Annotated in this window: 43 protein-coding genes (1 of these 43 cut by a window edge); 25 read left to right on the top strand and 18 right to left on the bottom strand. The window is 58.8% G+C overall.

Annotated features, from left to right (window positions below; all coding sequences use genetic code 11):
• The 9 genes from CAG11_RS20270 to CAG11_RS20310 form a co-directional block, all read right to left on the bottom strand.
• Positions 1-594: the 5' portion of a hypothetical protein gene (locus CAG11_RS20270; RefSeq protein WP_143494662.1), read on the bottom strand. The gene continues 396 nt to the left of window position 1, outside the view; only the first 594 of its 990 coding nucleotides appear in the window; it begins with the start codon at positions 592-594; its stop codon lies beyond the left edge, outside the window.
• Entirely contained in the window at positions 542-2,167 is a 1,626-nt protein-coding gene (locus tag CAG11_RS20275; RefSeq protein ID WP_143494664.1) for an ATP-binding protein, read from the bottom strand. Before CAG11_RS20275 ends, CAG11_RS20270 begins: the two co-directional genes overlap by 53 nt.
• A 216-nt stretch (positions 2,168-2,383) precedes the next feature.
• Positions 2,384-2,893 (bottom strand): copper chaperone PCu(A)C, encoded by a 510-nt coding sequence (locus CAG11_RS20280; protein WP_085597630.1) that lies wholly within the window; start codon positions 2,891-2,893, stop codon positions 2,384-2,386.
• On the bottom strand, positions 2,893-3,498 hold the full coding sequence (locus tag CAG11_RS20285) for an SCO family protein (protein ID WP_031321714.1): 606 nt from the start codon (positions 3,496-3,498) through the stop codon (positions 2,893-2,895). Before CAG11_RS20285 ends, CAG11_RS20280 begins: the two co-directional genes overlap by 1 nt.
• 131 nt (positions 3,499-3,629) lie before the next feature.
• Complete coding sequence (locus CAG11_RS20290; protein ID WP_143494666.1) at positions 3,630-4,583, bottom strand: alpha/beta hydrolase; 954 nt, start codon at positions 4,581-4,583, stop codon at positions 3,630-3,632.
• Positions 4,580-4,996 (bottom strand): NUDIX domain-containing protein, encoded by a 417-nt coding sequence (locus CAG11_RS20295; protein WP_085597632.1) that lies wholly within the window; start codon positions 4,994-4,996, stop codon positions 4,580-4,582. The genes CAG11_RS20290 and CAG11_RS20295 overlap by 4 nt, the downstream gene beginning before the upstream one ends.
• A 126-nt stretch (positions 4,997-5,122) precedes the next feature.
• Positions 5,123-5,779, bottom strand: coding sequence for a LysE family translocator (locus CAG11_RS20300; protein ID WP_085597633.1), 657 nt, complete (start codon positions 5,777-5,779; stop codon positions 5,123-5,125).
• 80 nt (positions 5,780-5,859) lie between these two features.
• On the bottom strand, positions 5,860-6,669 hold the full coding sequence (locus tag CAG11_RS20305) for an AraC family transcriptional regulator (protein WP_085597671.1): 810 nt from the start codon (positions 6,667-6,669) through the stop codon (positions 5,860-5,862).
• A 93-nt stretch (positions 6,670-6,762) separates the two neighbouring features.
• On the bottom strand, positions 6,763-7,368 hold the full coding sequence (locus CAG11_RS20310; RefSeq protein WP_177409133.1) for a TetR/AcrR family transcriptional regulator: 606 nt from the start codon (positions 7,366-7,368) through the stop codon (positions 6,763-6,765).
• A 98-nt stretch (positions 7,369-7,466) separates the two neighbouring features.
• Here CAG11_RS20310 and CAG11_RS20315 point away from each other — a divergent pair, with 98 nt between their 5' ends.
• Both CAG11_RS20315 and CAG11_RS20320 read left to right on the top strand, forming a co-directional pair.
• The gene (locus tag CAG11_RS20315; protein ID WP_085597635.1) at positions 7,467-7,691 is read left to right on the top strand and encodes a DUF1272 domain-containing protein; all 225 of its coding nucleotides are present in this window, start codon (positions 7,467-7,469) and stop codon (positions 7,689-7,691) included.
• A complete protein-coding gene (locus CAG11_RS20320; RefSeq protein ID WP_085597636.1) occupies positions 7,688-8,524 on the top strand; it encodes a serine aminopeptidase domain-containing protein in 837 nt (278 codons plus the stop codon). Before CAG11_RS20315 ends, CAG11_RS20320 begins: the two co-directional genes overlap by 4 nt.
• Here CAG11_RS20320 and CAG11_RS20325 read toward each other — a convergent pair.
• Positions 8,521-8,985, bottom strand: a complete 465-nt coding sequence (locus tag CAG11_RS20325) for an N-acetyltransferase (RefSeq protein ID WP_085597637.1) — start codon at positions 8,983-8,985, stop codon at positions 8,521-8,523. The two genes, CAG11_RS20320 and CAG11_RS20325, sit on opposite strands and share 4 nt — an antisense overlap.
• Before the next feature lie 504 nt (positions 8,986-9,489).
• Between CAG11_RS20325 and CAG11_RS20330 the strand changes: the two genes are divergently transcribed.
• The 7 genes from CAG11_RS20330 (at position 9,490) to CAG11_RS20360 (ending at position 15,580) form a co-directional block, all read left to right on the top strand.
• On the top strand, positions 9,490-9,975 hold the full coding sequence (locus tag CAG11_RS20330; protein WP_085597638.1) for a MaoC family dehydratase: 486 nt from the start codon (positions 9,490-9,492) through the stop codon (positions 9,973-9,975).
• A 110-nt stretch (positions 9,976-10,085) separates the two neighbouring features.
• A complete protein-coding gene (locus tag CAG11_RS20335; RefSeq protein WP_085597639.1) occupies positions 10,086-10,394 on the top strand; it encodes a hypothetical protein in 309 nt (102 codons plus the stop codon).
• Positions 10,395-10,403: 9 nt separating this feature from the next.
• Positions 10,404-11,099, top strand: a complete 696-nt coding sequence (locus CAG11_RS20340; RefSeq protein ID WP_085597640.1) for an SDR family NAD(P)-dependent oxidoreductase — start codon at positions 10,404-10,406, stop codon at positions 11,097-11,099.
• A complete protein-coding gene (locus tag CAG11_RS20345) occupies positions 11,096-12,451 on the top strand; it encodes a fatty acid--CoA ligase family protein (RefSeq protein ID WP_085597641.1) in 1,356 nt (451 codons plus the stop codon). The genes CAG11_RS20340 and CAG11_RS20345 overlap by 4 nt, the downstream gene beginning before the upstream one ends.
• A gap of 23 nt (positions 12,452-12,474) precedes the next feature.
• A complete protein-coding gene (cmlS, locus tag CAG11_RS20350) occupies positions 12,475-14,187 on the top strand; it encodes a chloramphenicol-biosynthetic FADH2-dependent halogenase CmlS (protein ID WP_085597642.1) in 1,713 nt (570 codons plus the stop codon).
• Between the two features lie 95 nt (positions 14,188-14,282).
• A complete protein-coding gene (locus CAG11_RS20355; RefSeq protein WP_085597643.1) occupies positions 14,283-15,113 on the top strand; it encodes a class I SAM-dependent methyltransferase in 831 nt (276 codons plus the stop codon).
• Positions 15,114-15,121: 8 nt separating this feature from the next.
• Positions 15,122-15,580: a MaoC/PaaZ C-terminal domain-containing protein gene (locus CAG11_RS20360; RefSeq protein WP_053130081.1), complete on the top strand. Its 459-nt coding sequence runs from the start codon at positions 15,122-15,124 to the stop codon at positions 15,578-15,580.
• Between the two features lie 41 nt (positions 15,581-15,621).
• On the opposite strand, the gene CAG11_RS20365 is transcribed toward CAG11_RS20360, so the two are convergent.
• The 5 genes from CAG11_RS20365 to CAG11_RS20380 form a co-directional block, all read right to left on the bottom strand.
• Positions 15,622-16,068 carry a GNAT family N-acetyltransferase gene (locus CAG11_RS20365; protein ID WP_085597672.1) on the bottom strand — a complete coding sequence of 149 codons (447 nt, stop codon included), beginning with the start codon at positions 16,066-16,068 and terminating at the stop codon, positions 15,622-15,624.
• Positions 16,069-16,122: 54 nt separating this feature from the next.
• Positions 16,123-17,106 (bottom strand): fatty acid desaturase, encoded by a 984-nt coding sequence (locus tag CAG11_RS20370; protein WP_085597644.1) that lies wholly within the window; start codon positions 17,104-17,106, stop codon positions 16,123-16,125.
• Between the two features lie 48 nt (positions 17,107-17,154).
• A complete protein-coding gene (locus CAG11_RS20375) occupies positions 17,155-18,198 on the bottom strand; it encodes a GNAT family N-acetyltransferase (protein ID WP_256578596.1) in 1,044 nt (347 codons plus the stop codon).
• 127 nt (positions 18,199-18,325) lie between these two features.
• Positions 18,326-18,448: a hypothetical protein gene (locus tag CAG11_RS34125; protein ID WP_256578597.1), complete on the bottom strand. Its 123-nt coding sequence runs from the start codon at positions 18,446-18,448 to the stop codon at positions 18,326-18,328.
• Between the two features lie 517 nt (positions 18,449-18,965).
• Positions 18,966-19,235 (bottom strand): hypothetical protein, encoded by a 270-nt coding sequence (locus CAG11_RS20380; protein WP_085597646.1) that lies wholly within the window; start codon positions 19,233-19,235, stop codon positions 18,966-18,968.
• A 320-nt stretch (positions 19,236-19,555) separates the two neighbouring features.
• On the opposite strand from CAG11_RS20380, the gene CAG11_RS20385 reads away from it, so the two are divergent.
• From CAG11_RS20385 to CAG11_RS20400, 4 genes are all read left to right on the top strand, one after another.
• Positions 19,556-20,137, top strand: a complete 582-nt coding sequence (locus CAG11_RS20385) for a hypothetical protein (protein WP_085597647.1) — start codon at positions 19,556-19,558, stop codon at positions 20,135-20,137.
• 195 nt (positions 20,138-20,332) lie between these two features.
• Positions 20,333-20,737: a DUF2251 domain-containing protein gene (locus CAG11_RS20390; RefSeq protein ID WP_085597648.1), complete on the top strand. Its 405-nt coding sequence runs from the start codon at positions 20,333-20,335 to the stop codon at positions 20,735-20,737.
• 443 nt (positions 20,738-21,180) lie between these two features.
• Complete coding sequence (locus tag CAG11_RS20395; RefSeq protein WP_158091435.1) at positions 21,181-22,791, top strand: Mu transposase C-terminal domain-containing protein; 1,611 nt, start codon at positions 21,181-21,183, stop codon at positions 22,789-22,791.
• Entirely contained in the window at positions 22,792-23,634 is an 843-nt protein-coding gene (locus CAG11_RS20400; RefSeq protein WP_085597650.1) for a TniB family NTP-binding protein, read from the top strand.
• Positions 23,635-24,712: 1,078 nt separating this feature from the next.
• Here CAG11_RS20400 and CAG11_RS20405 read toward each other — a convergent pair.
• Positions 24,713-25,786, bottom strand: coding sequence for a site-specific integrase (locus CAG11_RS20405; protein ID WP_085597673.1), 1,074 nt, complete (start codon positions 25,784-25,786; stop codon positions 24,713-24,715).
• A gap of 165 nt (positions 25,787-25,951) precedes the next feature.
• Between CAG11_RS20405 and CAG11_RS34130 the strand changes: the two genes are divergently transcribed.
• The gene (locus tag CAG11_RS34130; RefSeq protein ID WP_241526945.1) at positions 25,952-26,020 is read left to right on the top strand and encodes a hypothetical protein; all 69 of its coding nucleotides are present in this window, start codon (positions 25,952-25,954) and stop codon (positions 26,018-26,020) included.
• A 1,062-nt stretch (positions 26,021-27,082) separates the two neighbouring features.
• Here the strand turns inward: CAG11_RS34130 and CAG11_RS20420 are convergent.
• Complete coding sequence (locus tag CAG11_RS20420; protein ID WP_085597652.1) at positions 27,083-29,035, bottom strand: sigma-54-dependent Fis family transcriptional regulator; 1,953 nt, start codon at positions 29,033-29,035, stop codon at positions 27,083-27,085.
• Between the two features lie 200 nt (positions 29,036-29,235).
• Between CAG11_RS20420 and CAG11_RS20425 the strand changes: the two genes are divergently transcribed.
• The 11 genes from CAG11_RS20425 to CAG11_RS20475 all read left to right on the top strand — a co-directional run bounded on the left by CAG11_RS20425 (position 29,236) and on the right by CAG11_RS20475 (position 42,482).
• Positions 29,236-30,294 (top strand): phosphotransferase family protein, encoded by a 1,059-nt coding sequence (locus CAG11_RS20425; protein WP_085597653.1) that lies wholly within the window; start codon positions 29,236-29,238, stop codon positions 30,292-30,294.
• Positions 30,291-30,647 carry a DUF6285 domain-containing protein gene (locus CAG11_RS20430; RefSeq protein WP_085597654.1) on the top strand — a complete coding sequence of 119 codons (357 nt, stop codon included), beginning with the start codon at positions 30,291-30,293 and terminating at the stop codon, positions 30,645-30,647. Before CAG11_RS20425 ends, CAG11_RS20430 begins: the two co-directional genes overlap by 4 nt.
• Positions 30,648-30,696: 49 nt before the next feature.
• Positions 30,697-31,869: an acyl-CoA dehydrogenase family protein gene (locus CAG11_RS20435; protein ID WP_085597655.1), complete on the top strand. Its 1,173-nt coding sequence runs from the start codon at positions 30,697-30,699 to the stop codon at positions 31,867-31,869.
• Entirely contained in the window at positions 31,869-32,636 is a 768-nt protein-coding gene (locus tag CAG11_RS20440; RefSeq protein WP_085597656.1) for an SDR family NAD(P)-dependent oxidoreductase, read from the top strand. The genes CAG11_RS20435 and CAG11_RS20440 overlap by 1 nt, the downstream gene beginning before the upstream one ends.
• 94 nt (positions 32,637-32,730) lie before the next feature.
• Positions 32,731-34,386, top strand: coding sequence for a long-chain-fatty-acid--CoA ligase (locus CAG11_RS20445; protein WP_085597657.1), 1,656 nt, complete (start codon positions 32,731-32,733; stop codon positions 34,384-34,386).
• 262 nt (positions 34,387-34,648) lie between these two features.
• Complete coding sequence (locus tag CAG11_RS20450) at positions 34,649-35,806, top strand: iron-containing alcohol dehydrogenase (RefSeq protein WP_085597658.1); 1,158 nt, start codon at positions 34,649-34,651, stop codon at positions 35,804-35,806.
• A gap of 12 nt (positions 35,807-35,818) precedes the next feature.
• Complete coding sequence (locus CAG11_RS20455) at positions 35,819-37,150, top strand: APC family permease (RefSeq protein WP_085597659.1); 1,332 nt, start codon at positions 35,819-35,821, stop codon at positions 37,148-37,150.
• A gap of 111 nt (positions 37,151-37,261) precedes the next feature.
• Positions 37,262-38,686 carry a gamma-aminobutyraldehyde dehydrogenase gene (locus CAG11_RS20460; RefSeq protein WP_085597660.1) on the top strand — a complete coding sequence of 475 codons (1,425 nt, stop codon included), beginning with the start codon at positions 37,262-37,264 and terminating at the stop codon, positions 38,684-38,686.
• A gap of 70 nt (positions 38,687-38,756) precedes the next feature.
• On the top strand, positions 38,757-40,010 hold the full coding sequence (locus CAG11_RS20465) for an aspartate aminotransferase family protein (protein ID WP_085597661.1): 1,254 nt from the start codon (positions 38,757-38,759) through the stop codon (positions 40,008-40,010).
• Positions 40,011-41,480 (top strand): aspartate aminotransferase family protein, encoded by a 1,470-nt coding sequence (locus CAG11_RS20470; protein ID WP_256578600.1) that lies wholly within the window; start codon positions 40,011-40,013, stop codon positions 41,478-41,480.
• An 81-nt stretch (positions 41,481-41,561) separates the two neighbouring features.
• Complete coding sequence (locus CAG11_RS20475) at positions 41,562-42,482, top strand: NAD(P)-dependent oxidoreductase (protein WP_085597663.1); 921 nt, start codon at positions 41,562-41,564, stop codon at positions 42,480-42,482.
• Positions 42,483-42,624: 142 nt separating this feature from the next.
• Here CAG11_RS20475 and CAG11_RS20480 read toward each other — a convergent pair.
• The coding region (locus CAG11_RS20480) for an efflux RND transporter permease subunit (RefSeq protein ID WP_143494672.1) at positions 42,625-43,135 on the bottom strand (511 nt) is incomplete at its 5' end.

Below are 43,135 nucleotides of genomic sequence, written 5' to 3' on the forward strand. Positions count from 1 at the left end.
GTGGCAACTGGGGACCAGGTTGTGCAGCGACACCGCCAGGTAGGGGTAGATGGATTTGGGCAGGAAGTGATCCAGGGGTGGGCGCATCTCCAGCTTCTTGGGCGTGGCATTGCTCGTGGCCTGGCCGTGGTAGTTCACATGATTCAGGTGGCAATAAGGACAGATGCGCAGCCCGTGGCTGCCCACCAGCTTGTAGGCGTTCCAGCCCTGGCTCTTGTAGATGAACTTGTCGTAGTCGAAGACCTTGTCGAGGGCCTTGAGCAGCTTCTCCATGTGGCTTTGCTTTGTGAAGGACTTTTGCTGACGGGCATGCATGTAGGGAGTCAAGGTCGAGCCGGTGGCGAGGTCGATAGCCTCGATCAGCGCCCGTAGTTCGGCGACGCTACCGACCAGGAGCGCATTGCGGTTCCTCAACAACAGCTTGTGCAGCGAAGCGGTGAAGGGCGGGTATCCGGTAAAAGATGCCTTCCATTTCGTCATCTCCTCGTCAAACCGCTGGCCCAGGGTCGCCAGGTGGCTGTTGATCGTGGCGGTGGATGCCTCAAGCTTGAGCATTGGCACGGCCCCCCAGGACATCCAGCTGTTGCTGTACATGGCGCCGGAGTTCGTCGTTGGCCAGGGAGTCGGCGATGTGCCGGGCCTGGCTCAGTGCCTGGAGACCCCGGACCTCGCCGTTGAGCACTGCGGCGAGCCGCTCCAGGCGTTGATGGTTGAACTCGCCGGTGAAATCCTCGACCTCGAATACCTCGCTCAGGGTCTGCTTGGGGGTGTAGCCAAAGGCATTGGTCAGCCGTGCTTTATCCAGATCGAACAACCGTCCGGCAGGGGTATCGGCCGCGACGATCAGCGAGTGGGTGGAAATCAGCACATGGGTGCGCTTGGCCAACTGGCCGAAGTGGCCGATGAAGTCCAGCAGGTCGAAGATGTAGATGCGCTGCCACTTGGGGTGCATGAACATCTCGCCTTCGTCGATGCACAGCAACATCGATTGCTCCGGGAAAGCCTGTTCGAACTCTCCAAAGGCCCTGGCCACCGCGCAGTAGAGAGACATCATGCTGGCTTGGCCGGAACTCAGCTGGGTGAAGGAGAACTGCAGCAACCCCAGGTTGCTCAATTCGGCATAGCTATGGGGGTATTGGCGGATGTGTTCTCCGACCTGCTGATCCAGGTAGCCAAGCCTGGACTTGCGGCTCCAGGAGTTGAGGTCGGCGAACAGCAACTTGACCATCACCAATGCGTACCTGGCCTTGGTCAATTGCTTAAGCAATGCAGGGTGCTCCGTTAGCTGCTCGAGGACAAATTCCGGGTCGCTCAGGGCCTTGCTCAGCCACGGGTGGTGATCCTGGACCAGCTCCTGCAATTCATCGATCAAGTCGTACAGGTTTTGTGCCGTGAGGCTTTCAGCCCCTTCCAGAATCGCATAGGACCAGATGAATTTCGCTTCACGCGAAGCGTTATGCTCCAACTCCAGCAGGCGTTTCTTCAGCTCGGGATCCAGTGCCTTGTGTGCCGAACTATCGGGACGATAAACCGTCATCAACTCCACCAGCGACACCGTCTTGAGCTTCAGCGTGACCTGGGCTTGGTCGACAAAGGTGACTCGTTCCTTGAGGTGGGGATAGGCCGTGAAGGCCGCCACCAGTTCCGACTCCACATCCTTGCCAAACCTGGGGCTGATATCTTTTACACCCAGGCGACGCAGGCGATTGCGCCGCAGCTTTTCAAAGGGCGAGGTGGTGTAGAACAGCGTCGAGAGGTTCGGCTGCGAGGCCTTCTGCCCCTGGTCAATCTCAAGTTCCGAATGCAGTTGAACGTCCTTGAGTGAGCTCCCCCGGGAAAGATGCAGCCCCTGCTCATCTTCCCAGAGCAGGCTGAGCTTCTCCTGCGGCTGCCACTTGGCCAGCGCCCGGCACAGTTCCAGCAACAGGGCGGTCTTGCCGCTGCCGTTCTCTCCATAGAGGGTGGTGAACGATGCCACTTTCAACGGCGATCGGGCTTGGCCAGCGCTCGTTGAGCGGCTGATCGTCAATCTAGGTGAGGCCTGCTCGAGCAAGGCAGAGGGTGGATGAACCACCGCCTCGTAGACATCGGTCAATGGCAGCACGGCACAAGTTCCGGAGTTGCCAACGAAGAACAGCACATGAATGACGGGGCGATTTGACGGCATATTCAATCCTTGGTGGTTATGAGCCGCGCCAAGGATCAGCTCCTCGGCACAGCGCTGGCAGCCTTCCTGGATGGCATTGGGCTAGCAGTTCGCGCTGCGCGCGCAGGTTCGCACAAGGGCAGGGCGGGGGGGAATAGGTTCAGCACCGTGGTAGGCGCAGACACAAAAAAGCCGCTGGCCTTGGCGGGACAGCGGCTTGTTTCAAGCAGTGCAGGCTCAGTGCTGCATCTTGCCGTGGTCCATCGAGCCATGGCCCATGGCGCCGTGGTCCGGTGCGTTGAGAGCACGAGCCTCGGCGTCGACCTTGATGGTTTCCTTCTCACCCTTGGCGTTTTCCACGGTCAGGGTCAGCGGTACCTTGTCGCCGGCCTTGATCTGGCCTACCAGCTCCATGAGCATCACGTGGTAGCCCTGGGTGTCCAGGCTGACCTTCTGGCCGGCCGGCAAGGCGATAGCCTGCACCTGCTGCATGCTCATCACGTCGTTGTGCATGCTCGATTGATGGATCTGCACGTTCTTGGCCACCGGCGACTGCACTTGCACCAGCTTGCTATCGCTGCTGGCCGTGATGTCCATGAAGGCGCCACTGGCGTGCTGGCCGGCGACGGTGGCGCGGACCCAGGCGTTGTCGACCTGGGTGGCAGCGCTGGCGGCGTTGGCCAGGCCCAGCAGGGAAGCCAGCAGCAGGGCAGATTTGAAACGCAATGAACGGGGTTGCAGAGTCATTAACAGACCTCCATGACGGTGAGCAGATCTTCTGCGCACTCCTGGGCGTTCAGGGACTGGGACAGGCCCAGGCGCAAGGTGCCGCGGGAGTCGAAGACGAAACTGGTAGCGGTGTGCGAAAGGGTATAGGTGTCGCCGCTGGGGATCTTTTCATAGAACACCCCGAATTCCTTGGCCGTGGCCGCGGTTTCTTCCAGGGTGCCGTACAGCGCCTCGAAGCTTGGATCGAAGGCCTTGACGTAGGCATCCAGCACCGCGGGAGTGTCGCGCTCGGGATCCAGGGTGATGAACACCACCTTGAGGCGATCGCCGTCACGGCCCATCAGCTTCTTGGCCTGCGCCGCGCGGGCCAGGGTCGTGGGGCAGACGGCCGGGCACTGGGTGAAACCGAAGAAGATCATCGGCATCAGGCCACGGTAGCTGGACAGCGATTTGGTTTCGCCCTGGGAATCGGTGAGCTTGAAGGTACGGCCGAGAATCTGATTGCTCAGGTCCTTGCCGTATTTGAAAGACAGCCGGGGACTATTGTCACAACCGGCCAGCAGGCCCAGGCCGAGTACTCCGGCGCTGGTGAGCAGCGTGCGGCGAGTCAGTAGAACACTCATGAAATAACGCCCTTTGAACAGCCAGACAGGCAAAAAACCCGCGCATGGTAACAAACGGACGAAGGACGCGGCGGGCTAATTAGACCAAAGCCTGCGGCCATCGGTCGCACTCCATGGCCGTTGCCGGGCACTCAGCCGCGCTTGTCGCCAGGGGGTGGCAACTGGCGCAGCCAGAGGGCGATGTCCTCTACCACGGTGGGCATGTGGCTTTGTCCGTGGTGATCGTCGAAGCGATGGCCCAGGCCGGGATAAGGCCGAAAATCCACTCCCGGGCGGGCGTCCCGGCGCAGTTGCTCGACCATAGCCATGACCGCCGGCACCGATACCGACTGGTCGGCCATGGCCTGGATGAGCAGCGCGGGGGTATGGCTGTCTTGCAGCAGGGCCAGTTGATCAAGTCGCAGTACCTCTTGCCACCAGCGGGCACCGTGGCCACTGGCTCGCAGGTCGGCCGATGGCTGCCCTTGCACCTGTTGGATGAAGGCCTGCAAACCCTGGCGCGCTTCGGCTTTTTCCGCCACCGGCAGATCGCTGCTATCGACGCTGTGCAACAGGTCGTCGGCAAACCACTGGCCACCGCCGTTGAAGGCCACGGTGGCATCGACGACACCCGGGCGTGCGGCCAGGGCATGGGCGATCACCGCGCCTTCGCTGCCGCCCAGGGCTATTACCGAGGCGTAATGGCGTTGTTGGCGCAGGTGCTGGATCACCGCTTGCAGGTCGTCCGTGCGCTGCGTCGGACTGTCGTGCTCCAGGTAGGCCTGCGGGCAATCCGCGCGTTCGGCGTCCTGGCTGTAGGGCAGGGTCGCCTCGAGCCCGTACTTTTCCACGGTCAGTACATCGGCCTCGGGCATCGCCTGGGCCAGGAGGGGGATGCTCGTTATATGGCTCACGCTGTTGCAATCCGAACCCTGGAGGATCACCAGCAGCGAGCTTGACGGCCCGGATGGCTGGCGTTGCTGCAGGTAATAGCTGATTGACGAGCCATCGGGCCGCAGCAGGTGCTGTGGCGCTGGTTCCCCGGCCCTGGCCAGCCCGCCAAGGCCCAGCAGCACAACGAGGATCCAGCGATGTGTACCGATCAAGACTCCACCGCAGCGATCTGCACCAGCGCCCGTACCGCGGTGCGGGTGGCCTGGGTCAGCGGTTGCGGCAGGCGATCGAGCTCGAACCAGGCGATCTCGCTGTGCTTGTGCGGTTCGAGGTTGCAAGGCGCCATGGCGGGCGCCGAAGCCAGGTACACCGGCGCCACCCAGTGTTCGCCGCGCTGCGGATCGATCTGGTCGACCACGCACAGCAGACTGACGCCTTGCAGCGTCAGGCCCAGCTCTTCGAGGATCTCCCGGCGCATGGCCTGTTCCACCGGCTCGAGCCAGTCGACCTTGCCTCCCGGCAGGCCCCAGTGCCCGGCCTCGGGGTCTCGCAGGCGCTTGACCAGCAGCAGTCGGCCGTCGCGCACGATGGCGGCGCCGCATCCCAGGCGGGGCTCTTGTGGCATGGCGGTTCTCCTTGGATGGATGGGGGGCGCGCTGGCGGCGTTGAAGGACAATATCGGTTAGCGGTATGACAACCATGCTGGGCTTTGTTGTTCATTTGTAATCGGCTGCGGCCAGACAACGACCAGTCAGCAGCGCAGCCCGACTCCCCACAGCCAGCAAGTGCGCACCAGCATCGCGCCCAGTACCCCCAGGGCCAGCAGGATGAGCATCGCCCCGGTGCAGCGCTCGAGCCAGGGCAGGACCCGGGAGAAGCGCAGGCGGAGCCGGCCATTGCCGATGGCCACGGCCACCAGCACATCCCAGGCCAGTACCACGCTGAACATCCACAGGCCGTAGGCCAGCTTCCAGCCGTTGTTGAGCCCAGCACCGACCAGCGATGCCAGGCTGGCGTAGAACAGCGCGTTCTTGGGGTTGAGGATGCCTGACAGGAAACCCATGCCCAGCCCGCGCCACCAGCCGGCCCGGTCCTGGCCATGGGACGTCACCGTGGTCAGCGAGCTGCCGCCGGCATGGCAGATGAACAGCCCGCCCACATACATCAAGTAGGCACAGCCGGCCACCTGGATCACCAGGAACAGCAGGCCGTCCGGGCGCAATACCGAGACTCCGGCAAATGCCAGGACGATGAATACGCCGTTGGCCAGGGCGATTCCCAGGCAGGCCCCGGTGGCCGAGCGCCAACCGGTGGCCATGGACATGCGGGCCACCAGGAAAAAATCGGGGCCGGGGGAGAGCAGGGCAAGAAAATGCGCGGCAGCCACCAGCAGGAACTGTTCGAACATGAGCAAGACTTCCACAGAGCAAGAGGGGCAGGAAGTCTGCTTGGCGCCACGGGCCGGGTATTGAAGAAAATTGCGCGGCCTCAGGCCTTGTACAGCCCTGGGGTGACGCCGACATGGGCCTTGAACACCCGCTGGAAGTGCGCCTGGTCGGCGAAACCCAGGCGTTGGGCCAGGGCCGCAGGAGCCTCGCCGGCTTGTAGCGAGGATCGGGCCTGGATGATCCGCTGGTTCAGCTGGAAGGCGTGGGGCGTCATTCCGGTGGCGCTGCGAAAGGCCCGGATCAACTGGTAACGGCTGATGCCGGCCAGTTGCGCCAATTCTGCCAACGGGCTTGTGGCTTGCGGGGCCTGGCGCAAGAAGGCCACGACCCGGCGGACTCCAGCGCTGGCCTGGGCAAGGTCGGCGGCCAGGGTGAGCGTCGGTTGTTCCCCGGTCGAGAAGCCACCGATGAACTCAATCAGCGCTGCTTCCTTGTCCTGCCAGCTGGCGGCGGAAAACAGCAACTCGTTGAGCCGGCAGAAGCCTTGATAGAGCCGCGGGGTGTCGTTGAGCAGGACCTGGCGCCTGGACCTGGCCGCAGCGCCGGGCTGTTCCTGGCGCAGGGCCTCCACCCAGGCGGCATCCAGGTGCAGCATCTGGTAGCTCCAGGCCGTGCCTGGGTGGGGGTTGCAAGCGTGCACGCAATCGGCCGGAACCCACACCACGCTGCCGGCGCGGATCAGCGTCGGCCCCGCAGAGGCTCCCGTGAAGATGCTTTCGCCACGGTCCACCGCGCCGATGGAGAGCGTGGGATGACTGTGGGCCTTGTAGTTGGCGCGGCTGTCGCAGGCCCTTCGACTCTCGACGTAGGGCAGCTGTGGATCGCGCCAGAACTGGGTAGTGCAAGACATCATCAACAGGGCCTGGGCAGGGGGCGGGCGATCAAGACTAACGTCGATCGGCGCCCGGCAGAAGCTCGCTCGCCGAGGTTTCCGAGGCCCAGGTCAGTGGCCATTGGGCTTCAGGCTATCGAAGAAGTCGCGGATGATCAGTTTCATTTCGCCCGCGGCCTGGGGCTTGTCCCGGGCATCCTTGATGCTGATGGCCGCCTGGGTGAGGAAGCCGTAGACCAGGTTGGTCAGGTTGTTCGGGTCGTAGGGCTTGACCCGTCCGGCGGCATGCAGCTCATGCATCAGCTTGGCGATGTGGTGCAGGGTGTAGCGTGAGTCGATGGCTTTCCAGTCTTCCCAGCCCAGCACGCTGATCACTTCCTGCAACGACAACAACCGCTTGCGCTGGCGCATCACGGTATCGATGAACGCCGTGGCCAACTGTTGGGCCCGCGACCAGGGATCATCTGTCGCCGGCACCTGGTCCAGGGCCTGGGCGATCATGCGCATCTGTTGCTCATAGCACTGGGCGAGCAATTCCTTCTTGTTGGCGAAGTGGTGGTAGAACGCCCCCTTGGTCACCCGCGCCTGGCTGGCGATGCTGTCGATGGAGACCCCGGTGTAACCGTGGGCGATGAACTGCTCACGGGCGCTGTCCAGCAGGGCATCGCGGGTCAGTTCGGAGTTTTCCTGTTGCCGGCTCTTGACATTCATACTCATGCCTTTTTACATACTGTCGGTATGTGATGCTAGCACGCAGCGCTCGCAAGTACAGGGCGCTGTTTCATTCAGGTTCGTCCAGGAATGCAGAGGTATCCATGCTGAAGATGAAAACCCGTTGTCAGGCCTGCGCCAGCGCCTTGAGCGATAGCGGCGGGGCGTACATCTGCTCCTATGAATGCACCTTCTGCGAGCCTTGTGCCGTGCGGTTGGCCTATTGCTGCCCTAACTGCGCCGGCAACCTGGTGCAACGGCCCTTGCGCACTCGCAAGCCCACCCGGGTGCTGGTCGATCGCTTGTTCAAGCGGGGAGTGCGGACATGAGCCGAGAGGTGGAGATTCAATGCGCCGACGGTGTCTTGCTGCCGGGTGATTACCATGATGCGCAGGGGCCGGCGCAGGGAGTGATCCTGGTGTCCGGCGCGTTGGGCGTGCGGCGCGGCTTCTACCGGGCTTTTGCGGACCTGGCCGTCCAGGGTGGCTTCGATGTGCTGCTGTACAGCTATCGCGGGGCACAGGATGAGCTGCCATCGAATGTCCGATGCTCCCTGGCCGACTGGGGCGTACAGGATATCAGCGCCGCCATCGAGTTCTGCAGTGCCGAGCGTCCGGCCTTGCCGCTGTACTTCATCGGCCACAGCATCGGCGCCCAGTTGCTCGGGTTATCTCCTGCGGCGGGGCAGTTGCGTGCAGCAGCCTTTATCTGCGGGTCGTTCCCCTATTGGAAGCGCTGGACGGGTCTCGAACGGCTGCGCATGGGCTTGCTGTTCGGCCTGTTGATTCCGCTGGTTGCCAGGTTCAGCGCGACGTTTCCGGCACGGTTGCTGGGCCTGGGCCACCAGAATTTGCCCAGCCGGCTGATGCTCGAGTGGTCACGCTGGGTTCGCGAGCCCGACTATCTGCTGGCCGAGCGTTTCGGCCTGGCCCGGCGGGGTGGTTACGAGGGCCTGGCGATCCCCCTGGTCAGCTGGGTGTTCGATGATGACAACTATGTGCCCTGGGCCGCCGCGCAGCGGATGCATGACGCCTACCCAGCGGCCGCGCTGCAGGTCAAACGCACTCCACGCACCGCCGGAGCGGTGGGGCACTTCGGCTTCTTCCGCAGTGCGGCTTTGCAGGGCGAACTGCTGCAGCAACTACGGAGTTGCTCAGGCTAGGCAATGCCAGCGGCGGGCTGCGGCAAGTCGATCACCGCCAGCATGTCGTCACCATCCTCGTCCATGCCGGTCTCTACGAAACCGAAACTGGAATAGAAGTTACCGGCTATCGGGTTGCGGGGGTGGTAGCAGATCTCGATCTGCGCCAGGCCCTGGATTTGCTGCAGTTCCTCGAGCAGCAGGCCCAGGGCCTGACGGCCAATGCCGCGGTTCTGATGCTGTTTGTCCACCATGAAGCGCCAGATGGAGACTTTTCCCGGGCTCTCGGCGCTCCACAGGAACAGGCCTACGGGTTCGTCCCCATGGTAGATGGCGCGTGCGCTGCAAGTGGGGTTATAGCTGGCCTGGACCAGCGACCAGAGGTTGGATGCGACGTAGTCTTCCTGTTCCTCGAACACTTCAAGGTCGCAGATTCGTTCGTAGTTGGATTGATCGACTGCGGTGAGCTGTACCTTGGACACCTTGGATTTCTCTTTGGCTGGCGGGGGAGCAACATACCAAAGGTTTAGTTCTGCCGCGCAACTATTGGTGATGAAAAGTGCGGGCTAGAGCGACAACAGTCGAGCTGGCAATACGGATAATTAGTACCTTCTGATATATATAATTTTCCCTGGTTGGTAAATTTTGCCATGCTTGGGCCAGCATACCGTTCATCGAATAATCATGCGTCCATAAGAAAAAAACAGCCATTGCGCATCGGGCTGATCTAAACAAAGATGGGCATTCAACACCCTCGGCTAGTACTGAAACGATACATCTTGTTTTGTGAAATTTTTCCTTGACATGCCTGTAATTCCAAGCGGAAGGTATAAGCAAGAGGTCTGGTCCTGGCTCTTTTGTAAATCTAAATTTTTAGCTTCACTGAGTATGTAGAGCTTAATTAACCATATAGTTAAAGTTTCGCCAAGGGACTGTATGCGACCTGCCCAAGGGGTTGGTTATTAATGGATAAAGGAAATATCAAGATGAAGCTGTCGACGTTTTCCACTCCTATTAATGAGCGTTATTTTGAAGACTATATCGAAGGCTCGGTATTCGAGTATGGTCCATTGGACGTCGGTGAATCCGAGATCATAGAGTTCGCCAGGCAATTCGATCCGCAAATGATGCATCTCGATCCACAGGCCGCGGCGAGTGGTCCTTTTCAAGGGTTGATTGCCAGCGGATGGCATACGCTGGGCCTGATGATGCGCCTGTTCGTTGATAACTATCTATCCTCCGTAGCCAGTCGTGCCTCCCCTGGGGTCGATGAGATACGCTGGTTCAAGCCTGTCCGTCCTGGTGATCAACTGCGGTTGCGGATTTCGATCCTGGAAACCAGGCGCTCTCGTTCCAAGCCCGATCGGGGCCTGGTTATCTCCCTGCTCGAAGGCATCAATCAAGACGGTGAAGTCGTGGCGAGCGTCAAGCCGATGAACTTCCTGGCACTACGCGACCCTGTCGCTCAATAGAATTCCTATTTCAAATCCTGTTATTTGGTACAAGGGAGATTATTCCTTGTCGCTGACTCGACATTACTAACCTGAGCATTTCAACTAATGCACTATAGTGAGGTGAGAACATGCCAACCAGAGCAGATATCGATAGTGTCGTGAACCAATCATTGGCCGAGAGCATTGCCAGTCAAAGCAATGGCCTTTCGGTTGAAGACATGAGCAAAGTAACCATATATGGAGTGGATGGCCTGTTCGACTCCCTGCAGTTGGTGACATTAATGATGCGGATCGAAGAGTTGATCGCCGACAAATATGATTTGTCTGTATCGCTGACGTCGGATCGTGCTATTTCGCGAAAAGTCAGTCCTTTCCAAAATCCATCGACGCTGGTCGAGTTCATCATGGAAGAGATCCCCGCTCTAGAAGTTAGCTAGGAAGCCTTCATGCTGATCCTCGTTACGGGAACACGTACCGGACTAGGTCGAATGTTGGTCAAGCATCTGATCGGGAAAGGGCATACGGTCATTGGTTGTAGTCGCAGGGAAGGAGCCAGGATGCCTCCCGGCTACACACACTTCAATGTTGACCTGACTGAATCAAGGTCTGTTTCAGCAATGTTCCATGTAATAAGGAAGCGCTATGGCTTTATCGATGCGTTGATCAATAACGCGGGTGCATCCGTCATGGAACCATTTCTGCTGAGCGATTTGGACAATACAAAAAAACTCTACGATTTGAATGTGTTTTCAGTAATGCAGTGCTGCCGCGAGGCGGTGAAGTTACTCAAGAACAGTAGTGGTTCGGGGGCAATACTGAATATCTCTTCAGTCGCCACCTTGTTTTCCCTGGAAGGGCAACTCGCCTATGCAACCAGCAAGGCAGCGATAGAGCAGTTCACTCGTTCTCTAAGCCGGGAAATCGCCCCCTTGAATATTCGCGTGAATACCCTGGGATTGCCCCCGCTGCGAACAGCGCTTACCAGGACCCTGGACAAGGACAAGATCGAAGCACTCATTGCCCGCCAGGCCATCAAGCGACCCTGTGAGTTCCAGGATGTGGTCGGGCCGGTGGAGTTCCTTATTTCCGAGGCGTCGGGCTTCGTATCAGGCGAGACGCTCTATCTAGGAGGGGTCAGATGATCAACGCAGGTTGGCTGCGCGGCCTGGAAGCTAGAGGTGTTCGTCGAGCACTGGTTGATGGGGAAGTCGCGCTTTCGTACATGCAGGTAGCGCAGAAGGTCAGGGATCTGGCCACGCACTTCATTCAGTCCGGCATCGCGCCTGGGCACGTGGTGCTACTGCATGGGAATTATTCGGCCAATGGAGTCCTGGCCTTGCTGGCCCTGGCTGCCATCAAGGCCATCGTTGCGCCGGTTACGAACCTGACGCCCTCGGTCGAGGAAACTCTGAAGGTTTCCTGTGATGCAAGTTTCATGATCAGGGCCTTTGAGGATGTGGTCGTCGAGTCTTGCTCCGGCCAGTCCCGGCACCTTTTGTACTCCTCTCTCAAAGCCCGTGGGGCCGCTGGGTTGATCCTGCTTTCCAGCGGCAGTACCGGCAGACCGAAGGCGATTCTGCACGACCTGGACAAACTGATCGCTGAAAAGGACAAAGAGTCCAGGGGGCGGCAGCTTGTGGTCATCCTGTTTCTGATGTTCGACCACATCGGCGGCGTGAATACTTTAATCAACATATTGTTTTCCGGTAATTGTGCGGTCGTGGTCAGGGAGAGAACACCGGATGCCGTGTGCCGGGAGCTGGAGTTGCAGCAGGTGCAGGTCTTGCCTGCCAACCCGACATTCCTGAACTTGTTGCGCCTTGGGGATTTCCACCAACGCTACGACTTGTCGGCATTAAGACTCATTACCTACGGCACGGAAGCCATGCCAGCCCAGCTTCTGGTCTATTTGCGAAAAATATTTCCACGGGTGCGGCTGCTCCAGACATTCGGCACCTCTGAAACAGGAATAGCCGGGACACAGAGCGCTTCTTCGCAAAGCACGCGTTTCAAGATCGTCGATGAGAGTTTTGAACATCGCATTGTCGATGGCGAACTCCAGTTGAAGTCACCGAGCCAGTTCCTTGGTTATCTCAACGTCGAAAATACTTCGCTGACAGAAGATGGTTGGTTCCGCACCGGGGACCTGGCCGAGTCGGGCAGCGATGGAGAGATACAGATCCTCGGGCGGATGAACGAGGTGATCAACGTCGGCGGAGAGAAGGTCCTGCCGATTGAGGTCGAGTCCTTGCTTCTTGCATGTCCACTGGTCCAGGACTGCCTCGTATACGGGATCAGCAACGCTATTACCGGCCAGGCGGTAGGGGTGAATGTAAAACCGGCATACCCCATCAGTGCCGAGGGCTTGAGAAAGGCAACCATGGATTTTCTCGCAGGCAAGCTGGAGCGATTCAAGATGCCCGTAAGAGTCAGGATGGTTGATGAAATTGCTGTTTCGGAGAGAGCGAAAAAGAAACGCAACGTCGAGCGTTAATTGCGACTTGAAGGAGAACAGGAATGTTACCAGGCAATGTAGTCATCATTGGTGGTGGACCGGCCGGGTCTGTGGCGGCACTGACTCTGCTTAAGTTGGGACACAAGGTCACGATCTATGAAAAAGAGACTTTTCCCCGGTACAGGATTGGCGAGTCATTTCTTCCTGGGACCATGTCGATATTCAACAGGTTGGGCCTGCAGCCACTCATCGACGAGGCCCGGTTCGTCAAGAAACCCTCCGCGACCTTTCTCTGGGGACAAAACCAGCCGCCATGGACTTTTTCCTTTTCAACCCCGAAGAGCACCGCTGAATGGGTTTTCGATCATGCCATCCAGGTCAAGCGAGAAGTGTTCGACCATTTACTCCTGAAGGAAGTCATGGCCCGAGGTGGGACGGTCCACGAGGGGGCGGCGGTAACCCATGTCGATTTAAGCGATCCTGAGAGGGTCATTCTGGAAGTGCGCCAGGGCGATGCATCCTCGACGGTTTCTGGTGACTATCTGATCGATGCTTCAGGTGCCAACAGCATTCTCGCCCGGCAACTGAAAATTCGTCGTTATGACGAGTTCTATCGCAATCTTGCTGTGTGGTCGTATTTTTCCTGCCCGGATCCGTTTCAAGGAGACCTGCGCGGTACGACCTTCTCGATAACTTTCGAAGATGGTTGGGTGTGGATGATTCCGCTCGAGGGGGATATCTACAGCGTTGGTGTGATCGTCGATATCAGCAAGGTAGGAGAGATAAAGGAGGTGGGGCCGGATGAGTTCTACAGGCGCACGCTGGCCAAGTGCATACGCGCCAAAGAGTTGCTGGGCGATTCGGAGCAGATCGAACAGGTCAGGGTCGTTCGTGATTGGTCATACGACACCAGCACCTTTTCCAGCGGGCGTTTCTTTCTTTGCGGTGACGCTGCCTGCTTTACCGATCCGTTGTTTTCGCAGGGCGTGCATCTCGCGTCCCAATCCGCTGTTTGCGCGGCTTCAGCGATCGATTATCTGTCCCGGCATCCAAGCGAAAGCACACAGGTCCATGAGTGGTACAAGAGCACCTATGGCGAAACCTATGAGCAGTACCACGAATTCCTCGCCTCTTTTTACACCTATGCCTCTTTCACCGAGCCCGATTCCGAGTTCTGGAACAAGCGCAGGATAGTGGAGAGCGAGGATGATCGTTTCAATCGCCGTCAATGGTTCGACCAACTCACTGACAAGGCAGGAGGGGAGGAGTGGGCGATCTCGGACTTCAAGGACCGGGCATCTACGATGATCGCCCTTGGACGACACCAGCGCAGTGAACTCTCCGATGAATTTTCCGATGCGGAGCTGACGCCAATGAGGGTCGGCTGGATTGGCAAGTTGTTGAAGCAGTTGTCCAGCATATCCGAGTTCAGCTGGAACGGCGGGACGGTCACCTTACAGGATTACTACAAGGTCAATCCGCTGGATTTCAGGCTTGAACCCAAGGAAGTGCTATCAAACGGCGAGAGGCGCATGACCAAATATGCTGCCAACTCCAAGGTCAGGGAAATATTTTCCGACTTGATCAAGGAGAAGTTCGACTACAAGACCTTGATCAGCCGATTGAATGCAGCTGGTTACTCCGAACATGCCTTGCAGATGGTCATACGCCTTTTCGAGGCAGGCCTGTTGTCCGGGAAGAACATGCTGGGAGAAAAAGTGCATATACAAGACCGTCTGAGATTCGATGGCGTAGGCATTGAGTACGAAGTTTGAATCAAACTACCGATCGTCATGTGTTCCCGAGCGCGGTGCCCAGGGGGAATGACGACTGATCTGTTTCGGACATTTTCAATATCCCGGAGAACCAGATGAAGCTCGATCAAGAGTTTGAGAAACACTATTCCAGGCCAGACCTTGAACAGAAGATTTTCTCTGCACTGCGCGTCAGCGGGAAAGATCCGCAAAGGCTGAATCTAGAAGACCTGGCGCCGGTGGATGAAATTCACATCGGCGGGCGTCAAGCGACTGCCGACCTGGCCGACAAGTTGGGGCTCCACGAGGATATGAAGGTCCTTGATGTCGGCTGCGGGTTGGGTGGGGCAACACGCTACTTTGCCAGTACCTTCGGTTGTGAAGTCCATGGCATAGACTTGGCTCCCGACTATATCAATGCGGCCTCTACACTGGCTGCCCGTATAGATGGAGGGCTGAAGGTCAGTTATCAGCAGGCTAGCGCCCTGGCGCTGCCCTTTCCCGATGACTTCTGCGATGTGGTGACCATGTTGCACGTGGGGATGAACATCGCTGACAAGCCGCGGCTATTCGAGGAGGTCCGCCGAGTACTGAAACCTGGCGGCAAGCTTGGGATCTACGATGTGATGCGGGTCGGGGAGGGCCAGATGCTCTATCCGGTTCCCTGGGCATCGAATCCTAGTACGGACTTCGTCGCCCCTCTGGCTGAATACCTCGGGTATCTGAAGCAGGCGGGGTTCACGGTGATCAGCGAAACGGACCGCTGGGAGTTCGGCGTGGCGTATTTCGATGATTTGAGGAGCCGGAACCTGGAGCAAGGGGTATCGCCACTTGGACTGCATATTTCATTCGGCGCCACTGCCATGCGGCAGATGGTCAATATTTCAACGCTGATAAAAACACGGGTACTCAGTCCCGTTGAACTTGTCTGCAAACTAGTCGAATGAGGCCGGCCATGACTGATCATGGAAACTTGTATTTCGAAGACTTTGCCAAAGGACAGGTCTTCGCGTTGGGCAGTGCGCAGGTGACGGAAACAGGCATCATCGATTTTGGTCGTGAGTTCGATCCACAGGCATTCCATATCGATCCTGTCGCCGCGCTGGATTCACCCATGGGCGGGCTGGTCGCCAGCGGCTTTCATACGCTTGCCCTGAGTTTCCGACTCTTCATCGACTTGGGATTGCTCAGGGCTTGTAGCGTGGGCGGCGCAAGCTTGAATGATGTGCGCTGGCTAAAAGCGGTGCGTCCAGACGATCTCATCAGTGGAGCGGTAACGGTTCGCGACGTGCGCAATATCCCCTTGCCCGGTAATCGGGGCCTTGCGCAGTTTTCGTTCGAGATCATCAATCAGGCACAGGAGCGTGTCTTGTCCTACCTGGCCACGATTGTACTGAAGGGGCGAGAGTCCTAGCGGTTGGGTCGAGCCAGGTAACAGCGCAGGCGAGGGTGGGGTTACATCAGGGCCAACTCCATATCCCAGCAGTCCAAGCCGGGTCCATGGCCGTCGGGCGTCACTTTGCGCAGCACGAAACCCAGCCCGGCATAGAAACCCTGGCTGTGCTGGCTGGTGCTGATGCGCACCGCGCGGGCCAGGCCTTGCTCGCGAATGGCTCGTAGCCGGGCTTCGGTCAGCAGGCGCCCAATGCCCTGGCCGTGCAGCGCCTGGTCGACCATGCCCCAGCACAGGCTGGCGGTGCCTGTTTCGGGGCGCAGGGCATGACCACCACAGGCCACGATCCGCCCGTCGCGTTCGATGACCAGCAGGTTGGCTGTCGAATGTTCGAGGAAGTGCAGGAAGTCCGGGCGCTCCAGGGGATCGAAGAAGGCCGGGGTATTGCTGTCGAACAGTTGCAGGCAGGCGTCCAGGTCGTGTTTGGTGAAAGGACGTATGAAGGTCATGGCGCTCATGCTCGGCGAAAGATCCCGGATATTCGGGATCTTTCGCCGGTGCGGTCAAGTGCGGTGATCGAAGAAGTGCCCCATCAGCTTCAACAGCGGCCGGCGACGGTTGGTCCAGGCGAAATCCCACTCGCTGACCTGCGAATCCCCTGGATGATGCTCATGCTCGTGCAGCAGTTTGTGGGCTTCGGCCAGCCGGTACCAAGGCACCGAGGGGAAGGCGTGGTGCACGATGTGCAGGTTGAAGTTGAGGATGATGAACCGCGACCAGAGCGGCAGGTTCTTGCAGTCGTGGGACACGACATCCTGTTCCCAGTACTGCAGGCGGTCGGCGTCCTTGGCTTGCAGCGGCGCCTCGGCGTGGTGCGGCAGGTTCAACAACTCCACCATGAAGAACAGAAACAGCCAGATGATCAGGTAGAACATCACCAGGTCAGCCAGGTGTCCGAAGTACAGCGCGACCCCGGCCACGGCGAGGTAGGCCACCAGGTACAGGCGGGCGAAGCGGATTTCCTTGAGAATCCGCGGCGAGTTGTCGCCCTTGGCCCGGGCGATGAACGGTGCCCGCCAGTTCAGCAGGAAATGGTTGGCCGCGATCATCGGGATCCAGTGCTTCCACATGAACTCCAGGGTTCGTTCCTGCTTCTTGGTCATGACCGAGAACTTCTCGATCATGCCGCGGTTTTCCGGATCGTTGAGGGGGTGGGAGGTCCAGGTGTGGTGGGCCGTGTGGAAGCGACGGCGAACCAGGAAGGGCAAGGCGATCAGCCAGCCGTTGCAGTGCCCGATGAAGTTGTTGACCCGACGGTTCTCCGAAATTGCGCCGTGCAGGGCCTCATGCAGGATCAGGTAGATCTGCAGGGTGGCGACGCCAGCCAGCACCAGGCCGAGCAACTGCAGCCCGGTGGATGAACTGAGCCAGAGGTTCCAGGCCAGTACCAGGACCAGCATATCGGCGACCCACAACATTACGGTCCAGGGCTCCTTGGCGCCGTCGGGGATCTGTTTACGGACGTTAAGCCATTGTTCTTTTGTCACTTGCTTGACTCTCCAATAATCATCCGAAGGGATGCAGGGCTCGATGGATCAGTTGTCGATGCGCGCAGCGTGGCCGGGCCGGATGCTGCACAGGTTGTCGCCCAGCCTGGCGTAGGCCTGGTCGAAGAAGACGACTTCCTCATCGAAACCATGGCTGCGCGGGGCCTGGTCGAACTTGTGCCACACCAGGTTGATGCAGTCGTAGCGGGCGCCGCCTTGCAGGTGCCAGGCCGGCAAATAGGCGGTCACCGCATAACCCTGCCGCATCAGGCCACCGAGCAGTTCCAGCTTGTCGGCCAGTACATGAACGCTCACGTACTCGACATCCTTGTGCGCTTGTACAAGTGCCTCGAGTTCCTGCAGCACCTCGCGCTCCGAGGGATAGTTGCCCGAATGCCCGGACACCATCAGCGCATTGGCCTCATGGTCCTGGGTGTAGAGCAACTGGCCGTGGCGCTCGGTCCCCGGGGCACCGCTCAGGCAGGTGTTCGGATAGGCGCCCAGTACCGGTTCCATTTGCAACGAGGCGTACAGGTACTGGCTGATGAAATCGCTGCCCGAGGATTTGGCATACCAGGGGGCGATATGAACGAAACCGTCCCGGGCCGGCGGGTGGATGGCGGTCAGGTGATATTCGCGGATGCCGTCGACCTTGTTCGGGCCGCCGTCATGGCCCACCAGCACTGCCGGCTTGATCTTGCCCATCACCGAATGGATGGCGATGTTGCGGGGGGTGTAGTAGCCCAGCTCCATGGCATCGGGCCGATGATCTTCCAGGCAGAGCCTGATCAGGTTCGAGATCGCACCGCCGCGGCGCGCATCCGGATGGATCACCCCATGGCCGACTTCCCAGGACTGGTTCCAGGGACGCCGGGTGATGCAGACGCAACCCAGCAGTGCGCACTGGTTCTCGACGACGAACCAGCGCTGTTGATCGGAGTTCATCGCGTTGCGGATATACACCGGGCTCTGGCACGGATGGGTCGTGTGCCCATAGATGGACTGGAACAGCTTCGCAAGGCCATCGATGTCTTCGAGGGTGCCCGGGCGAAATTCAAATGCATCGGCTTTGGAATCGATGTTCAAGGGCATGGAAACAGGCGTTTCCAGATAGCTTGTCGTGGTCATTGCACACCAGGTGGCTTTGTTCGGGGCACGTGAAGGCGGTGACTGCCTTGGGGCATGTCACGGCTCGTGGATAGACGCTTGAAGTGTGGGGCTAACGGCCGCCATCGCGTCGTGAAAGACGCAGGCAAGAGGTGAGGGCGGTCAACGACAGCTCGCTGGGTTGCATATCAACCGCGCTGTACTGGCAATGGGCGTCGTCCTTGATGGGGTACATCTGTAGCTCCTGTCCATGATTGGATAGCTGTGCCGGCAACTGGACTCCTTCCAATTCGCCGCGGCTGCACTATAGGTTGCCGACACGCATCGGCATATGTGACCAACCGGTCGCTGTCCCGATAATCCCTGTCTTTTTGGTCACTTTTAGTCGCTTCGCTGCAGCATGGGAAAAACTGCAAGTGAATCAAGGTGTTGAACTTCAGGGAGGGGCAGGGGGAATGCCCCTCGGTAAGGTCGTTGCCAGCCAGGAACCTGCTACGCGAATTATTCGCACAACAAGGGGCCAAAGGCAGCGTGCGCGGGTAGGGCACGTCTAATAATCAGTCGACTGAGCCGTGAAGTAAAAAAGGGTGAGAGGAATAGTTTCAGGAATATATTGGCGTTAGATTGATAGCTAATATAGAAGGCGCTGTTAATGCATGAAGTGCAACTTTGAAGACTTATTTGGTTGCGCTGACTCACCGGAGCTTATAACAGGCTCTGGTGCGTGTTCACGCACCAGAGCGCCCTGATAACTACCACTGGCCGCTTGCAAGGCAGCCGACAATTTCCCAGCCGCTATATTCCCACCAGGAATATCGTTCATCGGAACAACTCCTGGCCAAACTAGCCAACTTGATTTCGCCAGCTGCTTTTTGGGTTCCGAAAGGAGTTTCGGCAGTAGCGGTAACCTGGTTGACGGTTAGGGGAGGCTTGATAGTGGTCGGGTGCACGGAAGCGTTCGCGACACTTGCGGTGAAAGCGACGGCCGCTGATATAGCGATAACGGTTATGAGCTTTTTCATGTTCGATTCCTTTCAGTTATCTGACATGAGGCTTATGCATTAGCCTGACCTGCTTTTTATCAATGATCCGAAACAGATCGGGCACTCGCGCAGGGGGCGCCATGGAAGGCTAACACCATGACGCCTTGCCCACAGTCGCTCAAGGGAGCTATTGACAAGCAGGTAGAAGCCTGAATTTTTCATGGATAGAGTTAACCAAGCTGGGACAATTCATTCAGCTTAGTTTCCCGGTGGACGAACTTGATAAAGATCGGATCAAAGCTATCCTCACCAAGTAATTTCATAATGCGTGTTGAATACTTGGGCAGGAGCCAAGAACCATGACAGGGAAAGATTTGGTTGATGCAATAACAGGTAACCCATTACTGATGGGCTTGAAGGATTGTCCTGCAGTGCCAGCTCAAATGAGCTGCGCTGTCTACGGAAAGGTGCAAGATGACGTTGGAGATGATGTCATCAAGAATGATTCGAAAATGAAATACCAAATTGAACAGGCACTGTTATTTCGCGGTGATAACTCACAGACAGCTGTTTGGCACTTTCTTGTTACGGGATCAGCAATCCATCACTTTGTCGTTATCCCGTGGTACAAGTCGTCAGTCGGCACAGTGTATACGGTGTTCATGGCCTACGAGAACCAATACTCGGTGGACGCATATGTCAAGCATCTCAGCCCGGCCCCTGGCGCGGACAAAGGATACAAGGAGCATTGGACGGCAAGTGGGCTAAGTACGATGCTCTCTGGCTTGCTAACTAATAGCAACGCCTGGGAAGAGTATTTTGGCCATGTTGGAGAAGCCCAGGCAGATGCAATTCATTACTATAAATACAAAATCACAGCATTAAGCACTGCAGTTTCCAATGTGAATCAATTTAAGAAACTCTGCGCGAAGGCTACTTGACCAAGGCGAGAGCCTGAATACCAAGGAAGGAACTTCAGGTGTTGTCGCTCGCACGAGTGATGGGCACTTCGCTGGCCGACCATTTATTCTAGGTGATGGAGGACCCAGGCCAATCTCTGTCCGGAGATTGCCTGGGTTACTCCAGGTTGTCATCATGCTCGCCTTTGAATACTCCAAGAGACAAGGAAAGTTGTAATGCCCATTTATCTGGCAGCTGAAAGCGAATTGAAGGTAGGCCAAGCCCTGGTGTTGGAGGCTCCTGCCGAGGAAGGTTCCTTCGTCGTGGTTTTTGAAGATGATGGTGACACCGGTTACTTCTACGCATTGGATACCGCGGCCGAGGGCAACCCGATCCACGATGCGCTGCATATCTACAATGCCGGCGATGTCAGTGACAGCCACAAGCCATCGACGATGAAAATCGGCTGGGCCGTCGATCACCGCAAGGCGGTATTGCTGATCAATGATTTTCCTCATGCGGTGTTTGATTTCGATGCCAAGCAAGGATATTGCAGATCGGGATTTCCACCGCAGGCTGGCAACGGCTGGTCCGAAGGCGGTCACCAGTGGGACGACGCAGCACTAGATCTGTTTGCTTGATCAAACGCCTGGCATCGCCAGGCGTTTCACATAGAGGTACGGATGGAAGCTGGAAGGTCAGAAGCTGTGAAAAATTCTTGAATCTGGGAGCGCTCATAACTACATGATTTATAATGATATTTTTGTATTTAGTCATTAAAAAAGGAAAAGCTAAAAAAACTGTTCCTTTTCAAATCTCTCAATTTTACTGTTTTTTAATTACCAAAAAAACGCCTAAGTGACTGAGCCAATAAGAGTTATTTCCTGAAGCTTCGGGAAATTTTTCTTTGCCCCCAAATTTTTAACTTTTACCTTTTTTAAAAATCATATCTACGTAGCTTGGTATTATACGTGGATAATAACTTTCGATTAGAAAAAAACTCGCGCTACTCTCTTTTAAGGGGTGTGCTGCATGCAAAAAAATGGGTATTTTTGAGGCTCGCTTTCGACTGCGGGGTGAGCCAATGAAAGAAAGAAAAAATAAGGGGAAGTGTAGCGATGAATTGGAGCTTCAGGAGCTTGAAGAAGCCAAGCATCGAAATAAAATCATTAAAAAGTACATAGACAAAGAAATAACCTACCAAAGCGCATTAGGCCTTATCCCTTGCTCGAAAACCACCTTTTATAGACTTCTTCATAAATATGATGGAGGAGATAATTCGACGGCGCTCTTGAGTACCGGAAGGGGGCGGAAAAAGGGTGAAAGTCAGTTAGCAAAAAAGGTTGAAGTTGTTATTAGGGTGGCTATAAAGAGAAAGCTCAATAGTAGAGGCGCGGGGCCCTCCGTAGTATGGAGAGAGGTGAGGGATCGGTGTATTGAAGAAAGTCTACCAGTTCCTAGTTTGAGCGCGGTTGCCCAAAGAGTGAGATCTATCAGCCCGCTGGAATTGCGAAAATTGAAGTATGGTGCAGCGGACGCTTACGATAAATTAGGAATGAAACCTGGACGGCTTAAATTAAGTAGGCCGTTAGAGGTCACGCAAATTGATCACACTCTAGTCGATATAATTTTATGTGATGATGATCGCGTACCACTGGGTAGGCCATGGCTCACTGTACTGATAGATGTCAAAACTAGAGTGATTTTGTCCTATTATCTGTCTTGGCATAATCCGTCATCTGTGTCGGTTGCCGCAACCATAGCTTTCGCCGTAGCAAATAAAGAGCATTATCTAGCCACCATAGACTGTGCGCATATTAAGTATCCATTTTCTGGAAAGCCAGAGGCTATTAACTCGGACAATGCGAAAGAATTTAAATCGCTTAGTATGGTGAAAGCATGCGAAAAAAACAACATATCTCTGAATTGGAGGCCGTATGGAAAGAAGCACTACGGAGGGCACGTCGAACGGTTGATTGGCACACTTATGGGCGAAGTACATTTTTTACCAGGTACGACATTTTCTAATACTTTACGTAGAAAAGGGTACCCGAGTGATAAGAAATCATGCATGACCTTCATGGAGTTGTCGAAGTGGTTTGCTAGGCAGGTTGCGATTTATCATAGTACGGTGCATTCAGGGATAAAGTGTACTCCCGGAGATGCCTGGCTCGATTACTTTGGCGATCAAACACCTAATACCCTTACTAATAAAGAAAAGGCTGAATTAACTATAGATTTTCTTCCGCAAGCTCGGCGAAGGGTCACTTCAAAGGGGCTGCGCTTTAAAAATAGTTATTATTATGGTCCGGAACTGGTGCCTTTTGCTGGGCTGGCATTGTTAATAAAGTACAACCCTTTATCCATGAGAAGGATATGGGTGCGCTTAAATAACGAGTATATCAGCGTTCCATTTTCAGATCTTACTGAGAACGATAAGGTTTTAGAAGCTGCCCGTATTAGCTCGCTTTCTCAGCAAGAAAAATCAAAAGTCAGATGGATGACAGAAGGCGAAAGAATAGTGCTTAAAAGAGAATCTGATGAGCTTGTAGTGAGCGCGAAAACGTCCGCCAAAAGGGAAAGGCGACGGCAGGCAATTGAAAAAGAGCATGGCCCCAAAACAATAGCAGTGCCTAATGTTGAATTTAATTATGATTATTCAAAAAAGCCTATTCCGTTCAGTAGTGAGGACTAAATGAACCTATCACATATAAAAGAGTCTAGGAGGTCGCTTGCGTTGTTAGGGGTTTCTGAAAGGATAGAAAGTATAAATAAAAGAATCTGGGTTGACTGTCCGCAGTGTTCGAGGGTGGAACGCGTAATTGAAAATATGCTCAACGCTGATGGCTTGTCTCCTGCTCCCTGTTTACTTGTTTGTGGTGAGGGCGGAGCTGGAAAAACTAGTATTATAAATAGGATTAAAAAGAAGCAGTCTTCGCTCGAAGAGTTAATTGCATTTACGACTCTATCTGAAAGTCCTGATGGCTTACGCTTTCGAGATCTATTGCTAATGGCTCTGGGGGTGCCATTTAGAGAGCAAGGGCGTAGTAAGATTCCTAACGGCCTAGAGAAGTACCTCCAGCTCCGTAGGTTTTCAGCAATTGTAATCGATGAGTTTCATGAGGCGTTGTTAGTTCAACGAGGAGAGCAGCGAAGAAACCTTTCTATGCTAAAAACGCTTTCCGGGGCGCCATACCATCTTAGGGTAATGGGCTTCGGGATACCTTCAGCATTGAACGCTCTCCAACAAGATCCCCAGCTTGAGAGGCGGTTTGAAGTACTTAAAATACTGCCGTGGGAAGAAGGAGATGAATTTAGAAGCTTCTTGGCATCGGTAGAGGAAAACTTACCGCTTCGTAAAGCTTCTTGTCTCTACTCTCAGGAGATCGTTAAGTACTTGCTGTCAAATACAAATGGGACAATGGATCAGGTTTTGAAAGTTATACGGTTTGGAGCGATCCATGCAATTATAAATGGCGAAGAAAAGATAACAGTAGAAAGTATGAAGTTAGGGGCTATACGTCGGTGGGATTACTAAATCATGGGGCGAGAGCGTAGACTAAAAGGGTTTCCTCAGCCTTATAGTGATGAAACATTCACCTCTTGGTTGTTTCGTAGTGCAAAGAGTAGGCGCTGCGCGTTGACTGTTGATTCGGTTGAGTATTATGTTGAGAACTCGATACGCAATGGGACTGATTATGACTTTGGCTTCGGAGTGGGTTTTAAGAGATTTTGTTTAAATGCTGGCTTAGATTATGTTTATTGCAAGCGTTTTTTTTCGAGCCAGTCTGACGGTATGATGCTGAGTACCCTCAGTAGAAACTCTTTTTGTCGCCAATGTCTTGATAATGATGTCAGATTTAGATCGGATCCATACTGGAGAAGTTCATGGTGTCGCTTAGATGTTGCGTATTGCTCGCTGCATAAAACCCTTCTTACTACCACCCGAGAGGATTATGGTCTCTACAGACCTTGGGAGTCTTTTGTTTATTTTTCAGATTTCGATTATGGGTATCGAGGTATTAATAATATATATGAATTTGCAAGCTTGAATTTATTGGGTCTTAGAGCTCAAAACTGGCTCTATAAAAATAGGGAAGCAATTAGTTGCACTCCAGGCTTGAGTCGATTGATCAGTTTTTTATTAAGTAGTTTTTTGTCACTGAGAACAGAGGAGCGGTACTGTGGGCTTGCTAGGGTTGCCTTTGGTAGCGCACTCCAAGTTCCAATAAGTCATAAAAAATATCATTACAGCTTATGCATGTATCATGGGGCAAGGACTTCAACTTCGATCCAGAGGAGAGCTGCGCTTATTATGCTAGGGGTAGTGCTTGGACTATACAGTGAGTGCGAATTGAAGCGATTAAAGGACGTAGCTATTTTCAGTGCTTTTAATTTTCCGATTACTGCGTTGAGAGCGGGGCGAGGGATCATGGAGCTTCTGAGTGATTCTGAAAAGGAATGGTATGCTTCGCAGCTAATTAGTGTGACACCAGTAGCTGGTTTAGATATAAACTCTCGCTTGGAGGAATTTTTTTCTTGTATGAGAGTATTTGAGGCGCTTTCGAAGTAATACTATTTCTATGTAGTCGACATCCGGTTTTTGTGGTGAGGGTTCAATTGAGCTCCACATTTGTTGTGTCTGCATCTGGTAGTAGCTTTGTTACTCGGCTATTCAGCAATGATCCGGCCTGAAAATACCCCATTACGGTGGGCACCGAACGGTGTTCTGTCATGGCCATCACTTCTCCTAGTGGCACGCCCTGGCGTCCGGACTCAGTAACAAACCCAGACCTCAGGCTATGAGCTGCCCAATTACCCTCAAGTCCAGCCAGTTGTGCCCGGCGCTGCACGATGCGCGCTACCTGGTCGCTGGACAGGCCTGCCGTCCCCACACGGCCCCCTCGGTACACCCGTCTAAATAGAGGTCCTGTCGACGCAGGTGCCTCCGCTAGCCACGTCGTTAAAGCCTTGGCTGCCGGGCCGCGCAGTGGCTTCTCCCGGCGTACCCCCTCAGTCTCAGTTTTGGTGACACCCAGCGTATAGAGCCAAATATCGGCGTCCAGTTGCCGTACATCGCCTATCTGTAACCCGATCACCTCTGAACGTCGCCGTCCGCCGCTCCAGGCCAAGAGGAGAAGGGCGCGGTCACGAATTCCACGCACACCGTCGTCGCAGGTGGCGAGCATGGCCTGCAGCGGCTCCAGGACCACTGCGGTTTTCTTCAGTACGGAAACGCCCTGGCGGACCTGGGCTTTACGGGCTTCACGTAACAAGGTCTTAACCATCGGCGTCTCGGTTGGGTTTTCCCACTGTTGCAGGCGATGCCACTTGGCCAGGACGGCCAGGCGGTGGCTGACCGTGCTAAACGCCAGAGCACCCAACTTACCCTTGACCCCTGAGGCGACCAACGCGGCATCGAGGTTCGCTGGCAACAGGTGGCTCCAGCCACCCTCGCCGTCGGGTCGGGCAAGGTGGTCGACAATGAATTGCACGGCGACCTCGGGTGGCAACGCGCCGTCGCCGAGCGAGCGGCGATAACGCAACCGCAGCCACGCGGACCAGTAGGTGAGGGCGCTCTGGTAGCTGCGCACGGTATTGGCCGCAGTGCCTGCCGCGATGAATGCCTCAGCGGCGGCGCGGGTGCTGTCGGCCAACTCTGCTAGCACCAGCGGCTGGGAGGGGGGCATCTGTACCGGCTCTGTCAATTTCATCTCGCTCAACGCTGCAATAGGTTCGGATAACCTTTGCTTATCAGATCTAATATAGCTGGAGACGGGCCATGGCAGTAGGGTGCCGGAACTGACGTGTTTGCCCCCGCGGATGCTGTATTGGCTCGCGGCGAGCGGTCGACGGTGGAGCGAGTGCACTTGCAGCTCGGACGGGGTAGTCCGGCGCGGGTTGGTGCGTTGCTGGATCAATGATGGCAACAGTTGGCCGGGCGCTTGCGTGGTGAGACACGGCTGCCCGATCTGCCGAGGGAGGTGGCGCAGGCCTTTTTGACCATCTAGCAGCAGGCCGTCACCCTGGCCCAGAGCGTCACGGAGCAGGCGTTAGCCGGTCAGCGCCAAGTACTGACATAAGAGCGTGAGGCGGCGCTAGGCGCACTGGATGCCCGCCTGGCCAATCTGGAACACTTGCTGACTCAATATCAGGTGCAAATCGACGACCTGTGCAGGCAGCGCTGCGGTCTGCCGGCGTAACGTGACGAGGCGCATGCACAATTTATCTAGGTTCGTCAGCAGTTGCAGGGAAGCCTTGCACAGTCCGAGCATGTGCGTAGCGAGCAACAGCGCTACACCCAGATTTCGAAGAAAGGATGTATCGTGAGATTGATAAGGCCCGGGACGAGAGTAAAGGCCTACTTGGCACAAACGCTGATGCTATCTGACCAACTGGACCAGGCACGCCTCGCTGCAGTGCAGGCTGGCGATCAGTTCTACGCGCTGCAAGATCGACTGGACCAAGATAAGCCGGCAGAAACGCAGCGAAACTGCCTTGACACACTGTGCTTGCGCGGAGAATCAGAAGGCGCAATTAGTGCTGCTGCGGAAACCCTGTACAACAAACGGCGTCAGCACCCTTGATAGGCTCGTTGCGGGTACGTTACTTCGTGTAGGTTGAGCAGGCTATGCAGGGAGGCAGTCAACGACGAACGACAATTTACAGTTCGTCGATAACCGACCGATCACGCCACAGCAAGATGATCTGCTGGGTCGGACCGCATTTTCCGAGCGCTTGGCATTGGCGATCAATACCAAGAGAAACCGAGAAAACCTGGCGATCGGCCATGCCGAAGGTTGGGGAAGTGACAATCAAAAAATGCCGTAGCAATGGGTAGGCTGGAACAACTTAAGCAACGCAAAGATCCGAGCGGCGCTGACAAGCATTTGGCGAAGCTGCTGCTCGCGTGCACTGCTGTTTCAGCGCGATACAGTTGAAGAGTGCGGAGTAAAAGGGCTGCCTTGTGTATGCTTATTATGTATTCAACGCTCGGAGCGCAGTCGGCGCCACAATGTGGTCCGGCTGATGCCCAGGCGATGTGCCGCTTCGTCGAGGTTGCCCTGACAGCTTTCAAGCGTCTCTTGTACGTGACGTAATTGCGCGGCCTTTCCAACGCGGTGCAGATCCGTATCCCGTGGCGACTTTTTCCGTACCTGTGGCAGAGGGGAGCCTTCGCACAGTTCGGGCAGCACGCGGATCAGGTAATACTCATCCAGCCCCTGCTCGCTTAGCAGTTCGCGGGCCGAGAGCATCGCCCTCTCGATCACGTTCTCCAGTTCCCGGACGTTGCCTGGCCAGGCATAGCGGGTCAGGTACGGCAGCAGGGCGGTCGGTATCTCAGCTGCCCCCGGCGGCTGGCCCTGGACCAGCAGGCGCTGGCTAATGCCCCGGCAGATCAGGGCAATATCCTCTGGTCGCTCGCGCAGCGGGGTGGTCTGCAGCCGTAGGATGTTAAGCCGGTAATACAGGTCGCTGCGAAAATCTCCATCATTCATGGCGGCGTGCAGGTCCTGGTGAGTTGCTGCGATGATCCGTACATCGATGGAAGTCGGCTCGGTGCCACCCAGGCGCAGCACCTCTCGCTCCTGCAGCACTCGCAGTAGGCGGGTTTGCAACGATACGGGCATATCGCCGATTTCATCGAGAAACAGCGTGCCGCGGTGGGCCGTTTCGAGCAGTCCGGGCTTGCCGCCCTTGCGCGAGCCGCTGAAGGCGCCTTCCTCGTAGCCGAACAGTTCGCTTTCCAATAGCGACTCGGGAAACGCCGCGCAGTTGATGCCGACGAAAGGCCCCTGCTGGCGAGGGCTCTCGTTATGGATGCCCTGGGCCAACAACTCCTTGCCGGTGCCGCTTTCGCCGGTGATCAGGATGGTCGAGTGGCTGGCGGCGAAACGCTTGGCCATCTGCAGCAGTTCGCGGCTGGAGCGGCTGTTGCCGCTGAGTTGCTCAAGCCGGTAGCGGGCGGTGAATGCACCCGGGCGGCGGGTGGAGCGGATGCGCTGGTCCGCCCGCTGTACGGCGGTGATGTCCTGGCAGGTCAAGACCAGGCCAGTACGCTCGCCGTTTTCGAGGATCGGCAGCAAATTGCTAACCACCGCATGGGAGCCGAGACGGATCACCCGGTTTTCTTCGCCGCTGCCATCCAGCAATGCCTGTTGCAAGTCCAGCTCCGGGCACAGCTGCTGCAGTGGCCGGCCAAGGGCTGCACTGGCTGGCAGCTCCAGCAGGTGCGCCAGGGCCGGATTCAGGGATTGCACCAGGCCCTGGTTATCGACCGCCGCCACGCCAGTGGGAATGTGTTGCAGCACGGCGTTCAAATGGCGGCGCTTGGCGATCTCTACGCGCTGGCTATCGAGGATGCCCAGGGCCTCCTCGAGCGCCTTGCGTACTGTGTCCTCACTGAGCGACAGCACCCCATACAGCCCTGCCTGTTCCGCCAGCTCCACCACCGTCGACGACCCTATTATGCTGAGATAGCCCAGCCGGGCGGCCTGTTCGACTGCCTGGCGGGCTTCTTCCAGGGAGTTGTAGGCGGCCTGGTGAACCGGCACGGTGAACAGTGCATTCATCGCCTGTAGGTCGTGATTGATGCTGCTGTAGCTGAGCAAGGCCACTTGCGAGGAGTGCTCCCGGGCGTGCCCCAGCGCACGCAGCAGGTCAGCGCCGCCCACCTGCATGGACAGCACCGGTCGTGCTAGGTGCTTGCGCAGGTAGGCAGCGGTGGCGCCGGCGCAGACGAACACGTCGGCGTCACCGCGCTGTTCCAGCTCGCGGGCGGTCTGCAACGCTTCGGACACCGAGGTGTCGAGCACTTCGATATGGGTGTGAGGGTAGTCCGCGGCGAGCCCGGCCACCACCAGGGCAAGGCGGCTGCGTTGCCGGGGACGTTGCAGGTGGCTGATGAGCACGACGACCTGGGAGGCGGGGGAGTGCATGACTAGACCTGTTCATAAATGAAATGCCTCGATAGTGCAGTATTTCTTTCAAGTATGAAACGCGGCGCTGTTGCATCGCTTCTCACTGAGACAGCAGACGCCAGGATTGGCGTGGCTTGCGGGCGATCAGCGAAGAGTTGGCACAGGCATTGCTCCTGCTGACCTGCTAATTCAAAACTGAAGGCAGGGACCATCGATCCATGAGCAGTTCCCCTATGAGACCCACCACTGGCAACGCGCCCGCAAGCCCGACCGACGATCAGCGCCTGGTCGACTTCATCCGCGAGCATGCCGCCGCCACGCGAGTGGTCATCGATGCCCGCAAGCGCCTGAGCGGTGGCGCGATCCAGGAAAACTGGCTGCTCGAACTGCAGATCGAAGGCGGCCCATGGGCTGGTACCCGACACTGGGTACTGCGCAGCGATGCGCTTTCCGCGCTGCCGGCGAGCCTCGATCGCGAACAGGAATTTGCCGTGTTGCAGGTGGTCCACCAGGCCGGGGGAAAAGTACCGCGGCCGCTCTGGCTGTGCCGTGACCCGAGTGTTCACGGACGGGTGTTCTTCCTCATGGAGTTCGTTTCGGGGGTGGCTGCAGGGCGCCTGCTCAGCGCAGGGGCCGGCGCCCGCGGCCAGGCGCGGCTGGCGGCGCAACTGGGGGCCAACCTGGCGCGCCTGCATCAAATCCGCCCGCCGTGCGCAGCGCTGGATTTCCTGCCCGTGCCGGACCGTGCACCGGCCCTGAATACCATCAGTGCCTATCGCCGCTACCTCGACACCCTGGCCGAAGCTTACCCAGTACTGGAGTGGGGCCTGCGCTGGTGTGAACTGCACGCGCCATCCAGCAACGGTCTGTGCCTGCTGCATCGCGATTACCGCACGGGCAACTACCTGGCCAGCGAGCAGGGGCTGGAAGCGGTGCTCGACTGGGAATTCAGCGGCTGGGGCGATCCTTGCGAGGACCTTGGCTGGTTCACCGCCCGCTGCTGGCGTTTCACCCGTCCGGACCTCGAGGCGGGCGGTATCGGCCTGCTGGAGGATTTCCTGCACGGGTACCACGAGGTCTCGCCATTGCGCATCGAGCGCAGCCAACTGCATTACTGGCAAGTCATGGCGACCCTGCGCTGGGCAGTGATCGCTCTGCAGCAGGGGCAGCGCCACCTGTCCGGCGAAGAACCGTCCCTCGAACTGGCGCTGACCGCGCGCCTGTTGCCGGAGCTGGAGCTCGACATCCTCAACCTGACCGGCGGAGAAGCGCCATGACCCAGCCGAACGCTCATGAACTTCTGGAGATCGCACGCCAGACCTTGCTCGAGCAACTGCTGCCTGCGCTGTCCGCTGAACTGCGCTACCCGGCGCTGATGATCGCCAATGCCATGGCCATTGCGGCCCGCGAAAGTCGCCTGCAAGCCCGGGTCTGCAGCCAAGAACAAGAACTGCTGGGGGCCCTGACCGAGGGGGCCGGGCCGTCATTGCCCGAGACCCGGCGGCAACTTGCCCAAGAGATTCGCCAGGGCCGCCACGATGCAAGGCAGCAGCAGCTCGCCCTGGTCAAGGCGCTACGCCAAGTGACCGTCGCCCGCCTGGCGATCAGCAACCCCAAGGCCGTGCCCTGAGCGCCGCCCGTACCCTTTCCCCGGACCGACTGAAGAAAGAAGGACAGACATGAATTTCACCCTGCCGGACGAGCTGCTTGCATTGCAGGCCAAAACCCGCGATTTCATCGCTGAACAGGTTATTCCGTTCGAGAACGACTGCCGTCAGGATGGCCACGGTCCCAGCGACGCCCTGCGCCAGGAGCTGCTGGCCCACGCCCGGGTCGCCGGCCTGCTGACCCCCCACGCCAGCCGCGAAATGGGCGGGTTGGGCCTGAGTCATGTGGCCAAGGCGATTGTCTTCGAAGAAGCCGGGTATTCCCCACTGGGCCCGGTGGCCCTGAACATCCACGCCCCGGATGAGGGCAACATCCACCTGATGGACGTGGTGGCGACCGAAGCACAGAAGGACCGCTGGCTGCGGCCACTGGTCCAGGGGCATGTGCGCTCCTGTTTCGCCATGACCGAACCGGCCCCGGGCTCAGGCTCCGATCCCTCGATGCTGCGTACCACCGCCACCCGCGATGGCGACGACTACCTGATCAATGGCCACAAATGGCTGATTACCGGGGCCGAGGGCGCCGGGTTCGCCATCATCATGGCGCGCATGGAGGACGGCACGGCAACCATGTTCCTGTCCGACATGCAGCGCGACGGGATCATCCACGAGCGGCAACTGGACTCCCTGGACAGTTGCTTCACCGGTGGCCACGGGCAGTTGCGCTTCGACAACCTGCGGGTTCCGGCGAGCGATGTGCTGGGGGAAATCGGCAAAGGCTTCCGCTATGCCCAGGTGCGCCTGGCGCCGGCACGCCTGACGCACTGCATGCGCTGGCTTGGGGCCGCGCGCCGCGCCCACGATATTGCCTGCGACTATGCGCGCACTCGCGACGCCTTCGGCAAGCCGTTGGGCGAGCACCAGGGCGTGGGTTTCATGCTGGCCGACAACCAGATGGACCTGCACCTGGTACGCCTGGCGGTGTGGCATTGCGCCTGGGTGCTCGATCAGGGGCAGCGGGCCAATGTGGATTCGAGCATGGCCAAGGTGATCAGCGCCGAGGCGCTGTGGCGAGTGGTGGATCGTTGCGTGCAGGTGCTGGGCGGGCGTGGTGTGACCGGTGAGACCGTGGTGGAACGCATCTTCCGCGACATTCGCCCGTTCCGTATCTACGACGGCCCGAGCGAAGTGCACCGCATGAGCCTGGCGAAGAAAATCCTCGACCAGCGCCTGGGAGCCCACTGATGCAGCCGCTGCTTGCCCGAATGTTCGCCCTTGATGGGCGCCGAGCCCTGGTGACCGGGGCCTCCAGCGGCCTTGGCCGTCACTTTGCGATGACCCTGGCCGCCGCCGGCGCCGAAGTGCTGGTGACCGCCAGGCGCCTGCAGCCGCTGCAGACCCTGGTGGAGGAGATCGAGGTAGCCGGCGGCAGCGCCCGTGCCTTTGCCCTCGATGTGACCTGCCGCGATTATGTCTGCCGGGTGCTGGACGCTGCCGGCCCGCTGGATGTGCTGGTGAACAACGCCGGGGTGAGTGATAGCCAGCCCTTGCTGGACTGCAACGATCAAGACTGGGACCGGGTGCTCGACACCAACCTCAAGGGCGCCTGGATCGTGGCCCAGGAAAGCGCCCGGCGGATGATCGCCGCGGGGCAGGGCGGCAGCCTGATCAATGTCACCTCGATCCTCGCCAGCCGGGTGGCGGGCGCCGTTGCGCCTTACCTTGCGGCCAAGGCCGGCCTGGCCCATTTGACTCGCGCCATGGCGCTGGAACTGGCGCGTCACGGCATCCGCGTGAACGCCCTGGCGCCGGGCTACGTGATCACCGATTTGAACCAAGCGTTCCTCGCCAGCGAGGCCGGGGACAAGCTGCGCTCGCGCATTCCCGGCCGGCGCTTCAGCCAGCCGCAAGACCTGGACGGTGCCTTGCTGCTGCTCGCCAGCGATGCCGGCCGCGGCATGAGCGGCGCCGAGATCGTGGTCGACGCTGGCCACCTGTGCAGCAGCCTGTGAGGCGCCCGGGCGCCAGGACAACAAGAACCCGCAACGGTCAGGAGGTGTATATGTGTGTGCGATGCCTGGGCAATGTCTCGATGGAGTGGCAGTCATGATGACCTCGACCTTCGAGCACGAACTTGCCCCCAACCAAGCCAACCATGTGCCGCTGTCGCCGCTGTCGTTCCTCAAGCGTGCCGCGCAGGTGTACCCGCAGCGCGATGCGGTGGTCTACGGTGCGCGGCGCTACAGCTACCGCCAGTTGCACCAGCGCAGCCGCGCCCTGGCCAGTGCCCTGGAGCAGGTGGGGGTGCAGCCGGGAGAGCGGGTGGCGATCCTGGCGCCGAACATTCCCGAGATGCTCGAGGCGCACTATGGCGTGCCGGGCGCCGGGGCCGTGCTGGTGTGCATCAATATTCGCCTGGAGGCGCGCAGCATCGCCTTCATCCTGCGCCATTGCGCGGCCAAGGTGCTGATCTGCGATCGCGAGTTCGGCGCGGTGGTCCACCAGGCACTGGCCATGCTCGAGTCGCCGCCATTGCTGGTGGGGATCGACGATGATCAGGCCGAATCGGCCGACCTGGCCCACGACCTGGACTATGAAGCGTTCCTGGCCCAGGGCGACCCCGGTCGGCCGCTGAGTGCGCCGCAGAACGAGTGGCAATCGATCGCCATCAACTACACCTCCGGCACCACAGGCGATCCCAAGGGCGTGGTCCTGCACCACCGCGGGGCCTACCTCAATGCCTGTGCCGGGGCGCTGATCTTCCAGCTCGGCCCACGCAGCGTCTACCTGTGGACCTTGCCGATGTTCCACTGCAATGGCTGGAGCCACACCTGGGCGGTGACCCTGTCCGGTGGCACCCATGTGTGCCTGCGCAAGGTGCAAGCGGAAGCGATCCACGAGGCCATCGCCGAGCATGCGGTGACCCACCTGAGCGCGGCACCGGTGGTGATGTCGATGCTGATCCACGCCGAGCATGGCGGCACGGCGACCAAGGCGGCGAGCGTGTCGGTGATCACCGGTGGTGCCGCGCCGCCCAGCGCGGTGATCGCCGCCATGGAGGCCCGCGGCTTCAGCATCACCCATGCCTATGGCATGACTGAAAGCTACGGCCCCAGCACCCTGTGCCTGTGGCAACCGGGCATCGACGAGCTGCCCCTGGAAGCCCGCGCCCGCTTCATGAGTCGCCAGGGCGTGGCCCACCCGATGCTCGAGGAGGCCAGCGTGCTGGACCTGGACACGGGCCGTGCGGTCCCGGCCGATGGCGCCACCCTGGGCGAGCTGGTGGTGCGTGGCAACACCGTGATGAAGGGCTACCTGCATAACCCGGAGGCCACGCGCAGCGCACTGGCCGACGGCTGGCTGCACACCGGCGACCTGGCCGTGCTGCACCCGGACGGCTACGTGGAAATCAAGGACCGGGCCAAGGACATCATCATTTCCGGCGGCGAGAACATCAGCTCGCTGGAAATCGAAGAAGTGCTCTACCTGCACCCCGCGGTGGTCGAGGCCGCCGTGGTGGCGCGCCCCGATGCGCGCTGGGGCGAAACCCCGCAGGCGTTCGTCACCCTGCGCGTAGACGCCCTGGCCAGCACCAGTGGCGACGACCTGATCCGCTGGTGCCGCGAGCATCTGGCGCACTTCAAGGCCCCCCGGCATGTGTCGCTGATGGCGCTGCCCAAGACGGCCACCGGCAAGATCCAGAAATTCGTCCTCCGCGAGCAGGCCCAACAGGAGGCCAGCGCCGCCAACACCAAACCCTGATCGACCTGCAACCCCTGCACATTGAATAACAACAAGCACGTTGTCCGAGTTGACTGATGTTCCAGCTGTTGCACAGGCGCAAGCGGATGGCTTCTGGCAATCCGCGCAGCTCATGCCCGGCCTGGTCTAGCGGACAAAAAACACAGGAAGTGACCCAGCGCTACCCGCGCAGGGATTCGGGCTAGCCGTATAGCCCACCCGTTGTTGCTGCCGAGAACCGTTAAAAACGACAAAAACTGAACCTAACCGGCAAGAGGTCTGTATGAAATTCCAATTCCTACTCCCCACCAAAGTGGTCGTGGAACCCGGCCTGCGTGAGCGCACCGGCGAGCATCTGGATGAACTCGGTCTGCAGCGCGTGCTGATCGTGACGGATGCCGGGGTCAAGGCCGCAGGGCTGTTGACCAGCGTCTATGCCAGCCTGAACAGGTCGGGCATCGACTTCGATGAGATCGCCGACATCAAGGCCAACCCTCGCAGCGACGACATCAATCACACCGCAGAGGCCTACCGGGGCAAAGGTATCGATGGCCTCCTGGCCGTTGGCGGGGGCAGTGCGATGGACGCCGCCAAGGCCCTGAGCGTGCTGCTGACCCACGAAGGTCGGATCGAAGACTACGAGGGCTCTTTCAAGCTCAAGCACGGGGTACTGCCCATCGTGGCGATCCCTACCACCGCGGGCACCGGTAGCGAGGTGACGTGCTTCTCGGTGATCACCGATACTGCGCGCCACTTCAAGATGAACCTGCTGGACTACCGGATCGGCCCGGTGCTGGCCCTGCTCGACTCGCACATCACCGCCACGCTTCCTGCGTCGATAGCCGCCGCGACCGGTATGGACGCCTTGACCCATGCCATCGAAGCCTACACCTGTCGCGTGTCCAATCCGATCAGCGACGGCCTGGCCCTGCATGCCATTCGCTTGATCAGCCAGTACCTCAAGCCGGCAGTCCAGGAACCCTCTAACCTGGAGGCCCGTGAGCAGATGCTGGTGGCGAGCCTGATCGCCGGCATGGCATTCGGCAATGCCGACGTGGGCAGCGTGCACTGCATCTCCGAGGCTATTGGCGGCATGTACGACACGCCGCACGGCGTGGGCAATGCGATCTTCCTGCCCTTTGTCTTCGGCCACAATCTGGATGCGGACATTCTGCGCCATGCCCAGGTCGCCTACGCGCTGGGCATCGACCCCAGTCTCTCGCCCACCAATGCCGCCCAGGCGGCTGTCGACTACCTGTTCCAGATGAGCAAGGCCCTGGGCATTCCTCGCTTTGCCGAGGTGAAAGGGGTGCGTGAAGAAGACTTCCTGACGATCGCCGACAAGTCGAAGAAGAATTTTTCGGATGCCAGCAACGCCAAGGAGATGAGCGTGGAGACCTATCACGCAATCATCATCGCCGCTTACCAATTTGCCGGTTGAGGAGTGTCGATCATGAACGAAGCACACTCCGGCGCCTCGTTGAAGCGCACCCTGGGCCCGTTTTCCGTTTTGCTCTTCGGTCTGGCGTTCCTGGCTCCATTGATCGTCTTTGGAACCTATGGCGTGATTTCCCAAGCCAGCGGCAACACCACGGCCCTGTCTTATGCCATTGCCTCGATTGGCGTGATTGTCACTGCGTTGAGCTACGGGCGCCTGGTCAAGGTGTTCCCGGCTGCCGGCTCGGCCTACATCTATACCCGCAAGATGTTGAATCCCAATCTTGGCTTTATGGTGGGCTGGGTCGCCTTGCTCGACTACTTCTTCATTCCGATGCTGATCTGGTTGCTGGGGGCCAGTTATCTCAGCATGGCCTTTGCTGATGTGCCGCAGTGGGTATGGATTACCGGGTTCATTGTCTCCAGCACGGTGCTGAATGTGTTGGGCATCCAGGTGGCCAACCGCTTCAACATTCTGTTGATGGTGATCCAGCTGGCGATCATTGCGGTATTCATCGGCCTTTGCTGGCACTACATCGTCGCCGCCAATGGCCCTGGCGGGCTGCTGTCGGCCAAGCCGTTCTTCAATCAGGACGTGCCGTTTGCCACTACCATGGCCGGTGCCGCGATTGCCGCCTACTCGTTTCTGGGCTTCGACGCGCTGTCCACCTTGAGCGAGGAGACCAGGGACCCGAGCCGGACGATTCCGCGGGCGATTCTGCTGGTCGCCTTGAGCGGCGGCGTGCTGTACGTCGGTTCCTCGTACTTCATGTACCTGGCCCATCCCGCCATGGAGTTTGCCAACGTGGACGGCGCGGCGTTCGAGATCGCCCGGATGATCGGCGGGGATCTGTTCTTCGCGGTGGTATTGGCGGGCATCATCATCGCCCACTTCGCCGCGGGGTTGTCGTTCCAGGCCAGTGTGGGGCGACTGCTGTACGCCCTCGGCCGGGACAACCAGCTACCGCGCAAGTTCTTCGGCGTGTTGCACCCGCGCTACCGGACGCCGACGTTCAACATCCTGCTGTCCGGCGCTTTCGGCACTGTAGGTTTTGCCCTGACGATTGCCACCGCCACTTCCTTGGTGAACTTCGGGGCCTTCGTCGCTTTCACCGCGGTCAACCTGTGCGCCCTGCGGCTGACCTTCAATGCAGCAGTCAAAGACGGCGCCGGACTCCTGCGCGGTGTGATCTTGCCGGTCATCGGGGCGATCACCGCAGGCTGGATGCTGGTCAGTCTGGATAAGGACGCACTGATCATGGGGAGCATCTGGCTTGGCGTGGGCGTGGTTTACCTGGCGTGCCGCACGAGCTTTTTCCGCAGCCCCGTACCGGATGCCCTGGCCTAGAGAACTGGCGGCTGGCGCAGTTGCGGAATCGTCGGCTGCGCTGCCATCGAACGCACCATCAATAGACCCAAGGCCAGGCACTGGCCTTGCCGTTCAACAGTGAGAATTGATATGCAAACCAAACTTCTGATCAATGGCGCTCTGGTGGCAGGAGAGGGCGAAAGCCTGGCCGTGTACAACCCATCCCTGGGCCAGGTGCTGGTGCAGACCCGCGAGGCCAGTCGCGCCCAGGTCGATGCGGCGGTGCAGAGCGCCAGCGCCGCTTTTGCCGGCTGGTCGCAAACACCGCCCAAAGAGCGTGCGGCATTGCTGCTCAAGTTGGCCGACCGCATCGATGCCCAGGCGCAGGAATTCGCGCGCCTGGAATCGGACAACTGCGGCAAGCCGTTCAATGCGGTGCTGCAAGACGAGCTTCCGGCCGTTTCTGATGTGTTCCGCTTCTTCGCCGGTGCGGTTCGCTGCCTGCAGGGTTCGGCGGCGGGCGAGTACCTGCCGGGCCACACCTCGATGATCCGCCGCGATCCGGTGGGCGTGGTGGCCTCCATCGCGCCGTGGAACTACCCGTTGATGATGGCGGCCTGGAAGCTCGGCCCGGCGCTGGCAGCCGGGAACACCGTGGTGCTCAAGCCATCGGAGCAGACCCCACTGACCAGCTTGAAACTGGGAGAACTGCTGGCCGAAATCTTCCCCGCTGGCGTCGTCAATATCCTTCACGGGCGCGGTGCTTCGGTGGGCGAGCCACTGACCGGCCACCCGCAGGTGCGCATGGTGTCCCTGACCGGCTCGGTCAGCACCGGCAGCCGGATCATCGAAAGCACGGCCGACAGCGTCAAGCGCATGCACATGGAGCTGGGTGGCAAGGCCCCGGTGCTGATCTTCGATGACGCCGACATCGACGCCGCCGTGGAGGGCATCCGCGCCTTTGGCTTCTACAACGCCGGGCAAGACTGCACCGCGGCTTGTCGCATCTATGTACAGAAGGCCGTGTATCCACAGTTCGTGCGCAAGCTCGGAGAGGCGGTGTCCAGCATCAAGTCCGGGCTGCAGGACGACCCGACCACCGAGATGGGCCCGCTGATCACTCAAGAGCACCTGGAGCGTGTCGAGGGTTTTGTCAAACGCGCCCTGGAACTTCCGCACATCGAAGTGGTGACCGGTGGCCGGCGCGCCGCGGGGGGCGGGTTCTTCTTCGAGCCCACGGTGTTGGCTGGCGCGACCCAGGAGGATGAGGTGGTGCGCCGTGAAATCTTCGGCCCGGTGGTGACGGTTTCGGAATTCGAGGACGAAGCCCAGGCGCTGGCCTGGGCCAATGAATCGGACTACGGCCTGGCGTCTTCGGTATGGACCGCGGACATAGGCCGGGCCCACCGCCTGGCCGCTCGCCTGCAATACGGCTGCACCTGGGTCAACACCCACTTCATGCTGGTCAGCGAGATGCCCCATGGCGGCGTGAAGCTGTCCGGGTACGGCAAGGATCTGTCCATGTACGGCCTGGAAGACTACACCGTGGTGCGGCATGTGATGTTCAAGCACTGATACAAGGCATCGTGAATCCCTCGGGCAAGCCGCCTGCCGGCCGGGCCCGGATAACTGCAAGAGGCTATGCATGAACAACATCGAGACCTTTGAGAAACTCGAATCCAACGTCCGGATGTATTGCCGTGACCTGCCCCTGGTGTTCGATACCGCCCAGGGCAGCAAGATCCACGCCGAGGATGGCCGTGATTATCTGGACTTCTTCGCCGGCGCCGGGGCGCTCAACTATGGCCACAACGACCCGCGCATGCGCGATGCCCTGATCGACTATCTGTCGGCCAATGGGGTGACCCATGCCCTGGACCTGCACACCAGCATGAAGCGTCGCTTCCTGGAGTCGATCAAGCGCGACCTGTTCGATCCGCGGGGCTGGGACTACAAGGTCCAGTTCACCGGCCCCACCGGCGCCGACGCGGTGGAGGCCGCGCTGAAGCTGGCACGCAAGGCCACCGGGCGGACCAAGATCGTCTCCTTCTATGGGGCTTACCATGGCATGACCGCCGGAGCCCTGGCGGTCACCGGCAACCGCACTCGGCGCGGCGCCGGTTTGTCCTCCGAGGTGATTTTCGTTCCCTACGAAGACAGCCCATACGGCGAGTTCGACAGCATCGGTTTTCTTGAGCGCCTGGCCAACGACCAGGGCAGTGGCTCGGAGCTGCCTGCGGCAGTGATCGTGGAGTCGGTACAGATCCAGGCGGGTGTGTATGCGGCCTCGGACAGTTGGCTGCAACGACTGCGCCAGTGGACCACTGAGCACGGTGTGATTCTGATCTGTGATGAGGTGCAGGCTGGCTGCGGGCGCACCGGGGACTTCTTCGGTTTCGAGCGTTCCGGCATCCAGCCGGACCTGGTGACCTGTGCCAAATCCATCGGCGGCTTTGGGCTGCCGATGGCAATTGTGCTGATTCGCTCCGCGCTGGATGTGTGGCAGCCGGGGGATCACATCGGCACCTTCCGCGGCAACCAGCTGGCGTTTCTCACCGCCCAGATCGCGCTCGGCTACTGGCACGACGAGCAATTCCTCAAACTGCTCGCCGAGAACAGTGCGCTCATGGCGCGAGCGGTCGCCGACATCGCCGAGATTCCGGGCGTGGTCGGTGCACGCTGCCGCGGCATGGTGGCCGGCATCGACTTCGGCCGTGGCAACGTTGCGCTCAGCAAGGATGCCCAGCAGCGTGCGCTTCGGGCAGGCCTATTGGCGGATCGCTGCGGCCCGAACGGCGAAATCATCAAGCTGATGCCTCCCATCAACACACCCACCGATCAGCTTGCACAAGGCTTGAGGATCTTCGCCGAGTCAGTGGCGGCAGCGCTGGGCAAGTAAATGGATCAGGACGCCAGGGCAGCACGTGGTCATGCCCGTGCTGCAAAGGGGCCAGTGATCGGCAACCCGTCACAGGAGGAAAACCAGCTGATGAAAAGTGTCGCTTCAACCAAGCAGAACGATCTGTCGTTCCTTATCCATCCCTATACCAACTTGGCCCTGCACCGCGAGGTCGGGCCTGTCGTCATCGCCAAGGGTGATGGCATACGGGTGATCGATGACCAGGGCAATGCCTATATCGAAGCCATGTCGGGCCTCTGGAGCACGGCATTGGGGTTCAGCGAACAACGCCTGGTCGATGCGGCCGTGGAACAGTTCAAACAGCTGCCGTACTACCACAACTTCAGTCACAAGACCCATGCTCCCGCCGCGGCTCTGGCCGCCAAGCTGGCTGAACTCGCCCCCGGTGACTTGAACCATGTGTTCTTCACTAATTCCGGTTCCGAAGCCATCGACTCGGTGGTGAAGGTGGTCTGGTACCTGAACAACGCACTGGGCAGGCCCGCGAAGAAAAAATTCATCTCTCGCCAGCAGGCCTATCACGGAACCACCGTGGCTTCGGCGAGCCTGACCGGTATCCCGTCGATTCATCGCGACTTCGATCTTCCGGCGATTCCCGTACACCACCTGACCTGCCCGAACTATTACCGTCTGGCCAAGCCCGGGGAAAGCGAAGAGGCGTTCTCGATGCGCCTGGCGCACGAGCTGGAGCGGCACATCCTGGCTGAGGGGTCGGAGACCATCGCCGCCTTTATCGGCGAGCCGCTCATCGCCGCGGGCGGAGTGCTGCCACCTCCCAAGGGCTACTGGGCGGCGATCCAGGTGGTGTGCAAACGCTATGACATCCTGCTGGTGATCGACGAGATCGTCACCGGCTTTGGCCGGCTGGGCACAATGTTCGGTGCTCAGCTCTACGATATCCAGCCCGATATCATGGTGCTTTCCAAGCAGCTCACCTCGTCCTATCAGCCGCTGGCGGCCTTGCTGGTGTCCGATGCCATCAATGAGGTTCTGGTGAGCCAGAGTGATCGCCTGGGGGCGTTCGTGCATGGCTTGACCACCAGCGGTCATCCCGTCGCCACGGCCGTGGCCCTGGAAAACATCAGCATCATCGTAGAGCGTGACCTGGTGGGCCATGTCCAGCGTTTGGCTCCGGTGTTCCAGAGCCGGCTGCGGGCTTTCGAGGATCATCCCCTGGTGGGCGACGTGCGCGGAGTAGGGCTGGTGGGCGGGATCGAGCTGGTGGCGAACAAAGCGCAGAAACAACCGTTCAGCCAACCGGGAATCCTGGGCAGCTACATCTTCAAGCAAGCCCACAAGCATGGGCTGATCATTCGCTCCATATACGACACGGTTGCCTTCTGCCCGCCGCTGATTAGCACGCAGGAGGATATTGACGCCATCTTCAGCGCATTCGAGCGAACGCTGAGTGACGCAACGGACTGGGCGCGGTCACAGAACCTACTTTGAACCAAGGCCTGCACAGCCACCCCACTGGCTGTCCAGGCAACTCCACAGAGCAGGTAAAACAACAACCATGAGGGTTTGACTGTGCACGAGCAAAATGAAGCGAGCTTCGACTTTGAGGTGTCCGTGTTGGGACTTGGCGCCATGGGAACGATTATGGCGCAAGCCTTTCTCAAACAGGGCAAACGCGTAGCGATTTGGAATCGATCACCCGGCAAGGCCACAGCGCTGGTGGCCGCTGGCGCTCACCTCTGCGACTCTGTCGAGGCCGCGCTCGACGCCAGCCCGGTTGCGGTCTTCGTGCTTCTGGACAACCAGGCGACACTTGAAGTGCTGGGGATGGCGGGGGTGACGCGTGCACTCGCCAATCGCACAATCGTCGACTACACCACCAGCGCCGAAGAAGAGAGCCTGGAGCTTCAGGCACTCATCAATCGGGCGGGCGGTCACTATCTCAAAGGGACGATAGTGGCCTACCCACGCAATGTCGGTCATCGTGAAAGCCACTGCATCCATACTGGCGAACGTGAAGCCTTCGAACAGCATCGGGCACTGCTTGAAGTACTTGCCGGCCATGCAAGCTTCCTTCCCTGGGAAGAGGCCTTCGCCTTTGGAACCGTGCTTCACGCGCATGCATTCGCCGCCATGGTTGCGTTTTTCGAGGCCGTGGCTGCGAGCGAGCGATTTGGCCTGTGCAACACGGCGACGCCCCGACGCCTGCTCGATACGTCGCGCTTTTTTATCGCCGATGCCCTCGAAGAAGCGGTTCGTCGGCTCGAAACACAGGATTTCACCAGCGATCAGGCGAGGCTCGATGTGCATGCGGGCGCCTTTGCCTACATTGCCCAATCCCAGCATGCACAAGGTGCCTGGACACCGGTATTCGACGCGGTGTGCCAGGTCGCGCAACGTGCGCTATTGATGGGCTACGGCGATCAGGATATCGCGGCCGCCACCCAGGTGTTCGCAACGAGTGCCCCCTTGCAAGAGCCGCTCGGTAACTGACGGGGGCATCGCGATTGTTTTACCGTTGATCCTGTTCGATCTACCTGGGGCATTCATCCCATTGCCTCACCGAGGCAATGGGGTGTTCATTATCGACCCAGCAGCATCATCCATGCAGCAGTGTGGATCTACAGTGGAAGGTTCATGCGCCGCTGGCGGGTTCTTCATGAACAGTATCCGAGGAGGCCCCTGGTGCTTGCCTTGGCCGGTTTTCCCATTGCAGCAGAAGGGAAATGCCACAAGGTAAAACCGTCAAGGTCACTATTGTCGCCACGGCCAACCCACCAATCACCGCATAAGCCATAGGGCCCCAGAATATCTGCGGGGCGATCGGGATCATGCCGAGGATAGCGGCGCAGGCGGTCAACAGAATCGGCCGGGCGCGGTGCATCGAGGCGTGCACTATGGCCTCGGAGGGGGATTGGCCGAGCCGCGTGTTGATGTCGACCTCCTCGATCAGGATGATCGCGTTGCGCACGATCATGCCCACCAGGGCGATGACCCCCAGCTGCGCGACAAAGCCCATGGGCGTTGCCGTCGGCAACATGGCCAGGACCACACCGATGAGCCCGAACGGAGCCATCGCCAACGCCAGGAACATGCGCGAGAAACTGCGCAGTTGCACCATCAGCAGCACGCACATCACCAGTGCC

This window comes from Pseudomonas sp. B6(2017) (assembly GCF_002112765.1).
Classification (GTDB): Bacteria; Pseudomonadota; Gammaproteobacteria; order Pseudomonadales; family Pseudomonadaceae; genus Aquipseudomonas; species Aquipseudomonas piscis.

What these genes read in the sequence shown, in the direction of transcription:
- CAG11_RS20465 (WP_085597661.1), top strand. Translation starts at nt 38,757, where the DNA reads ATGAACAACATCGAGACCTTTGAGAAACTCGAATCCAACGTCCGGATG.
- CAG11_RS20380 (WP_085597646.1), bottom strand. Translation starts at nt 19,235, where the DNA reads ATGAAAAAGCTCATAACCGTTATCGCTATATCAGCGGCCGTCGCTTTC.
- CAG11_RS20340 (WP_085597640.1), top strand. Translation starts at nt 10,404, where the DNA reads ATGCTGATCCTCGTTACGGGAACACGTACCGGACTAGGTCGAATGTTG.
- CAG11_RS20320 (WP_085597636.1), top strand. Translation starts at nt 7,688, where the DNA reads ATGAGCCGAGAGGTGGAGATTCAATGCGCCGACGGTGTCTTGCTGCCG.
- cmlS (WP_085597642.1), top strand. Translation starts at nt 12,475, where the DNA reads ATGTTACCAGGCAATGTAGTCATCATTGGTGGTGGACCGGCCGGGTCT.
- CAG11_RS20435 (WP_085597655.1), top strand. Translation starts at nt 30,697, where the DNA reads ATGAATTTCACCCTGCCGGACGAGCTGCTTGCATTGCAGGCCAAAACC.
- CAG11_RS20440 (WP_085597656.1), top strand. Translation starts at nt 31,869, where the DNA reads ATGCAGCCGCTGCTTGCCCGAATGTTCGCCCTTGATGGGCGCCGAGCC.
- CAG11_RS20280 (WP_085597630.1), bottom strand. Translation starts at nt 2,893, where the DNA reads ATGACTCTGCAACCCCGTTCATTGCGTTTCAAATCTGCCCTGCTGCTG.
- CAG11_RS20420 (WP_085597652.1), bottom strand. Translation starts at nt 29,035, where the DNA reads ATGCACTCCCCCGCCTCCCAGGTCGTCGTGCTCATCAGCCACCTGCAA.
- CAG11_RS20295 (WP_085597632.1), bottom strand. Translation starts at nt 4,996, where the DNA reads ATGCCACAAGAGCCCCGCCTGGGATGCGGCGCCGCCATCGTGCGCGAC.
- CAG11_RS20285 (WP_031321714.1), bottom strand. Translation starts at nt 3,498, where the DNA reads ATGAGTGTTCTACTGACTCGCCGCACGCTGCTCACCAGCGCCGGAGTA.
- CAG11_RS20400 (WP_085597650.1), top strand. Translation starts at nt 22,792, where the DNA reads ATGAACCTATCACATATAAAAGAGTCTAGGAGGTCGCTTGCGTTGTTA.
- CAG11_RS20345 (WP_085597641.1), top strand. Translation starts at nt 11,096, where the DNA reads ATGATCAACGCAGGTTGGCTGCGCGGCCTGGAAGCTAGAGGTGTTCGT.
- CAG11_RS20330 (WP_085597638.1), top strand. Translation starts at nt 9,490, where the DNA reads ATGAAGCTGTCGACGTTTTCCACTCCTATTAATGAGCGTTATTTTGAA.
- CAG11_RS20450 (WP_085597658.1), top strand. Translation starts at nt 34,649, where the DNA reads ATGAAATTCCAATTCCTACTCCCCACCAAAGTGGTCGTGGAACCCGGC.
- CAG11_RS20365 (WP_085597672.1), bottom strand. Translation starts at nt 16,068, where the DNA reads ATGACCTTCATACGTCCTTTCACCAAACACGACCTGGACGCCTGCCTG.
- CAG11_RS20405 (WP_085597673.1), bottom strand. Translation starts at nt 25,786, where the DNA reads ATGCCCCCCTCCCAGCCGCTGGTGCTAGCAGAGTTGGCCGACAGCACC.
- CAG11_RS20375 (WP_256578596.1), bottom strand. Translation starts at nt 18,198, where the DNA reads ATGCCCTTGAACATCGATTCCAAAGCCGATGCATTTGAATTTCGCCCG.
- CAG11_RS20275 (WP_143494664.1), bottom strand. Translation starts at nt 2,167, where the DNA reads ATGCCGTCAAATCGCCCCGTCATTCATGTGCTGTTCTTCGTTGGCAAC.
- CAG11_RS20430 (WP_085597654.1), top strand. Translation starts at nt 30,291, where the DNA reads ATGACCCAGCCGAACGCTCATGAACTTCTGGAGATCGCACGCCAGACC.
- CAG11_RS20390 (WP_085597648.1), top strand. Translation starts at nt 20,333, where the DNA reads ATGCCCATTTATCTGGCAGCTGAAAGCGAATTGAAGGTAGGCCAAGCC.
- CAG11_RS34125 (WP_256578597.1), bottom strand. Translation starts at nt 18,448, where the DNA reads ATGTACCCCATCAAGGACGACGCCCATTGCCAGTACAGCGCGGTTGAT.
- CAG11_RS20300 (WP_085597633.1), bottom strand. Translation starts at nt 5,779, where the DNA reads ATGTTCGAACAGTTCCTGCTGGTGGCTGCCGCGCATTTTCTTGCCCTG.
- CAG11_RS20385 (WP_085597647.1), top strand. Translation starts at nt 19,556, where the DNA reads ATGACAGGGAAAGATTTGGTTGATGCAATAACAGGTAACCCATTACTG.
- CAG11_RS20460 (WP_085597660.1), top strand. Translation starts at nt 37,262, where the DNA reads ATGCAAACCAAACTTCTGATCAATGGCGCTCTGGTGGCAGGAGAGGGC.
- CAG11_RS20310 (WP_177409133.1), bottom strand. Translation starts at nt 7,368, where the DNA reads ATGAGTATGAATGTCAAGAGCCGGCAACAGGAAAACTCCGAACTGACC.
- CAG11_RS20360 (WP_053130081.1), top strand. Translation starts at nt 15,122, where the DNA reads ATGACTGATCATGGAAACTTGTATTTCGAAGACTTTGCCAAAGGACAG.
- CAG11_RS20445 (WP_085597657.1), top strand. Translation starts at nt 32,731, where the DNA reads ATGATGACCTCGACCTTCGAGCACGAACTTGCCCCCAACCAAGCCAAC.
- CAG11_RS20305 (WP_085597671.1), bottom strand. Translation starts at nt 6,669, where the DNA reads ATGTCTTGCACTACCCAGTTCTGGCGCGATCCACAGCTGCCCTACGTC.
- CAG11_RS20395 (WP_158091435.1), top strand. Translation starts at nt 21,181, where the DNA reads ATGAAAGAAAGAAAAAATAAGGGGAAGTGTAGCGATGAATTGGAGCTT.
- CAG11_RS20335 (WP_085597639.1), top strand. Translation starts at nt 10,086, where the DNA reads ATGCCAACCAGAGCAGATATCGATAGTGTCGTGAACCAATCATTGGCC.
- CAG11_RS20470 (WP_256578600.1), top strand. Translation starts at nt 40,011, where the DNA reads ATGGATCAGGACGCCAGGGCAGCACGTGGTCATGCCCGTGCTGCAAAG.
- CAG11_RS20315 (WP_085597635.1), top strand. Translation starts at nt 7,467, where the DNA reads ATGCTGAAGATGAAAACCCGTTGTCAGGCCTGCGCCAGCGCCTTGAGC.
- CAG11_RS20425 (WP_085597653.1), top strand. Translation starts at nt 29,236, where the DNA reads ATGAGCAGTTCCCCTATGAGACCCACCACTGGCAACGCGCCCGCAAGC.
- CAG11_RS20455 (WP_085597659.1), top strand. Translation starts at nt 35,819, where the DNA reads ATGAACGAAGCACACTCCGGCGCCTCGTTGAAGCGCACCCTGGGCCCG.
- CAG11_RS20355 (WP_085597643.1), top strand. Translation starts at nt 14,283, where the DNA reads ATGAAGCTCGATCAAGAGTTTGAGAAACACTATTCCAGGCCAGACCTT.